The organism is Scopulibacillus cellulosilyticus, from assembly GCF_042665295.1.
GTDB classification, from domain to species: Bacteria; Bacillota; Bacilli; order Bacillales; family Sporolactobacillaceae; genus Scopulibacillus_A; species Scopulibacillus_A cellulosilyticus.
On sequence record NZ_JBHTCO010000011.1, the window covers coordinates 115,144 to 166,903 of the forward strand.

The following is a 51,760-nucleotide window of genomic DNA, read 5'->3' on the forward strand; positions in this document are numbered from 1 at the left end:
CATCTGTAGATATTCATGTACTTCAAGGCGAGCGGGAAATGGCGGCTGACAACAAGACTTTAGGCCGATTCCAATTAACAGATATTCCGCCGGCACCGCGCGGTATTCCGCAAATTGAAGTTAGCTTTGAGATTGATGCAAATGGCATCGTAAATGTTAAAGCGAAAGATAAAGGCACTAATAAAGAACAATCCATTACAATTAAATCATCCTCCGGTTTAAGTGATGAAGAAATTGAAAAGATGGTAAAAGACGCTGAAGAAAATGCTGAAGCTGATAAAAAGCGCCGTGAAGAAGTAGATCTTCGAAATGAAGCTGACCAAATGGTGTTTACTACAGAAAAAACATTAAAAGACCTTGGCGATAAAGTTGATGCAGCTGAAAAAACTAAAGCTGAAGAAGCTAAAGATAAGCTGAAAAAAGCCCTTGAAGGATCAGATCTTGAAGAAATCCGCAAAGCGAAAGACGAGCTTCAAGAAATTGTTCAACAGCTTTCTGTTAAACTTTATGAACAAGCTGCACAACAAGCTCAAGCAAATCAAGGTAGCCAAGGAAATGATAAAGGCAAAGATGACGTTGTCGATGCTGATTATGAAGAAGTTAACGATGACGATAATAAAAAATAATTGATATTAACTCTTTAATGGAAAAGTCAAAGCCAGACATGGGTCTTGGCTTTGACTTTTTCCATTATCAAATTTCAATATATAAAGCACTTATTAGAATTCAATTAAATATTTTATTATATTGGTAAATTTAAGCGGCTTACAATTAAAATAATTGGCTTGCTTCTTTAATTAAAATGGTGATATGATTTAATCTATGTGATGTCATTCGGGAGTGATTTCATGAGTAAACGGGATTATTATGAAGTGCTCGGGGTGGATCGTGACGCATCTAAGGATGATATAAAGAAAGCCTACAGAAAGCTCGCGCGGAAATACCATCCTGATGTTAATAAAGATTCGGACGCCCCCGAGAAATTTAAAGAGGTCAAAGAGGCTTATGAAACATTAAGCAATCCTCAAAAGAAAGCACATTATGATCAATTTGGACATACAGATCCTAACCAAGCCGGTTTCGGTGGTTCTCAAGGATTCGGTGCCGGTGATTTTGGCGGATTTGGCGATATCTTTGATATGTTTTTCGGCGGAGGCGGCGGTCGCAGACGAGACCCAAATGCGCCGAGACAAGGCGCTGACCTTCAGTATACAATGACAATAACTTTCGAAGAAGCCGCTTTTGGTAAAGAAACGGATATTCAAATACCCCGGGAAGAAACATGTGCCACTTGCAAAGGCAGCGGAGCGAAACCGGGCACTCAACCTGAGACCTGCCCTCACTGTCACGGGTCAGGGCAGCTCAATGTTGAGCAAAACACACCATTTGGCCGTGTCGTTAATCGAAGAGTGTGTCAATATTGTCAAGGGACAGGGAAATTCGTTAAAGATAAGTGTACAACATGCGGCGGAAGCGGCCGTGTAAAAAAACAAAAGAAAATTCATGTTAAAATACCTGCGGGTGTAGATGATGGACAGCAAATCCGTTTATCCGGTCAAGGTGAAGCAGGGATTAACGGCGGACCAGCCGGTGATCTGTATGTTGTCTTCAATGTTAAACCTCATAAGTTTTTTGAGCGCATGGGAGACGATGTATACTGCGAAGTGCCGCTTAATTTTGCACAAGTCACATTAGGTGATGAAATTGAAATTCCAACATTATATGGAAAAGTTAAACTGAAAATTCCCGCCGGTACACAAACAGGGACAAAATTCCGCTTAAAAGGAAAAGGTATCAAGAATGTCCGCGGCTATGGTCAAGGCGACCAGCATGTGACCGTACGTGTTGTCACACCAAAAAACCTTTCTGACAGGGAAAAAGAATTATTCAAAGAATTATCAGAGCTAAGCGGAAATCCAATTAGTGATGAACAAAATGAAAACTTCTTTTCAAAAGTCAAACGTGCTTTTAAGGCGGATTAAAAATATTGTTCAAAGAGATCACCGGGCATAGCTTGTCGGACTTCACTGTATCGACGCTATGTTTCCCGGGCTATTTGAACATTCTTTAGAAGAAATGGAGCTGCATGGACTTGAAATGGTCGGAAATTTGTATTCATACAACCCAAGAGGCTGTTGAGCCAATCGCAAATATTTTGCACGAATCCGGATCAAGCGGTGTTGTCATTGAGGATCCTATGGACCTTCAAAAAGACTGGTCAAGCGTTTATGGCGAAATCTATGATCTTAATCCGGGTGATTATCCTGTAGAAGGTGTACTGGTCAAGGCTTATTTACCAGTTAATAGTTTTCTTGGCGAGACTGTCGATGAAATCAAGGAAGCTATTAACAACCTTTTGCTGCACCAGATTGATTTGGGCGAAAACACAATAACAATAAGTGAAGTCAATGAAGAAGAATGGGCGACCGCCTGGAAAAAGTACTATAAGCCTGTTAAAATAACTGAACGTATTACAATAACGCCGACATGGGAAGAATATAAACAAGAAAGACAAAATGAAACGGTAATAGAACTTGATCCGGGTATGGCCTTTGGGACAGGAACACATCCAACGACTGTTTTATGTATTCAAGCTCTGGAAAAGGTCCTTAAACAAGGTGATAAAGTTATTGATGTAGGTACTGGCACCGGTGTATTAAGTATAGCCGCTGCAAAGCTTGGCGCTGAATCGGTTTTAGCGTTTGACTTGGATGATGTTGCTGTTCAGTCAGCCAAAATAAATGTTAAATTGAACAAAGTTCAAGATAAAGTAACAGTTAAACAAAATAACCTTCTTGATAATTTAACAGACTCTGCGCCGCGTGTGATCGTTGCAAATCTTTTAGCTGAAATCGTGATTCGATTATCTGATGACGCAGCAAAGGTTCTAAGTTCAGATGGTTATTTTATTACTTCAGGCATTATTAAAAATAAAAAAGATGAAGTAAAAGACAAGTTAGAGTCAAGCGGTTTTGCTATAAATGAAGTTTTGGAGAAAGAAGACTGGGTAGCGATAATTGCTGAAAAACGGTAACGGAGAAGACAAGTATGCAACGTTATTTTATCGAAAAGGAACAACTCAGCGACCAAACGGCAACGCTTTTTGGTGATGATGCAAAACATATTCAAAAAGTGATGAGAATGGGCCAGGGTGACCGTTTAATCTGCGCCGATAATGAAGGCAGTGCCTACCTGTGTGAAATCCGGTCAATAACGCCTGATCAAATTAAAGCAGAGATTCTTAAAAAGTTTGAAAATAATACAGAGCTGCCGATACATGTCACTATCGTCCAAGGCTTGCCTAAAGGTGATAAATTGGAGCTTATTGTACAAAAAGGGACAGAATGCGGTGCAAAGGCATTTATTCCTTTTAAAGCTGAACGGTCAATCAGCAAATGGGCGGATAATAAAATTGAAAAAAAACTCGCCAGACTGAAAAAAATTGCTAAGGAAGCTGCTGAGCAGTCACATCGCTTGAATATACCAGATATTAGTGAGCCTGTATCAATAGCTCAGCTTATTAAAATAAGTGAAAACTATCATCAAAAAATCGTTGCCTATGAAGAAACTGCAAAAGCCGGTGAGCAGCATGCTCTTCCGGAACTTTTTAAAAAAATGAGAGCACAAGAGAAACTTTTAGTTGTTATTGGTCCAGAAGGAGGACTTTCTGAACAAGAAATTAATGAACTCACAAAAGCCGGGTTTATTTGCTGCGGATTAGGAAGACGTATTTTAAGGACTGAAACAGCGCCGCTATATGTGCTGTCAGCTGCTTCCTATCATTTTGAATTATTGGAATGGGGTGAATGAATATGCCTACTGTTGCCTTTCACACACTTGGGTGTAAAGTGAATCATTATGAAACAGAAGCCATTTGGCAATTGTTTCAAAACAACGGCTATGAACGAAAAGATTTTGAGACGGCGGCTGATGTTTATGTTATTAATACTTGCACGGTTACAAATACCGGTGATAAAAAAAGCCGGCAGGTTGTTCGCAGAGCCATTCGGCAAAACCCGAATGCTGTGATTTGTGTCACGGGCTGCTATGCGCAAACTTCACCTGCTGAAGTAATGGCTATCCCGGGTGTAGATATTGTTGTCGGAACCCAGGACCGTGAGAAAATGCTTGGATATATTGAGCAATACAAAAAGGAACGCGAACCGATTAACGGCGTTAGCAACATTATGAAAGCACGTGTCTATGAGGAGCTGGAAGTACCGTCCTTTACAGATAGAACGAGGGCATCTCTTAAAATACAAGAAGGCTGTAACAACTTCTGCACTTTCTGTATTATTCCTTGGGCACGAGGTCTTTTAAGATCCCGCAAACCTGAGTCCGTTATTGAACAGGCACAAAAACTTGTAGATGCAGGTTATAAAGAAATTGTCCTGACCGGGATTCATACAGCTGGTTACGGCGAGGATATGAAAGATTATAATTTTGCTCAATTACTTCGGGATCTCGAGGCTAAAGTTAATGGGATTAATCGAATTAGAATTTCTTCGATTGAAGCGAGCCAAGTCACGGATGAGGTCATTGAAGTTATCGATAATTCCAATATTATTGCGCGTCATTTGCATATTCCTCTGCAATCCGGATCAAATTCTGTACTGAAAAGAATGAGAAGAAAATATTCAACAGAGTTTTTTGCGGAAAAAATTGAAAAGCTTCGTGTTGCATTGCCTGACTTTGCTTTAACATCCGATGTTATTGTCGGATTTCCAGGGGAAACAGAAGAAGAATTCAATGAAACTTATGAATTCATCAGGGATCTTAAATTTGCTGAGCTTCATGTCTTCCCTTATTCACAGCGTACAGGCACACCGGCAGCACGTATGGATAATCAAGTGCCGGATGAGATCAAACACGAGCGCGTTACACGGCTTATTTCGCTATCAAATCAATTAGCGAAAGAATATGCATCGAAGTATGAAAATGAAGTATTAGAAGTGATTCCGGAAGAACCATTTAAAAAGGACGCTTCGACAGGTCTATATGTCGGTTATACAGATAATTATTTAAAAGTAAAGTTTCCTGCTGCGCCGGATATGGAAGGAAAACTTGTCCGCGTCAAAATTACTAAGGCCGGATATCCGTATAATGAAGGGCAATTTGTCAGAGTCTTGGATCAAGGTCAAAAAACTGCCGCAAACTTATAAAAGTAATATTTAAAACGGTGTAAAGTAAGTTGACCAATTATTGCTATTCGTATATAATGACAAAAGACATTATATTTATGTCCCTTAGCGGTGCGATTTGGAGGGAGGGAAACACAAGATGGTTGAAACTAAAGTACGCAAGAATGAATCCATTGAAGACGCTCTTCGCCGTTTTAAGCGTTCTGTGTCTAAATCTGGTACATTAGCAGAAGTTAAAAAGCGCAAGCATTATGAAAAGCCAAGTGTTCGCCGTAAGAAAAAATCTGAGGCGGCACGTAAGAAACGTAAGTTCTAGGAAGGGTGTTCTGATGAGCTTTATTGATCGTCTTACTGAAGATATGAAGCAAGCGATGAAGGATAAAGATAAAGTTAAATTATCTGTTATTCGTATGATTAAAGCATCGCTGCAAAATGAATCGATCAAGCTCGGTAAGGAACTGTCGGAAGATGAAGCGTTAACTGTCTTATCCCGAGAACTCAAACAGAGGAAAGACTCCCTCCAAGAGTTTGAGAATGCAGGACGCCAAGATTTAGTCGATGGTGTAAAAAAAGAAATTGCTGTGATCGATTTGTATATGCCTGAACAGTTATCTGATCAAGAACTTCAGGACATTATAGATGAAACGATATCAGAGGTCGGCGCCTCATCAAAAGCCGATATGGGCAAAGTCATGAGCGCCATCATGCCGAAAATAAAAGGACGTGCTGACGGCAGTCAAGTCAGCAAAATTGTCCAAAGTAAATTATCATAGAAAATACCTTGCTTACTGCAAGGTATTTTTTTTATACATTGGAAAGTATAAGCAAGTTTTCTTTATGAAGTTTTAATAAAAATTTGGAACTTAAGCCTATTTATACCGTATAATAGAATGGGGCTGACTGACTTTTTAATTTATTTTATTTTATTAAAATGGGGAGGGAGTTATTACAATGGGAACTATATCAGTGCTCATTATTGCAGTTGTCATTATTGTTTTGTTAGCAATCTTTTTTACCTTTGTTCCGATTATGCTTTGGATTTCAGCATTAGCCGCCGGCGTTAGAATCGGTATTTTTACTTTAGTGGGTATGAGACTGCGCCGGGTTACTCCGCGCCGTGTTGTAAATCCTTTAATAAAAGCAGTAAAGGCAGGCATGCAGCTAAGTACGAATCAGCTTGAAGGTCATTATCTTGCAGGAGGGAATGTTGACCGGGTTGTCAATGCGCTTATCGCTGCACACCGCGCAAATATTGAATTAAGCTTTGAAAGATGCGCGGCGATTGATTTAGCCGGCCGTAATGTACTGGAAGCCGTACAAATGAGTGTTAATCCAAAAGTTATTGAAACGCCGTTTATCGCAGGGGTTGCTATGGATGGTATTGAAGTGAAAGCTAAAGCAAGAATTACAGTTAGGGCTAATATTGACCGCCTTGTCGGCGGTGCAGGAGAGGAGACGGTTATAGCCAGGGTTGGTGAGGGTATTGTCAGTACACTTGGCTCCTCTGACAGCCATAAGAAAGTCTTAGAAAACCCGGATCTTATCTCGCAAACGGTATTGTCAAAAGGTTTGGATGCGGGGACAGCATTTGAGATTCTTTCCATTGATATAGCTGATGTGGACATCGGCAAAAATATCGGTGCCCACTTACAAACAGAACAAGCTGAAGCTGATAAAAATATTGCTCAAGCAAAAGCTGAGGAACGCCGGGCTATGGCTGTTGCCAAGGAACAAGAAATGAAAGCAAGAGTCGAAGAAATGCATGCCAAAGTCGTAGAATCAGAGGCAGAAGTGCCTCTTGCAATGGCAAAAGCTTTAAAAGAAGGCCATATGGGCGTTATGGATTATATGAATTACAATAATATTAAGGCAGATACAGAAATGCGCAGCGCTGTCGGCGAAGTTAACCACGATAACAAAGATGACAGAAAAAGATAGGGATGACTTCTTGTGACCTCAATAATTATTACGATCATCGTTCTTATCATTGCCAGCGCCTTTACGCAAAAAATGAAAGATAAAAATGATAACAAGAAAAAAACAATAAAAAAGACTCAAACAACCTATCGATCAAACTCAAATAAATATAAGCACCAGCATCATAAACAAATCACTTCAAAGCAAAAACCGAAGCCAAAGCCTTCCGGAAATAGACAGCAGCAAAAGAAAAAGGCGTTGAAACACCCTGCAAATGACAATAAACTTAATTCCGTAAGACCGGTTTATTTAAAGGAACATGGGGGGGAGAGTTCCCATCATTCAAAAGCGCCTATTATTTCAAAGCAGAGTTTTGCAGACGCATTTATATTATCAGAGTGTCTCGACAAGCCGCGGGCGTTTCGGCCACACCCTTCAATTCAAAAGTATCAAAAAATACGGAGTAACAATCTGACAACCGAATCAATCATGATGTCGGACTCAAACGTCAACCGTCAAACGGAAAAGTAAGCATCGCTGCGATGCTTACTTTTTTTGTGATTGATTCAGTGATAGTCATACAGGTTCTTTCATAAAAATGAATAAAGAGGTGGGTGAACGGAGATGAAGAAGTGGCGCGACAATTTCAAAAAGTGGTTTGTTAACCATTCCGACATGCCCGCAGATGTGGTCATGGACTTACCCCGGATTACAATGATTGGCCAATTACATATATATATAGAAAATCATAAAGGTGTTTTATCATTTTCCAATGAGGAGCTTCGGTTATCTATGAAACAAGGTCAGCTGCAAATCATCGGTAAAGACTTCGTTCTTAAAGCTATTTTGCCTGAAGAAATATTGCTGGAAGGATTTATTCAGAAGGTTCAATTCTTAGAAGATTAACGGGAACTTGCCTATTGGCAAATCTAAGGGCCAGACAGAGACCGGATGAACTAATAATAGCAACTTGTCTTGGCTCTGTGCCGAACCCACTTCCATGGTCGGGATATAAATTTGATAGTACAAATTGGAGGAGATGGCATGAAAAAAAATTGGAATGAGACAGTCTATGGTCATGTCAAAGTTTCAATCAGCGGCCGGCTTACTGAACAATTTATCAATCGCTGTGTTCGGGAACAGATTTCAATATGGGATATTAAAAGGATTGATAAGACGACAATTACCTGTTACATCCTCCTTAGTGATATAAAAAAAATAAAACCTGTTTTAAAAACAACCGATTGCCGGATTCATTTTATTGATAGAGTCGGTTTGCCGTTTCTTTATAAAAAGCTGATGTCCAGATTAGGGATTATAAGCGGATTCGTCCTTTTCTTTGCAGCCCTGTTCTTTTTATCAAACATTGTTTGGCGTATCGATATAAACGGGGCCGATCCGAAGCTGGAATCTGAAATTAAGACAATACTCAATAAAATGGATGTTCATGTTGGCGCCTTTGAATTCTTTCTGCCATCTACTGAAAAAATTGAAAGTGAATTATCAGGCCGCCTGAAAAAGGTAACGTGGCTCGGTGTGTCGAGAGATGGGACAACTTATCATATTGACCTGGTCCAAAAGGAGTTGCCAAAAAAAGAAAAAGTATTTGGCCCAAGGCATCTTGTTGCAACTAAGAAAGCCATTGTCCATAAAATTTTTGCTGAAAAAGGACAACCAATGGTTGAACAGGATCAATTTGTTAAGCCGGGACAAATTTTAATATCGGGATTAATTGGAAAAGAATCCGCCCCAAAGCCGACCGCTGCTAAAGGCAAAGTAATTGGAGAAACCTGGTACCTGTCTAAAACAACAGTTCCTTTACAATCCCGCTACAAAACTTATACAGGGGAAACTTATACTAAACGTCAACTTCAGCTTTTTGGTTGGAATTGTCCTTTATGGGGATTAAAAAACAAGCCTTTTAAACATTATGATCGGGAAGTAACCAGGAAACCGGTTCATTTTCTATTTTGGGACTTGCCTATCGCTTATAAACGTATTACTTACCGGGAAAGCGAAGACAACGATCGGAAGCTTACAGAAACACAAGCTCTTCAAGAAGGAAAACAAGCCGCCTACAAAAAATTAAAATCACAACTTCCGTTAAAATCTAAAATTGTCTCGCAAAATATTGATAAAAAAGAAATTAATAATGGGAAAATGAAGTTGACAATCCATTATATTGTCTATGAAAATATTGCAAAAGCAGAAGCTATTGATCCAGCGAAGGTTAAAGAACAAATAGAAAAGGAAAAGAAGAAAAAAAAGGATGGCCAAGAATGACCGGCTGTCCTTTTTCTTATTCAGGTTGGAATTAGAGGGTTCTTATATGGTAAACTAAGGTAAACATGATGATATTGATTCAAGGAGACTGAGTAATTTGTCAGAACGCCAATTATATACAATAGATTTAGAAATAAAAAAAGCAAATGAGGCTATTTCCTTATTCGGCCCGAGTGACGCTAACTTAAAAGTTATAGAAGATACTTTAGGCTTGTCAATCGTAACAAGAGGCGGCGCCGTCAATATTTCCGGTGAACATCATGATGTTCAAATTGCAGAGACGGTTCTAAATGCCTTATTAGACCTTATAAAACAAGGCAAACAAATAACTGAGCGGGATGTTGTCTATGCTATTCAATTGGCCAAAGAAGGGATGATTGAGGAGTTAAATAACATTTACAACGAGGAAATAACTGTTAATGCAAAGGGAAAAGCCATTCGCGTTAAAACGCTTGGGCAAAAGAGATACATAAATGCAATGAGAAAGAATGATATGGTTTTCGCAATAGGACCTGCAGGAACCGGAAAAACTTATTTGGCTGTTGTAATGGCCGTTACAGCTTTAAAATCAGGTGATATCAAACGAATCGTCCTGACTCGACCAGCGGTTGAAGCCGGAGAAAGTCTTGGTTTTCTTCCCGGAGACCTTAAGGAAAAAGTGGATCCATATTTAAGACCTCTATATGATGCACTTCATGATGTATTGGGGGCGGAACATACCCTGCGCCTCATTGATAGGGGAACGATTGAAATTGCTCCGCTTGCCTATATGAGAGGAAGAACGCTGGAAGATGCTTATGTCATTCTTGACGAAGCCCAAAATACGACAAATGAACAAATGAAAATGTTTTTGACCCGTCTAGGATTCGGTTCAAAAATGATTATCACGGGTGATATTACCCAAGTTGATTTGCCAAAAGGGAAATCATCCGGTTTAAATACGGCAAGTCAAATTTTAAAGAATGTTAAAGGTATTTCTTTTATAGAGCTTTCAAGCATAGATGTTGTACGCCACCCAATAGTGCAAAAAATTATTGAAGCGTATGAAGGTTAACAAGCTTACAGACGTTGCTTAAACAATCTCTTAAAGATAACAAGAGAGATTATTGAATATCGCATACTTGGCAGGAGGATGAACATGAAGCATAAGGATTCAGGAAAGGATTGGAGGCATTTTGCAGGTAAGCCATATTTTATTTGGGGGATATATGTCCTCCTTGGCATTGCAATGTACATTGCAATGATCAATTCAGTGATTCCAAAAAAGCTTAATGTCCATCTGCACGACATTGCAAAGTATGATATTCAATCCCCCGTTGAAACCATTGATAAACAAGCAACAAAGGTCAAACAGCAAGAAGCAATAGAATCGGCGCCATCAACTTATGTTTATAAGAAAGATGCCGCTCTCATGCAAGTTGAGAAAGCCGGCGATATTTTTGATGTGATAAATGAGGTCAAAAGCAAGTCTGATAAGCATAGCTCGTCTTCTATGAAAGAAAATGTTAAAAAGGTGAGAGATAAGCTGTCTGATTCATCAAATGATGAGCTTTCAGATCATACAATCGAGACGCTCTTAAAAGCTTCAGACAATGAATTATCTGTAGCGCAGGATATGGTTAATACGGCCATTTATGAAACGATGAATAATAAAATTAAATGGAGTGATCTTGACCGCGTCCAAAAGGATGCTTCGAAAATGATTCCTTCATCTGTTACATCTAAGGAAATGCGCCTGGCGATGATTAACATTTTGAAAGATTCGATTGTACCCAACTATGTGTTTGACGCCGGCGCAACTAAAAGAAATAAGGAAGAAGCTGCGAGGCAGGTGGATAATGTCGTTATCCATCAAGGAGAAGTCATTGTAAAAAAAGGCGAATTAATCACCCGCGACGTTATGCACAAATTAAAAGTTGTCGGATTGTTAGACAACCATTTAAAGGCCCTGCCATTTGTCGGTCTTGCTATTTTTGTTCTGTTTTTAACAGCCTTGCTGATTATAGAATGTCAGCATTTTAAAACAAAGCAAGGTGCACCTGACGTGACACGGTTGTTAATCTTTCTGGTTATATTTATTTTTATATTGTTATTAATTAAGTTGGACAGCATTCTGAAAAATACGCATATTGTTGGAATTAATTACGTGGTTCCTATCGCGACTGGGGCTTGGCTGATTCGAATGCTTCTTAATAAACGGCTTGCCATTGTCTCAAGTGCTGTGTTTGGTTTATGCGGCAGTTTAATGTTTGGCGAAGCATCATCAACAAATGTGTTTGACATGCCTATGGGCGTTTATCTATTACTGTCATCATTGGCAGGCGTATTTGCTCTTAAAGGCCATGGTACACGATTTAGGCTGGTGCAAACCGGTTTTATTATTTCAATTATTAATGTTGTCATTGTAGCGGGTTTAATTTTTATTCAAAACGGAACGCTTCATCTTTATGAAACAAGCTTAACCCTTGGTTTTGCTTTTCTTTCCGGTCTTTTGTCAACTGTCTTGACATTCGGGCTTATGCCATTCTTTGAAGCGACGTTCGGCATTTTATCGCCCATAAAACTTATTGAATTATCAAACCCTAACCATCCTTTATTGCGGAAAATTTTAATGGAAGCGCCCGGGACCTATCATCATAGTGTTATGGTCGCCAATCTTGCTGAGAGAGCTTGTGATGTGATAGGGGCTAACGGTCTTTTTGCAAGGGTAGCTGCCTATTATCATGATATAGGCAAAACAAAACGTCCCCGCTTCTTTGTTGAAAATCAATTTAATCATGACAATCCGCATGATAAAATATCGCCGCAGCTCAGCCGGACAATTATTATTTCACATCCTTATGATGGTGCCGATATTTTGCGAAAGCATCATATGCCAAAGGAAATTATTGAGATTGCCGAGCAGCATCACGGCACAACTTTACTCAAGTATTTTTATTATAAGGCGAAAGAAAATACAGACCAGGAAGTTCTTGAAAGTGAATTCCGCTACCCAGGACCCAAAGCGCAAACAAAAGAAGCTGCTGTTATTGAATTAGCTGACAGTATTGAAGCGGCTGTTAGGTCGATGGCCAAGCCGACTCCTATGAAAATCGAATCATTGGTTCAAAAGATATTTAATGAACGGTTAGAGGATGGTCAATTCGATGAGTGCGATATTACATTAAATGAACTTCGAATGGTTAAAGAATCTATCTGTGAAACACTAAACGGTGTTTTCCACTCCCGTATTGAATATCCGGATGAATCGGATCATAAGAAGGTGAATAACAAGTGATATTAACGATCGACATGTATGATGAAACTGAAGAATTAAAGAAAGCCGATCAACAGCTTGCAATAGATTTATTAGAGCATGCTGCAACCCGGTTAAACATTGATGATGAAGCAGAGTTGTCTGTCACTTTTGTAGATAATAAACGCATTCAGGAAATAAATGCTGAATATCGAAATAAAGATCAACCGACGGATGTGATATCGTTCGCGCTTGAAGAGCTTGGAGATGACGAAGTGGATATCATTGGCGAAAACTCGCCAAGAGTCCTTGGTGATATTATCGTCTCATTGCCTAAAGCCCATGAACAGGCTGAGTATTACGGCCATTCTTTTCAAAGAGAGCTGGGATTTCTAGTCATCCACGGCTTTCTTCACTTGCTTGGATTTGATCATATGACCGAAAAGGATGAAAAAGAAATGTTTACCCTGCAGGATGACATTTTAGAATCCTTTGGCCTTTCGAGGTTTGATTAAGTGTTCAATTTAAAACGTGAAGCGGACAACTTTCTAAAAAGACTAACATTCGCTTTCTCAGGCATCATTTCAGCTTTTAAACGGGAAAGGAATTTACATATACAATCAATTGTGGCGATAATAGTCATCGTCTCGGCTATTTTGATTCATGTAACATTGACGGACTTCATGATTATTTTAATCCTTATCGGCGGTGTGATCAGCCTTGAACTCGTCAATACAGCTATTGAAAGAGCGGTGGATTTAACGACACAAAAGCCGCACCCGCTTGCCAAAGCCGCAAAAGATACCGCGGCCGGGGCAGTTTTATGCTTTTCCATTATTTCAGTCATCATCGGTTTTATGATATTATATAAGACACTATTATAATAAAGCTTTCGATAAAGGGGGTATTCAAATGGATGATAAAGAATTGATGACTTTTGCTAAGAAAGCGCGTGAAGATGCCTATGTTCCTTATTCCAAATATAAAGTTGGCGCGGCCCTTCTTACAAAAGGTGGACAAGTGTTCACAGGTTTTAATATTGAAAATGCTGCTTACTCATTATGTAATTGTGCGGAAAGGACAGCGATCTTTAAAGCGTTTTCCGAAGGGGAAAAGGAATATACGGCACTTGCTGTCATTGCTGATGCTAAGAGACCTGTACCGCCATGCGGTGCATGCAGGCAAGTAATGGCTGAGTTGTGTCCGCCTGATATGAAAGTCATTTTAACCAACCTTTCCGGTGAGACACAATACACTACTGTGGAAAAACTCTTACCTGGAGCATTTTTAGCGGAGGATTTAACCTAATGAGTCAAGAACCATACAAATCGGGATTCGTTGCTCTAATCGGCAGACCCAATGTTGGTAAATCAACACTATTAAATCATGTACTGGGTCAAAAGATAGCCATAATGAGTGATAAAGCCCAAACAACAAGAAATAAAATACAAGGCATTTATACTTCTGACAATGCACAAATCGTTTTTATTGACACGCCAGGCATTCATAAACCCAAACATAAGCTTGGTCAATATATGACAAGGATTGCTCAAAATACACTAAATGAAGTTGATTTAGTGCTTTTTATGATAGATGTTGAGCAAGGTTATGGAAGAGGAGACCAATATATTATTGATCTGCTTAAGAATGCTAAAACACCTGTTTTTTTAATCTTAAATAAGATTGATAAAGTGCATCCGGATCATCTGCTGCCTCTGATTGAAGAATACAGAACTAAGTATGATTTTAAAGAAGTGATCCCCATTTCTGCACTTCAAGGCAATAATGTGAATACATTATTAGAACAAATTACTTCATATCTTGGGGAGGGGCCTAAATATTACCCCGAGGATCAGGTAACAGACCATCCGGAACGATTTATAGTTGCCGAATTAATTCGGGAAAAGATTCTCCATTTAACAAAAGAAGAAGTGCCGCACTCTATTGCAGTAATCATTGACCAAATGAAACGCAAAGACAACGGTGTCGTATATATACAAGCCGCTGTTATTGTTGAACGGCCTTCACAAAAAGGGATTATTATTGGAAAACAAGGAAGTATGCTCAAAAAAGTCGGATCACTTGCAAGAGCAGATATTGAATCGCTTCTCGGATCAAAAGTGTTTTTAGAACTTTGGGTAAAGGTTCAAAAAAATTGGCGTGACAAAGAGTCACAGCTTCGTGATTTTGGTTTTGGCGAGGACGAGTACTGACCCATTTAAATTAACAAAATTTCCTTATCATGTTTTTGAAGATTTAACAAATCCTAATATTACGGGTTGCAAATATGAAAGGTGGTTTAAATCATGTTAGACTTTACGTGGAAGGTCTTTTGCATGACTGGCAATATTGACACCTATCTATTGATAAAAGAAATGGAAAATGAACATGATGAAGTTATGGAAATAAATGAATGGGAGAAAATTGAGGATCAACCGATACAATAAAGTTGTAAGCAGGTGAAGTTCCTTGATGGAGAAAACCGAAGGAATTATTATAAAAACAATCAATTATGGGGAAACAAACAAAATTATTACCTTATTTACCAGGGAGCATGGTAAAATCGGTTTGATGGCCCGCGGTGCTAAAAAAACAAAGAGTAAATTGTCTGCAGTCAGTCAGCTTCTCATGTACGGTCAGTTTCTCTACCAAAAAGGGAAAGGATTGGGTGTATTGCATCAAGGTGAACCCCTTCTTCCTTTTCGTGAATTAAAGACTGACCTGTATAAAATGGCTTACGCCGCTTATATTGTGGAAATGTTAGACAAACTGACAGATCAAAACGTCAAAAATCCGTACTTATTTGAACTGCTCTTACAAATACTTAATTACATTGATGAAGGCATCGACCCGGAAGTTTTATTAATGATATTTGAAGTTAAAATGCTGAGTGCAGCGGGGATTGAACCGGAATTAGACCGCTGTATACAATGCGGTTTACAAGACGGTCCGTTTAATTTTTCAATTTCCGGAGGAGGACTGATATGCCAGCGCTGTTCTAAAAATGACCACTACAATATTCCAATGTCACAAACATCCGGAAAATTATTGCGTTTATTTAAACATTTTGACTTAAAAAGGTTAGGTAAAGTTGATCTTAAAAAAGAGACAAAAAATGAATTAAAACAAATCTTAACAGCTTATTACGATCATTATTCCGGGTTGCACCTTAAATCAAAACGTTTTTTAGACCAACTTGATTCATTTGAAAAAAATTTGATTAATCGAGAGAAGCGCTAACTCCTATTTCTTTTCGTAAAAAAGAAATAGGAGTTTCGCATTTTATAAAATTTATTAAACGAATTCGTTAAAACCTGTTTGCTTTTCGATTATAATAAATAATTAGATGACATTTGGATAAGAAGGGCGGTGAATTGATGGAACTTAACGAACGCCAAAAAAAGATTATTGAAATTACAAAAGAAAATGGCCCTATAACCGGCGAGCAAATTGCTGAGAAGCTAAATTTGACAAGGGCAACTCTGAGACCGGATTTAGCCATTCTGACGATGTCGGGTTTTTTAGATGCTCGTCCAAGGGTCGGCTATTTTTATACTGGAAAAACGCAATCTCAGCTTCTTACAGATAAAGTAAAAAGGATGACCGTAAAGTCTTATCAATCTATACCTGTCGTTGTTGAAGAATCTGCTTCAGCGTATGATGCTATTTGTACAATGTTTTTAGAAGATGTCGGTACTCTTTTTGTTGTCAATAAAGACGGAGTATTAATAGGAGCGCTTTCGCGAAAGGATTTGCTTCGGGCTAGCCTGGGGAATCAGGACCTTTCCGCAATACCAATTAGTGTCATCATGTCCCGGATGCCTAATATCACTTTTTGTCATAGTCATGATCTTATTATTGATGTAGCAAAACTTCTTATTGAACGGCAAATCGACGGCATGCCGGTTGTTAAAGAAACAGACAAGGGACTGGAAGTTACCGGCAGATTAACAAAAACAAATGTAACCCGGGCTTTTGTTGAACTGGCGGAAGGACAATTTGATTAACCTCATAGGGGGATAAAAAATGAAAAATTCAATTTATGTAAAAAAAGTATATATTGTTTCAGACTCTGTAGGAGAAACTGCTGAATCGGTCATAAAAGCGGCAGCGATACAGTTTAAGGACAGGGATATTGATGTTGAGAAATTCCCGTTTGTCAATGATCTTGAAACGATCGATGAAATTATTTTTTCGGCTAAAGAGAACAGGGCATTGATTGCATTTACACTTGTTGTTCCGGAAATGAAAAACCATTTAGTTCAAAAAGCTGAAGAGAATAATGTTGAATGTATTGATATTATAACGCCGACGATTAATAAAATGGAATCTATCTTTAACCTGGAGCCCAGTTATAAACCGGGGCTTATCCATAAGCTTGATGAAGATTATTTCAAGAGAGTGGAAGCTATCGAATTTGCTGTTAAATACGATGACGGGAGAGATCCAAGAGGCATTTTAAAGGCTGATATTGTTCTAATTGGCGTATCCCGGACATCGAAAACGCCTTTATCACAATATCTTGCTCTAAAGCGTTATAAGGTGGCCAATGTACCGCTCGTACCTGAAGTAGACCCTCCGGAAGAATTATTTAAAATAAATCCTGATAAATGCTTCGGTTTGCGTATCAGTCCGGAACAGTTAAATCATATCCGAATAGAAAGGCTGGCAGCGCTTGGCCTTGATTCAACTGCTAATTATGCCAAAATCAACCGGATTAAAGAGGAGTTAAATCATTTCGAAAACGTCATGAATAAAATCGGCTGCCGAATTATCGATGTCTCAAACCGGGCAGTTGAGGAAACAGCTAATAGAATTCTTGCTTTAGTTAAATAATTCAATTGTAAATTAATTGATACACCGTGTTATTTACCGGTGTATTATATTTTTTATTAAATTATTTGTTGTTTTGATTGATCTTTGTATTTTAAATGTATTATAATACATATTTGTGATTAAAATAACAATTATAGTTTATTTCCATCTCTATTCGACAAATTTCGCAAAATTTAAACATGATCCTTCATGAAGGATTTTAACGAGAGGATATAGAAATTAAATAATATGCATAAGGAGAGAAGGCTTTTCGTTGATGCTGATGCATGCCCTGTCAAAAAGGAAATTAGTCAATTATCAACTCATTTTCCGATATCGTTAGTTTTTGTCGCTTCTTATTCGCATTTTTCGATTGAGCGTACACAAGAATGGGTGTTTGTTGATCCCGATAAAGAAGCCGCTGATTTATATATCGTCAATAACGTTAAGGAAGGGGATATTGTTGTCACCCAGGATATGGGACTTGCCGGCTTGCTGACGCATAAACAGGTATATGTGTTAACGCCGCATGGGAATACCATAAGAGAGAAGGACATGCCTAATATATTGAACAAAAGATATTTATCCTACAAACAATTGGCGCAAGGAAACAGAATTAAGGGTCCCAAGCCGTTCACAAGACAGGACCGGGACAATTTTTACAATGCCTTAGAAGAGTTGTTAAACCATTTATATTAACATCATTTATGAATATTTGCTCAAAATAAACATCAAATATATAAGTAATACTTAACAGGAGTAAAATGCCATTGGTGGTGTTGGGATTATGCGGATACAGGAAGAAACGATCGAAAAAATACGAAAGTCTTTGGACATTGTTGATATCATTGGTGAATATGTTCAATTAAAGAAGCAAGGAAAGAGCTATTCAGCGCTCTGCCCTTTTCATAATGAGCGAACACCATCTTTTTCTGTATCGCCTGATAAGCAAATTTTCCACTGCTTTGGCTGTCATATGGGCGGCAATATTTTTACCTTTATCATGGAAATTGAGGGCCTTTCATTTCCGGAAGCTGTCCAGTTTTTAGCTGAAAAAGCGCATATTGAATTAGCTGATTCACAAATTCAAGACAAACAGAAAAATAATAAAAACCAGCAAGAGAAGCAAATGCTTTACCAAGCACTTGAGCTCTTAACAAAATTTTATCATTATGTACTGTGTAATTCAAAATATGGGCAAAAAGGAAAAGAATACCTTATAAGGCGCGGCTTTTCAGAGGAAACAATCGAGAAATTTCAAATTGGGTATGCCGTCGATTCATGGGAGATGGCAACACGGTTTTTACAAAAAAGAGGTCTGCCGCTTCCCATTATAGAAAAAGCGGGGATTATCTCAAAACGAAACTTCGATAATAAATTCTTTGACCGTTTCAGAAACCGTATTATATTTCCAATTTGGGATCGAAGAGGAAAGACCGTTGCTTTTGGGGGACGGATATTAACAAATGAAAAACCAAAGTATATAAATACGCCTGAGTCTAATATATTTCATAAAGGAAATATTCTTTACGGATATCATTTGGCTCGCTCCGCCATTAAACAAAAAAATCAGGCTGTTTTATTAGAAGGATATGTTGATGTTATTAAAGCCCATCAAGCAGGCGTTACGAATGCTGTCGCTTCTATGGGTACATCTTTAACAGAAGAACAAGCAGGACTTTTAACAAGAAACGCTGAAACTATTATAATATGCTATGACTCAGATAAGGCTGGTATTGAGGCTTCGTTCCGTGCGGCGGAAATGTTAAAAGACAGCGGCAGGACGATAAAAATTGCAAAAATGCCTGAGAATCTTGACCCCGATGACTACATTAGCAAATTAGGCGGTGAACGTTTTCGGAACGATGTAATAGGGGCTAGCCAAACGCTCATGGCATTTAAAATGGACTACTTGCGTACAGGACGAAATCTTTATGATGAAGGAGATCAGATGCGCTATATCGAAGATGTACTACATGAGATAGCCGGGCTTACGAAAGCTGTTGAACGAGATCATTACCTTAGGCAGCTAGCCGATGAATTTTCTATATCGCTTGATGCTCTAAAACAGCAGCAATTTCAAATTTACCGGCAAACAAAGAAATATGGAAATGAACGCACATCTGCTTCAGCATCTAAAATAGTCAAACAAAATACACTGTATCCTGCTTACCATACGGCCGAAAGACAATTGCTTGCTCATATGATGAAAGATGCGGAAATCGCAGAACTTGTCCGGGATCAAATTGGCGGTTCATTTAATATTGATATTCATCAGGCAATTGCAGCACATTTATACGGGTTTTATGAAGATGGCACTCCGCCTGATATTAGCTTATTTGTTCAGCGGTTAAATGACCCGGAGTTACAAAATGCTGCCTCCGATATTGCCATGATGCAAGTTAACGAATCCGCATCCGAAAAGGAAATACAAGATTATATAGACCAAGTGAAAAAGCATGGGAAGGCCGAAGCCATTAAAGAAAAAGAAGAAGAAAGAAAAAAGGCCGAACAAAATCATGATGTAGATTTGGCAGCTAACTTACTGGCCGAGATTATCTCCATGAAGAAAGAACTTAAAGGAACGTTAAATTAGAATTAAGAGTATTGGAAGGAGGGGATCAAATGGCAGAGAAACAAAGCAAGGCTGACCACGAATTAACCATTGATCAAGTGAAAGAACAACTTGTTGAATTAGGGAAAAAACGAGGTGCTCTTTCATATAGTGATATTTCAGAACGTCTTGCGCCATTTGATCAAGACTCAGAGCAGATGGATGAGTTTTATGAATATCTTGAGGATCAGGGAGTTGATGTCCTTGAAGATATTCATAATACCGACAATGCCGGAAATAACAAAGAAGAGGAATTTGATCTTAATGATCTCAGTGTACCGCCGGGTGTAAAAATTAATGACCCTGTCAGAATGTATCTAAAAGAAATCGGGCGCGTTGATTTATTATCTGCGGAGGATGAGATTAGTCTTGCTCAAAGAATTGAAGAAGGCGATGAAGAAGCTAAGCGGCGCCTTGCAGAAGCAAATTTAAGGCTTGTTGTCAGCATTGCCAAACGTTATGTAGGCAGGGGAATGTTATTTCTTGATCTTATTCAGGAAGGCAATATGGGCCTTATAAAAGCCGTTGAAAAATTTGATTACAGAAAAGGATACAAGTTCAGTACTTATGCAACATGGTGGATTAGACAGGCCATTACAAGAGCGATTGCCGATCAGGCACGAACTATCAGAATACCTGTGCATATGGTTGAAACCATTAATAAACTGATTCGTGTACAGCGCCAACAGTTACAAGACTTAGGCCGGGAACCTACACCTGAAGAAATAGGCAAAGAGATGGAACTGCCGCCTGATAAAGTAAGGGAAATTCTAAAAATAGCCCAAGAGCCTGTTTCGCTGGAAACTCCAATTGGCGAAGAAGACGATTCCCATCTTGGCGATTTTATTGAAGACCAGGATGCTCAGGCGCCATCAGATGCAGCTGCGTATGAACTGCTGAAAGAACAGCTTGAAGACGTTCTTGATACTCTTACGGACAGGGAAGAAAATGTGCTGCGCTTAAGATTTGGTTTAGATGACGGCAGAACAAGAACCTTAGAAGAAGTTGGAAAGGTGTTCGGTGTCACAAGAGAGCGTATTAGGCAAATAGAAGCTAAAGCCCTTCGAAAGCTGCGCCATCCAAGCCGCAGTAAGCAGCTTAAAGACTTTTTAGAATAGACGTTTTTAAACATCCTCTTAAGTTTACTTCATTTTGAAGTAAACTTTTTTGTTATCTTGTCATTTATTTTACTGACTTTTTTTATGATTTGCAAATACATCTTTTATCGAGATTTGTAAATTATTATTTATCCATTATGCGGTGTTTAAAATAAACCCTTGAGACTTCTATGTTTATAGAGGGTTTATTTTTGGGGTTAATATTTAAATTTTTTAAAAGATTGAAATAACACGCCTTTTTATTTTATAATTGATTGTAAGCGTATACATAAGTGATGGGAGGAGAGAAGCATGGATTTTAATTTAACAGGTGAACAAAGCATGATAAAAAAAGTGATGAAAGAGTTTGCTGATGAAGTTGTCGCACCCGGTGCTGTACAAAGAGATAGAGATAAGACTTTTCCGAAAGAGATTTTTGAACAGCTCGGTCAGCTTGGCATATTAGGTTTGCCCTTTCCAGAGGAATATGGCGGCGGGGGAGCTGATACGATATGTTTTGCCATTGCCGTTGAAGAATTAAGCCGGGCGTGCGGCTCTACGGGAATTACATATTCTGCCCATGTCTCACTTGGGGGAGCGCCATTAAATTTATTCGGGACTGAAGAACAAAAGAGAGATTATTTAGTACCCATATGCCAAGGAGAGGCTTTAGGAGCATTTGGATTGACAGAGCCAAACGCCGGTTCAGATGCCGGCGGCACAGAAACAGAAGCAAAATTAGACGGTGGAGAATGGGTTATTAACGGAAGCAAATGTTTTATTACAAATGCATCGTATGCTAAGGTTATACCCTTGACTGCCATTACCTCCCGATTAAATGAAAAAAAAGAAATAAGCGCTATTATCGTTCCATCAGATGCCGATGGTTTTTCTATAACTGAACCCTATGAAAAGATGGGTTTAAACGCTTCAAATACAACAGAGCTTTTTCTTGAAAATGTACGCGTTCCTGAAGAAAATATTTTAGGAAAACGCGGCGAAGGATTTAAACAATTCCTAATAACATTAGACGGCGGAAGAATCGGTATAGGAGCTATGGCTGTAGGCATTGCCCAAGCAGCATACGAAGATGCTCTTAACTACGCAAAACAAAGGATGCAATTCGGAAGATCAATCTCCAAAAACCAGGCCATTCAATTTAAATTAGCAGATATGGCATTAAAAATAGAGCTTGCCCGTAACATGGTTTATAAAGCGGCATGGTTAAAAGATCAAGAAAAGAAATTTTCAAAAGAAGCCTCAATGTGTAAATTATATGCATCGGAAATTTGTATGGAGGTTTGCCGTGATGCCATTCAAATTCATGGGGGCAATGGTTATATGAGAGAATATAAAGTTGAACGTTATCTTAGAGATGCCAAATTGCTTGAAATAGGAGAAGGAACATCTGAAGTGCAAAGGATGGTTATTGCCCGGGAGATTGGCTGTTAAAGAAAAATAGTCATTAATGTCTTAGTTATTCCGCCTTCAGTAAGGGCGGAGTTTTCTTTACTGTGACAATATCATGACTTTTTTATCTGGACTTTTATTTATTTAGAATTTACAGTAAAATATAAAGAGAAATAATATTTATAAATTTGCCGTGCTTGTACAAAAATTATGTTACATAGGGGGATTGCTAAATGAAGCGGAATCCACTTGTACCGTTCGGTATTATCGCTGTTTTGGGCATTATATTTGTTATAGTATTGTCGGTATGGGGCGGTAATATTGTACAAGATCGCCAAGCGGAGAAGGCGGGAAAGTCAGATACAGCAAATGTAAAGCCTGAAGAAATATTTAAGCAAAATTGTTCATCTTGTCATGGACAAAACCTTCAAGGCGGAGCAGGGCCAAATCTCCAACATATCGGTAAAAAGATTTCCAAGGACAGAATTTTAAAACAAATTAAAAATGGCGGCGGCGGCATGCCGGCAAATGTTATTCAAGGCGAAGAGGCACAAAAAGTGGCTGATTGGCTGTCTAAGAAAAAATAAATAAGATGATATGATTAAGACGATCCTGTTTTTAGGATCGTTATTTTTGTGTCATTTGGTTATAGGCCGGGGTATGGTATGATAGTTAATGAAAATAAAATATAGATAATTACGGTGGTTATATGGAACAGATTCAGTTATCAAAGCGATTACAGCGCTTAACATCTTACATACCAAGTCATGCAAAAACACTGAGTGACATTGGGTCAGACCATGCTTATCTGCCTTGTTATGCTTATCAAAAAGGGCTAATCAACCGGGCGATAGCCGGGGAAGTTAATGAAGGTCCCTTTCAATCAGCTTTACGTACGGTTCAGTCGCTTGGTTTGGAAAAAGCAATTTCTGTCCGTTTGGGAGATGGGCTTGCGGTTATTGACCGGGGTGAGACTGACGTTGTTGTCATTGCGGGGATGGGCGGCAGTCTAATTAGAAAAATTCTTGATGAAGGATCTCATAAGCTCACCCGTGAAACAACGCTTATCCTTCAACCGAATGTTGCTTCTGATACAGTTCGGGAGTGGCTGTCTTCAAATGGTTGGACGATTACAAACGAAGATATCATTGAGGAAGATGGGCATATTTATGAAATGCTTATTTCCTCACAAACTGCTCAACCTGTTAATCTTTCCGAAATAGAATGCTTGATGGGGCCATTCCTCTTGCAGAAGCAGGATAAAATATTTGCAAAGAAATGGGCAATTGAACTTCAAAAGGTTAAAAACATCTTAAAGTCACTTGATAAAACGGAGCAAACAGAAGAAATTCTTCAAAAGAAACAACAGTTTAACAAAAAGGCTGCTCTTATAGAAAGGGGATTACATTGGGACAATTCATTCATGGACAAACCTTGATTCAAGCTTTTGAAGACTGGGTACCGAAAAAATTAGCTTTTGAAAATGACAGGATCGGTCTCCAGATTGGAACACTTAATAAAAAAGTGAAAAAAGTCATGGTTACCTTAGATATTTTAGAAAATGTTGCAGACGAAGCAATTGAAAAAAATGTTGATCTAATCTTTGCCCACCATGCAGTTATTTTTAGACCGTTAAAAGATATTCGTACAGACAGCGGTCAGGGTAAAATCGTTTCTAAACTTCTGCAGCATGATATTGCCGTATATGTAGCCCATACTAACCTAGATGTTGCAGAAGGCGGAATTAACGATATGCTGGCAAATAAACTAGGTCTGAAAAATTGCCAAATTTTAAAACCGACTTATACTGAACCGTTATATAAATTATCAGTTTTTGTGCCGGAAAGCCATGCAGGCATAGTCCGTGAAGCGATTGGTGCATCCGGCGCCGGGGCAATCGGCAATTACAGCCATTGTACATTTAATATTCAAGGTACCGGGACTTTTTTACCTGAAGAAGGTACGAATCCTTATATTGGGAAAAAAGGCGAACTGGAACAAGTTCAAGAAATAAGGATCGAAACCATTGTTCCTGAACCCTTGTTAAAAAGTACTGTAAATAAAATGTTAGCCAGTCATCCTTATGAAGAAGTTGCTTATGATATTTATTCATTGAATAATCAAGGTAAGGCTTTTGGGTTGGGAAGGATTGGAGAGCTAACCGATTCAATGACATTAAAAGAACTTGCTGAGCATGTCAAAGAATGCTTTGATCTTGACGGAGTCCGCATAACAGGCAGCCCGGACACAAAAGTAAAAAAAGTGGCTGTTTCCGGCGGTGACGGTAATAGCTTAATACCGTTTGCTAAGTATAAAGGTGCGGATGTTATTATCACAGGGGATGTCTATTATCATACAGCCCATGACGCAATTCTTCATGATCTGAATGTCATTGATGCGGGTCACCATATTGAAAAAGTTGTAAAAGAAGGCGTCAGCCGGTTCTTCAAAGAAGTCATTCAATCTTCAGGTTATGATGGGACCATTGTGATTGAGTCCAGTGTTAATACAAACCCGTTTACTTTCATTTAAAACGTGGAGAGTATAGCACCATTGAACGATATTAAAAACGGTCGATTTTATATCGACCGTTTATTTTACCTATCAGAAAGTATATCTTGGCAACTAGGCCTTTGTCTACGCCTTTTCAGGCTTTCCAATCGGCAAGTTTTCTTTAATCTGTTATTTTTGGCTTCTTTTTGATTTTTATTTTCGGCAAAATATCTTTGCTGCGGGCTTTTGATTCCGTATTCCATGTTGAAGGGTCATTTGGATCATATTGATCAAGAAAAAGAATAACTTCTTTTGTTAATTGTGTCGGAGTGGAAGCGCCGGCAGTTACCGCAACCTTATTAACGCCTTTCAGCCAATCTAATTGAAGCTCTGAAAGGTCGGCAATCCGGTGGGCTTTTGTCCCGGCTATTTCTTCAGACACTTGGGCAAGACGGTTTGAATTATTGCTTCTTGGGTCACCGACAACAAGCAGCAAGTCAACTTCTTTGGCCTGTTCCGCAACAGCTTCCTGTCTTGTTTGTGTTGCCAAACAAATCTCGTTGTGAATTTCTGCATGCGGATATTTTTCTCTTATATGATTCATGATTTCTCGAACGTCCCATTGGCTCATTGTTGTCTGATTCGTTATAATTATTTTATCCGTTTTTATATCTAATTGATCTACGTCTGCATGGGTTTCCACAAGATGGACAATGTCCGGAGCTACCCCGACAGCCCCTTCAGGCTCAGGGTGACCCTTTTTACCAATATAAATGACTTGATAGCCTTCTTCTTTCTTTTTTTCAATAAGATCGTGGGTTTTGGTTACATCAGGACAGGTGGCATCAATCGTTGTTAAACCCTTTTCCTCAGCTAATTGACGAACTTCCGGTGAAACGCCGTGGGCCGTAAAAATAACTGTACCGTGATCTATATCTTTCATTAATTCAATTCTTTCTTTTCCATCAAGAGTAATAATACCCTCTTCTTTGAAAGCATCAGTGACATGACTGTTGTGGACAATCATACCTAAGATATAAATAGGTCTTGGCAAATCTTTGTTCATCGCTGCTTTTCTTGCGATAACCATTGCATCCACAACACCATAACAATAGCCTCTTGGTGACACTTTAGTAACATCCATAAAAAATAGCCTCCTTATTGAAGCTGAAGAAAAATCATTTTACTTGTCTCTCATTATTATAAAGGAGGCGTCATCATAAGACAATGAATCAATTTTTATATATATAGTTTAGGAGTGGAAGTTTTTTTATCTGCCTTTTTACTTGCAGTTTGTCTTTTTTCTTTTTTATCATGCTTGTTTTCTTTTGCAGATTTCTGATCAGTTTTCTGTGAATTATCTTTTTTAGATTTTGTTTTATTAGAGTCATTTTCTTTTGATTTATTATCGTCTTTTTTTTCAGCGGCGGTATCAGAATTTGTTTCTTCAGTACCTGTATCATTATTTTGTTCATTGTCCGTATCGCTGTCGCCGGCTTTATTAATTTCCCTGAATGTTTTCATCATATTAAATAGTGCAGGTGCGTTTTTTACGATTGGACCGAATCGCTGAACCATTGGAATAACGGTTTGAGCTGTTTTAACCGCTTTTTGCAAGTTTGAAAACATTCCTAACATGCCGCCGCCGGATCCGGACATACCAGAACCCAGGGCGTTGCCCATACTGCTGAGTGTGTTGCCGGCACCAAGCGCATTACCCGAACCAAGTGCATTGCCTGAGTTAAATAATCGCCCTAATCCTTGTAATCCTCCGGAAGCCCCTTGCGTACCTGTTTGAAATCCTGAGGCAGCTTGAGGAAATCCTGATGCGGCTTGACCTGGAAACCCGCCTCCCATAAATGGCTGCATCATATTTTGCGGCATCATATTTTGTGGCATCATATTTGTTGGCTGCACTGGCATTTGCTGTGTTTGCCTAAAAGGAAACATGTCGTCACTCCTTCCATTCTAGAAGTTGGATGTTAGAAGTAAGAAGTTAGAGAATAAGCTTAGCTTCGAAGCTTTACAAAAATCTAACATCCAACATCTAATATCTAACCTCTAGTACCTATGTTATCTTATGCTTTTGCCAGGGGATAAGTGTTGTCTATTCTGGAAGTTGGAGGTTAGAAGTGAGAAGTTGGAGAAAAAGCCTAGCTTCGAAACATTTAAATGCTTTCAATATATAATTTCTAACCTTTAAGGAATGTGTTAGAATGGTCGTGAGAGGAGTGTTTAGATTTGTTGAAAATTGGTTCACATGTTTCCATGAGCGGCGACAAAATGTTATTAGGTGCAAGTGAAGAGGCTGCATCTTATGGTTCTTCAACATTTATGATATATACCGGTGCTCCGCAAAATACACGAAGAAAAGCCCTTGAGAAACTTAATATTGAAGCAGGCCGTGAACATATGGAAAAGCACGGTATTAAAGATATTGTCGTCCATGCGCCATATATTATTAATATCGCAAACACAGTAAAACCCGAGACTTTTGAAATCGGTGTATCCTTTTTGAGAAAAGAAATTGACCGTACCGAAGCAATAGGAGCTAAACAAATTGTTTTACACCCGGGTTCCCATGTCGGTCAGGGAGAAGAAGCAGGAATTAAAAAAATCATTGAAGGGCTCAATGAGGTTTTAAGTAAAGATGATAAGGTGCAAATTGCTTTAGAGACGATGGCAGGTAAAGGCTCGGAATGCGGTTACCGGTTTGAACATTTGGCTGAGATTATTAATGGTGTCCGCTGCAATGACAAGCTTTCTGTATGTTTTGATACGTGCCACACTCACGATGCCGGCTATGATATTGTACAAAATTTTGACGAAGTACTTAACGAATTCGATAAAATTGTTGGTTTAGACAGGATAAAAGTTGTACACATTAATGACAGCAAAAATGTATGCGGTGCGCGCAAAGACCGCCATGAAAATATTGGCATGGGCCATATTGGCTTTGATGCTCTTAATTATATTGTGCACCATGATCAGCTAAAAGATCTGCCTAAAATTTTAGAGACGCCATATGTAGGTCAAGATAAAAAAAATAAAAAACCGCCTTATAAATTTGAAATCGATATGCTTAAGAATGAAACGTTTAATGAGCATTTAATAGAGGACATAACTAATCAATAACACGAAGAGTTCTTCGTGTTATTGATTATCGCTTGTTATTTACATAAATTCATTAAACATACGGTTAATTTCTGTTGCGAGATTAGCATCAATGTTTTGTGATACATTTTGTAGTACTTGATGCCTATCCCGGTCATTAAAAATATCAATATTCTTTCCTCTTAACAGTTTGGAGATTTTTTCAGCTTGGGTCCTTGAAAGATCAAAACCGTATTGTTGGCTTAGCTGCAATAATTCTTGGGGTGTTATATGATTGATTTTTTGATTTACAAACTGTCTAATCATTTGATTCACTCAAGTTCACCTCTCCAATCACTTTCTTGAAATATTCTTGTATATGATATGTAGGAGCACCCAAAGTGTGAATCAACAAGAAATGATCGAAATCGTAATAAGGTGACAAGACACCCGCAGACTTTGTCTATAGATACTTTCTTTTCATTCTATGTAAAGTATTATTGTTTCTGTATAATAATTGTTATAGTTATTTTGATTATGTTTTGTCACAGAGGGGAGGGATTATTATTCGGCGCGATTCTGAATCTTGTGTTTCTACCCTAAACGATCAATGGTTTGAAAATGAATTGTCTTTAGAGGTTCGTTTTTGTGTAGCTTTAAATGGGAAAATTATCAAAAGTAATATGAATGGCGATAAACTTATTAAAGAAAATGGCGAACAATTTTTTGAACATTTGTCAATGCGTTCAAAAAATGATGCACTCATGTTTTTTCATGAGTTAATTGAAACTGGAGAGGTTTTATCCAAATATTTATATTTAAAAGTAAATGGTGCATATAAAAAATATTTATACAAAGGGAAATTTCACAAAAATAAGATTCTCCTTGTTGGTCAACAATGCATTGATACAAGCTTAAAACAAAGAAGTGAAGAGTACCATTTACATAAATCTGAAATCATTTTAAATGCTTTAGATATTATCATCCTTGAGCTCAATGAAAAGGATGAGCTTTATTATTGCAATAAAGAGTTAATCACCCAAAAGTATTATAGTAAAAAGTATGATAAAAACCATCCAATCGTTGAGACAATGGTTCATTTAACAAAGGAAATCCGGGACTCCCATAAAAATTTGCAACGATTCCATGTTTATAATGACGTTTTATATCATATACACGGTATTTATTTAGAGGATAACGATCATATTATTTTTATTATTGATAATAAAAATAATATGGATGAATTTAACAGTTTGATAAAGGATAAGCACCAAATGGAGTCAGTTTCACATCTTGCTGCCGGCTTTGCTCATGAACTTAGAAATCCGTTATCAGTAATTAGAGGTTTTATTCAACTTTCAGGTCTTACTAATAATATAGAGAAATATTATCGAACGATTTTGTCGGAAATTGATCGTATGAACGAAATAATTGAAGACTTTTTATCATTATCCCGTAATAACTCAAGAAAATTAGTACAAGAGCCAAATGAACTTTTTCAATCATTAATTCCGCTGATTCGTTCAGAATGCATATTGCGGAATATCACCTTTGATTATCACTTTGAGAAAACAAATCGGAAGATCTTCCTTGATAAATCAATGATAAAACAAATTATCTTAAATCTTCTTAGAAACGCGGTTGAGGCTTTTCCGGAAGATCAGCATGATAAAAGGTTTAAAATCGAAACAAAAGCATTAAAGCATGTTTATCAAGTCAAAGTTTCCGACAATGGACCTGGTATGAAGAAATCTGTGTTAGAGCAGTTAGGCAAACCATTTTTTACAACAAAAGAAAATGGTACCGGTATTGGGCTCCCTCTTTGTAAAAAAATCATTGGAGATCATAAAGGTGAATTTTTTATAGAGAGCAAGTTAGGTGAGGGAACTGTCATTACCTTTACCCTTCCCTTTATAGAAGAATAACCATGCGTTTTTTTTGAAATCTAAAAGGTTGAGTTCAAAAAGGAGGATAAAAAGAGCCGACACTGGCTAAAAACGTCACGTCCATGTGACAACGCCAGTACTAGCACGTCCTGTGCGTCGGAAGTTCTTAGGCAGCTAAGCCGCTGCTTGAATTAACATCCATGCAGCTTTGCGACGAGAAGTAGAGATACTTCAGTGAATATACTACGGCGCAGGAGCACTTTTTCCCGGACTTTTTGAAATCCTTCAAAATGGTATCTTTTACATTAATGAAAGGTCAGCCTATTTGCCAAACTATAAGTGATCCTTAAATAGAAAGTGAGGGATCACGATGGCTGACAAGGATCATTTTAAAGACAAGGAATATGATAGCGACTCTTCGTTATATAATATTTACAATCAGGATGATGATGACGATTATAACGAAGAGTATGCAGCTGAGGCGGCTGTTGATCGGGATGTTTACACGAATGACGCTGATGAAGAAACTGAGGGAGCCGGGCTAGGCTGGCTGGCCGTTGTACTTTCCGTGATTGGCTTATTCTTTTTACCGATCATCATGGGGGCAGCGGGAATCATTATTGGCATTATTGCCAGACGGCAAGGCGCAAAAACTTTAGGTGCTTGGGCAATCGGTGTTGGTATCGCAGCTATCGTTATTGCACTGTTTGCACGGCCGTTCTTCTTTTAAATGGTTAGGAACATTCCGTACATGGAATGTTCCTTTTCATACACTTTAAAAGTTTAAATTCTTTAAAAGATTAAAATGTAAATGCAACGAGGTACGACTGCAAACAGAGCGAGTTAGCGGGACTTGTGCACTGGAGTACAAAGGCTACCGCCTTATAGCTTGCCAATCGGCGAGTTCTATATAGAAATATGAACTGGATATTGTTATGATATAAAGTGTTTAAAACTGAAAGGGGTTTTGGTGTATGGACGTCATAGAAGCAATACGGACGAGAAGATCAATTGGCAAGGTAACTGAAGAGATGCCGCCTCGTGATCATATTGAAAAGATTTTGGAATCAGCCATTTGGGCGCCTAATCATTTCAAAACAGAGCCGTGGCGTTTTACAGTACTTGCCGGGGAAGGACGAAAAAAACTTGGAGACGTTTATGGGAAAATTAACGTCGAAAAACTTATTAATCCTTCAGAAGAAGAAAAAACGGAGGCTTACAATAAAGGGTTAAATAAAGCACTTCGGGCGCCAATCATTATTGTTATAGCTGTTGAACCAAGCGAAAAAGAAAAAGTTGAACAAATTGAAGAAGTAGAAGCTACGGCTTGTGCAGTGCAAAATATGATGTTAACTGCCCATGCTCTGGGTTTGGCATCCATTTGGCGGACCGGAAAGCCGACTTATACAGAAGCGATGAAAAAGGCCTTTGAAATTTCTGAAAAGGGAATGGTTTTAGGTTATTTATACATAGGTTATCCGCAAGAAGTTAAATCTGAACCGCCAAAGAAAAAGCCTGTTCAAGAAATTGCAGAATGGATAGTATAAAAAAGAGCTGTCAATAATAAAGCAGCCTGGAAACTCCAGGCTGCTTTATTTTTACTTCTGAAAGTATATCTTGGCAACTTAGATGAAAATTCGTCGCAGCTGCGATAATATAAGCGCAAGCTTCTTTCTACTTGCTTTTTTGAAGGTATTCTTCAGCGATTTTATCAATTTCTTTTTTTAATTCTTCAACCATGGTTTCTTCTGGAACTTTTCTAATAATTTCTCCGTGGCGGAATAATAGACCTTCACCGTTTCCGCCGGCAATTCCTATATCAGCCTCGCGCGCCTCTCCAGGCCCGTTAACGGCGCAGCCGAGGACGGCAACTTTAATCGGTGCTTTAATTTTTGAAATATATTCTTCAACTTCTTCAGCAATTTTAATAAGGTCTATCTGAATCCGGCCGCATGTTGGACATGAAATTAAAGTGGCCGCATTAGAAGCAAGACCGAAAGTTTTTAAAAGTTCCCTGCAGACTTTAACTTCGTAAACAGGATCGGTTGATAAAGAAATTCTTAACGTGTTGCCAATGCCTTTGTGAAGAAGAATCCCGAGCCCCGCAGCACTTTTGATAGAACCGGAAAATTTAGTTCCTGATTCAGTAATCCCGAGATGGAGCGGATAATCAAAGGCTTGGGCTGCCTTCTCATAAGCTTCAACAGCTAAATTAACGTCTGACGCTTTCAGTGAAACGATAATATCGTGAAAATCCAGATCTTCTAATATTTTTATATGGTACAACGCGCTTTCAACCATACCATCTGCTGTTGGGTAACCGTATTTCTCAAGAATACGTCTTTCTAATGAACCGGCATTAACACCAATCCGGATAGGAATCCCTTTTTCCTTACAAGCTTTAACTACAGCTTCAACATTTTCTCGTTTTCCAATATTTCCTGGATTAATCCGGATTTTGTCAGCGCCGCCTTCAATAGCTTTAAGCGCCAGTTTATAATTAAAGTGAATATCAACAACCAAAGGTATATTGATTCTTTTTTTAATCTCAGGTATTGCTTCTGCAGCACGCATGTCAGGGCAAGCAACCCGAACAATTTGGCATCCGGCTTCCTCCAGACGGTGAATCTCTGCCACTGTTGCCTCGACATCATGCGTTTTAGTTGTTGTCATGCTTTGGATAATAAGTTCATTCGAACCACCGATAGTTAGCGGACCTACTTTAACTTTTCTTGTTTGTGTTCGATGGGTTATTTTAGTCATACCCGATCGCTCCTTTTATAATAAAAAAATAACAATTCATTGATTTTAACAACATGGTTTATTTTATCAGTACCTTGTTTATTTTGGCAAGGAGAACCTATTTAATATTGAGGGAAATTATAACTTTGGCCAATCTCTATTTTGTTTGGTTTACTGCCGGGGTTAAGCTTTTTAAAATCAGACATAACTTTTTCGATTGACAGGGATTTATCCGGATTAATTTTTTCTACAACTGATAAAACAGTATCTCCCGGGTTTACAGTGATTTTTTTATAATTTATGTCAATTTGCGATTGACTATTATTTTGCGTTTTATAAGCAGATGGAAGTGTACCATTTGTGATGTCTGAATAACTTGTCCATGAAATTAGACCAATAACACTTAACAGAATAAATTTTTTCATCATCAGCATCCTCATAAATGGTTTTGAATCATATATATGATAGATTTTTATTAAATATGCCGTTTTTTTAACTTATTAGAAGGAACTTTTATACATTGGGGGCGTATATATTATTAGAGGTTAGAAGTTAGATGTTGGAAGTTTGAGATTGGCTGATGCTGCGAAGTAAAGTGTTTCTCTTCTTCTTACTTCTAACCTCCAACTTCAAGAATGAAGGAGCAGTATTAATGGCTATTCTTAGTTATCCTTTTATCGGATTTATTGTCATTTTTATAGCAGCTTTATTATTGTTTGGTGAAATGCTTGTAAAAAGCAAGGGGATATTTGCGGTTATCGGTATTGGATTGTTTATTTTATATTTTATCTACCATCTGCAAAATGGTTCGCCATTTTTAATGCTTGGGCTCTTAATACTCGGACTCGTATTAATTATCATTGATGGTCAGCTGATCACAAATGGTTCAGTAGCCATTATAGGCATTATTTTAATGATTTTAGCCTGTGCATTGCCAACCCCCTCTGTTTTATATGGTGTAACTGTAGCGGCAGCCTTTATTTTGGGCATTGCTTGTTCATTTTTATTTCTTAAGGTTTTTCCCGCGCGGTCATATTGGTCTAAGCTTACCTTAAGAGATCAGTTGACAGGTGAAGCAGGGTATAACTCTATGAACGAATCTTATAAGGAACTTGTCGGTAAAGAAGGAATAACCAAAACCCCCTTTCGTCCTGTCGGTACAGTAGAAATTGAAGGTAAACGGTATAGTGCAGTCACTGATGGCGTATGGCTCAAACAGGAAGAGGCTGTCTTAGTTATTTCAGTTGACGGCACCAGAATAGTTGTTCAAAAGAAAGCAGCGGAAGCCTAAAAAGGACTGCCGCTGCTTTTCGATGGTGCTTTTGGTTTTGGTACAGTATAAATCATTAGAACCAGCATCATTAAACAAAATAAAATAAATACCGCAAACATTTCATTTGGAAGAGAATAGAAACATTCGATAATTGATAAACATAATGTTGGCCAAGTGACTGCATTAGCTGAAAGGGACCATATTTGCTGATAATTAAGCCGTTTATGTAAAATTCGTGCGACAAATAATCCAATGCCGGCCAAAACGCAAATACCAATAAAAAAGGCAAATGAGATAAGGACATAATAGAATATAAAAGCAATTGGAATAAAAATAAAAGATAAGGAATGGTTTTGTGAGATAAGTTGTTTGATTGCTTCCGGTGATAATAAAATGGTTGCTATTAATGATAAGAAAAAGATATAACTGATCGTTTTACCTATTCGCTGAAACCGAAACATTGCCGATTGTCTTGGATGAATAACATTTTTAATAAATTGTTTAAAAATTGACATAATTGATCACCTAATTGCATTTTACAAAACCTATATTCAATAAACAAGATATTTATTATAATTAAGAGGAAACTAAATTTAATATTTTTCAATAAGTATTGCGGTATATTCAGGTATGTGATATATTATTACATGTCGTGTCATATTGTTTGATAAATCGACGGTAATTCATGATATTTAAAAATGCTTGACATATTAAAGTACATAAATTAAAATAAATTTTGTTGTCGCGAAATTAATCCGAACGGCGTACATCTATACCTGTGTTGTTCCGACATTTTATATTCTGACAGAGGAAGAAACTGTCAAAGTCTTTAAGGCTTTTCTGGTATAAATTTAAAATATTCCACAGTAGCTCAGTGGTAGAGCAATCGGCTGTTAACCGATCGGTCGTAGGTTCGAATCCTACCTGTGGAGCCAATAATTATGGCGGCGTAGCTCAGCTGGCTAGAGCGTACGGTTCATACCCGTGAGGCCGGGGGTTCGATCCCCTCCGCCGCTACCAAATAAATATGGCGATTGTGGTGAAGTGGTTAACACACCGGATTGTGGTTCCGGCATGCGTGGGTTCGATCCCCATCAATCGCCCCATGGACCCTTAGCTCAGTTGGTCAGAGCAGACGGCTCATAACCGTCCGGTCGTAGGTTCGAGTCCTACAGGGTCCACCATTTTAGAAGTTAGAGGTTGGAAGTTAGAAATTAGATTCAATGAATTGGCTTCGAAGCGATACTTTTAGTCTAATCTCGAACATCTAACGTCCAACATCCAAAACGGAGGAATACCCAAGTCCGGCTGAAGGGATCGGTCTTGAAAACCGACAGGGGCTTAACGGCCCGCGGGGGTTCGAATCCCTCTTCCTCCGCCATTTTATTTATCAGTTACAACATGAATCTACTAAATACATAAATGTTCTAAAGTTCTTTCATAAATATGAAAGGGCTTTTTTTTAAAGGTTTATTATTTGCAGTTAAGGGGTATTTTTGATAATGTAAAAAGTGGAAGAGAAAACAATGTGATTTTTCTTCCAAATAAAAAAAGTTTACATAGGAGGAGAATAGAAATGGCTAATTATCAGCTTCCTGATCTACCTTATGACTATAATGCGCTTGAACCTCATATTGACGAACAAACAATGCGCATTCACCATGATAAGCATCATGGCACATACGTAAGTAAACTTAATGGAGCTCTTGAAGGAAAAGACAACCTTTCCAGCCAATCTGTAGAAGATCTTTTGAGAAACATTAACGATGTTCCTGAAGATATCCGCACAGCTGTCCGCAATAACGGCGGCGGTCATGCCAATCACTCGTTCTTCTGGCAAATTCTTTGCCCGAACGGCGGCGGTAACCCTACAGGTGCGGTGGCAGATGCCATTAACGCTAAATTTGGAAGTTTTGAGGATTTTAAATCAAAATTTGCTGATGTAGCAGCTGCACGGTTCGGTTCAGGCTGGGCATGGCTTGTTGTTAACAATGGCGAACTTGAACTTTACAGCACACCAAACCAAGATTCTCCTTTAATGGAAGGTAAAACACCTATTCTCGGTCTTGACGTTTGGGAACATGCTTATTACTTAAAATACCAAAACAAACGTCCGGATTACATTAACGCATTCTGGAATGTTGTTAAATGGGACGAAGTTAATAAGCGATACGAAGCTGCAAAATAATAAAAAAAGTCCGCGCGAAGCGGGCTTTTTTTAATTGAAATAATGATAACTCTAAAGCTCGCCTTAAGGCGAGCTTTTTACTTTCCTTCAAGAAATTTTAATGCCGATCGGCAAGTTTTCTTTATCGAATATCTAAAAAGCATTTACGCACACTAATAAAGTAAAAAGTAAGGGGGACGAGAGCATGAGTGTATTGAGTAAAATAACCGGGGAAGAAAAAGTTCCCAAAGATCTCTTACTTTTATTACTTATTGGCGGATTATATTATTTGAGTATTGCTCTATCTAACACTTTTGTAAATGTTTATATTTGGAAGCAATCGAAAAGCTTTACAGATATCGGGTTATATAATTTAATGATTGTTTTATTCCAACCTTTAACATTTATTTTAGCGGGCCGGTGGGCAAAAAAAATTGATCGTGTTATTGTCATGAGGCTTGGTGTTACCTCACTTGCGGTTTTTTTTATAACTGTCCTTTTGCTCGGGAGCCATGCCAAACAATTTTTACTGTTGTTAGGAGCGTTAATTGGTATTGGATTTGGCTTTTACTGGTTAGCTTTCAATGTCTTAACTTTTGAAATAACCGAGCCGGAAACAAGGGATTTTTTTAATGGTTTTTTGGGACTGCTATCATCTTTAGCGGGTATGATCGGACCAATAACCGCAGGATGGATCATTTCATCTATGATCGATGAAATTGGCTATAAGGTTATCTTTGCTATATCTCTAATTTTGTTTACTTGTGCCGTGGTTACTAGCTTTTTTCTTAAAAGAAGGCATGCTAAGGGTGATTTTCAAATTAAAAGGATCATGGCTGAACGGAAATATAATAACGATTGGAAAAATATACTTCATGCACATTTTTTTCAAGGATGCAGAGAAGGGACATTTTCTTTTATTATTGTTATCTGGGTTTTTATTACCACTAAAAGCGAAATGTCGTTAGGTACTTTCAGCTTTGTTGAATCAGCAGTTATGCTAGTCAGCTATTATTTAGTTTCGAGGGTTATTAAACCGAATAGAAGGGGGCTCGCAATCCTATATAGCGGAATTGTTCTTTATGCGGCTATTTTTTTGCTTGTTTTTCATTTGGATTTTAAAAACTTAATCATTTATGCGATTTTAATTGCCTTAGCCTATCCCATTCTAATTGTACCTTACGGCTCGTTAACATATGATGTTATTGGCAGAGGGTGGAAATCCAAGTTGATGCGAATAGAATACGTAGTTGTCAGGGAAATCTTTTATAACAGCGGAAGAGCGGTTTCGATTTTATTATTTTTATTAACTGTTCTGTTGTTCAATGATAAACAGGGCTTACGCTTTTTATTACTGATTATTGGATTGGGTCATCCGATGGTTTACTTTTGTATTCGTCACATAAATTTAACAAAAGATAGTTCGAAACAAATATCCGCTGAATCACCGAAGAAAATGCCGGATGGAGAAAGCGGCTCAACAGTATAAGTCTTTGACAAGTAAATTTAAACTAAAGTAAAATAAGAACAGTTAGTTATATAAGACACCAAACGACATTTGGTGTCTTATTTTTGGGAGAGTACAGTAATCGTTGACATACAAAGTTATAATGATCATTATAACTTTGTATATTAAGTTGCTAATGATGGAGTGAATTGAATGGGGAAAGAAAAGAGGAAAAAAAGAAGTAATCTTCCTTTTCGTTTAAATATGCTTTTTCTTTCAGTGTTTTTAGCTTTTTCAATTTTAATTTTAAGACTTGGTGTTGTACAAATTGTTAAGGGAGAAGATTATAAGCATGCGGTTGAAAAAACACAGCATGTCAAAGCGACACTTGATTCGCCGAGAGGTAAAATTATTGATACTAACGGTAAGGTTCTGGCTGGTAATAAGGCAGAGCTTGCTGTTGTCTATATCAGGCATCCGGGTACATCGAGTGAGGATAATTTAAAAATAGCCCAAAAACTTGCTCAATATATTAATATGGACACATCAAAAGTCACTGACAGGGATATGAAAGATTATTGGATTCTTACTCATAAGAATGCTTATGACGAGAAATTGTCAAAAAGTGAACAGAAAAAATACAAGGATGATCCTACGGGAGAATATAACTTACTTTTAAGTAAGATTACTAAAAAAGATTTATCGACGATTTCAAATAAAGATAAACAAGTTATTGCAATTAAACATGAGCTTGACCAGTCCACTAATTTAAACCCGCATACGATTAAGAAAGGTCTCAGTGAAAAAGAATTGGCGCTGATTGGCGAACATTTAAATGAATTTCACGGAATGATTGAAACATCTGTGGATTCAAAAAGGGATTATCCTAACGGCGATCGTTTTTATCTGGGAAGCGTTAATGATATACCGCAAGAAAAAATTGATCAGTACCTGGCCGAGGGTTATAACCGGAATTCCAAAGTTGGTGTCAGTAACCTGGAACAGCAATATGAAAATGTTCTGCGCGGTATACCAACCGTCCTAAATTTCACGACTAAAAACGGACAGCCGGTTAATACGCCGAAGAAAACCGAAGGAAGCCGGGGAGATGATATTCAATTAACTATTAACAGCGACTTAGAGGACAAACTGGGTAAGCAGATGGAAAAATATATTATGCAGGCTCACGCCCAGTATTCCGGAACGGACAGTGCTTATGCTGTAGTTACAAACCCTAACACCGGCGCGCTTCTGGCATTAGTCGGACGCACGTATGATCCTTCAACAGGAAAATTCAAAGATACTTCCTATAAGACGGTATTAAGTTCTTTCCAGGTTGGTTCAGCTGTTAAAGGCGCTACTGTTTCTGCCGGTTATCAGTATAACGCTATACCTGGTACAATAAGAGATATGCCAATCCATTATAGAGGCGGAGGCACTTTTAAATCATATACAAGCAATATTGGCGTTATTAATGTGGCGACAGCGCTTGAACATTCCTCTAACGTCTATATGGGTACGATAGCAGGTAACATGGCCGGCTTTAAGTTTACAAATGAAGGAAGCAGCTATAGTGTCCGGGTGTTCTATAACGAACGTTATAAAAAAGCCGTAGAAGAATTAAGGCAGGTATTCAGCCAGTTTGGATTAGGCGCGAATACGGGCGTTGATTTACCTTATGAAAGTACCGGTTATTCCGGCGGTATTCCACCGGAACCAGGTAAGATTATGCAATTTGCGATCGGGCAATTTGATACGTATACACCGTTGCAGTTGGCACAATATATTTCAACCATTGCCAATGGCGGTAACCGGATTGCACCGCATTTTCTTGAATCCATCCATGCACCGGGCAAAGATCCGGATAAATTAGGTCCAGATGTTTATAACTATGATCCAAAAATCTTGAACCATATCAACGATACGCCTGAACAGCTTGATGTTATACACGAAGGCCTTCATTTAGTTACCCATGCAGCAGGCGGTACAGCTGCGCAGCTGGGATCTGATCCGCATGATATTTCAGCGAAAACGGGTACAGCGCAAATTGATGTTGAAAAAGACCCGAATTTGTACAATAAAACAGCAGTAGCCTATGCGCCGTCTAAAAATCCGCAAGTCGCTGTTTCAGTCGTGGTTCCGAATATGAAAACAGCGGAAATCAATTTAAACATTGCCCAAGATGCCATCGATGATTATTTTGATTTACAAAAAAAGGGCGATAAAAGTAATTAAAAAATCTCCCGCTCACTATTGAGCGGGAGATTTTTAATTTTATTTAGTGATTTTGTTGACAATGTCGCCAATGGACATATTGCTGCCAAGATTGTAATGGCCGGGCTGTATTTTTTCTTCAAGATGGTGACTTCGAAGATAATCTAACAAATCTTCCTTGTTTTTTATAATTTTATAGTCTGCTAAAGTATTGGCAATATCCACCGTTGTCATGCCTTCTGTTATGTATAGTATAGTACGGTAAATAACTTTCCCGTTATTCTTATCCGGATTGGATTCTTTATGCTGCTTGGCATTTTGCCATTCATTAAATTGTTTTTGATTAACGGCTACTAAATGATGATCTAGTAAATACTTGTTAATATTCTTCGAACTTAACACTTTGTCTGAACTTGTCTGATCATTTTTTGCCGGTTGAATAATTTGGTAATAAAAGAAGGCAATCACTGCACAGGTAATAAGAATACCTGCCGCAAACCCTCTCATTCCCCTTTTTGTCATAAAGCATCACCTTTATCTCTCGCTGTCTTCAATTAGTATTTCTTCTTCTAACACACGAACTTTTTTCTTAACATTATAGAGTTCCTGCATCATTGTGACCGATGTACTTTCTATTTGACCTTCCAGCTGCTTTATGCTGTCCTCTTTGAAAAAGGAAATAACCAGCGTAATAAGACCAATAATGACAAGAACTAATATCAGGTAACCCATGTTAAACCCCCCTTGCTTATACGGACTACTAATTACTTATATCATAAGTTCAACATATGAAAAAGGGGTAACAATGAAATGATTGGACTTTACATTGGTAAATCTATATCAGGAGCTAATTTTAAACTTGAATGAAAGCTTTTTATTTGATAAAATCATATAGTGTTTATTATAAGTTACAATCATATAGCAATGGAGGGATACTAATGCGTGTACAAGTAACACTTGAATGTACTGAAACCGGCGATCGTAACTATATTACGACAAAAAATAAACGTAAAAATCCTGAACGTATCGAAATGATGAAATATTGCCCGCGTTTAAGAAAGCATACGCTTCACCGTGAAACTAAATAATTAAAAAAATAACGCCGAATAACCTGTGAATGGAGTCGGCGTTTGTTTTTGCAAAATATTAAAAGGCGCCTTTACAGGGCGCCTTTTAAATATATTATCATGTTGTGTTGATATGCAATGGGGACTTACAAGAAATGCTGATGCATTAATTAATAATTTTTTAGTAAACGTAAGCTGCACCAACAATAATTAACAAGATAAAGAGAACGACGATTAACGCAAAACCGCTGCCTGCACCGTAGCCATAGCCACCTCCGTAGCCGCCGCATCCGCATCCGCCGTAGCCGCCGCCGTAGCCATAACCGCCGTAGCCGCCAAAGCCGCCAAAGCCCATTATCGCTCACCCCCTTTAAAAGACATATTATACTTTATGTCCCGGGGCACTTTTTTGATAGGGACAGATGCTAATTTTCCTGAAGAAAGGCATTTGGCCCACTGCAGTCGAGAGTGCTTTTTTCCTTGGTTTTAAGTTAAAATATATTTAGTGACTTAAAAGATAAGGAGATGCGTTATGTACACAAAGGCTGATTTACGGAAAAACACATTAAATACTTTAAAACAATTGACGGAGCAATGCTTTGCAAAAAGGTGCCGGTCTATAAAAGGACATCTTCTTGAACAAGATGAATGGAACCGCGCGAAGACAATCGGCCTGACAATTTCAAAAGGCAGGGAAATTCAAACAAAGCCAATCATTGAGGCTGCATGGCAAGAAGGCAAGACTGTTGTTGTTCCCAAATGCTTGCCAAAATTAAAACAAATGGTATTTAGAAAATTAACCTCGTATGATCAATTAGAAACCGTTTATTACGGGTTGTTAGAGCCGGTTGAAGAGAGAACGAAAGCTGTAAATAAACAAGACGTAGATCTTCTTATTGTCCCGGGGTTGGTTTTTGATAAACATGGGTACAGGATAGGCCATGGGGGCGGCTATTATGACCGTTTTTTAGAAAATTACGATGGAAAAACCTGCTCTCTTGCACTGGATGAACAAATTAAAGAAAATATTCCGATAGAGAGACATGACCTGCCGGTTCAAAAAATTGTCACTCCAACGTGTGTGATTTTATGCTCATAAAGATCTTTTATATCATTGTATTGCTATTGGCCGGATGGCTGTCATATAAGAAAGAGCTCTTGACATTGGACGGGGCGCTCGGCATGGCTGTTATTGGTATAGTCATTCTACAGGCTTTCGGCTTACCGGGATTAATGATAATTTTTGTTTTTTTTATTTCTTCAAGTCTTATCGGACACTTTCTAAAAAATAATAAAAAGGTTGAAAAGCCGAAAAGGACGATTTGGCAAGTAACAGCCAATGGCGGAATCCCGTTTCTAGCTGCTTTTATATATATTATATTTCCGTCGCCGATTTGGTACGGCGTTTTCGTTGGAGCAATTGCTGAAGCTGCATCGGATACATGGGCATCGGAAATTGGCAAGACGAGCCGGGAAATACCATATCATTTTAGACTAAGAAAAAGGGTCAATAAGGGGCTTTCCGGCGCAATCACTAAGAAAGGGACCCTTGCCGCTGTTTTTGGTGCATTTTTGATTGCGATTTTATCAGCCGTTTGGTTATCTTACGAAGGGATGTCCGGTTTTTTATTGATCACGATTCTAATTACCGCTGCAGGCTACCTGGGCAACTTATTGGATACTTGTCTCGGTGCATGGCTGCAGGCTCAGTATGTTTGTCATGAATGCGGTAAATATACTGATAACCAATTTCATTGCGGGAAAAATACTGAGCGGCAGCATGGCTATGGCTGGATGACAAATGGTGCTGTTAATTTCATTTCTGTCCTATTTGGCGGTTTATTGGGAGGTTTGGTGATGTTTCTATGAAAGCATATCATTTTGCAGGGATTCTCTTATCCGGGGGTGCTTCCCGTCGTTTTGGCGAGCCTAAGGCTTTTTATCCATATAAAAATAAGCCGATGTTCATGTTTGCTTATGAAAGCTTAAAAAAAGAAACAGAGAAGACAGTCATCGTCAGTCGGTCTGAATTAATAGCCAGATTTCAATCTATGATAGATGATGAGGTCATTAGTGATGACCCGAAATTTTTGGGTGAAGGTCCGCTTGCAGGCATATACACTGCCATGGTTGACTTATTAGCCGAGTGGTACGTCGTTTTGCCTTGTGATATGCCGCTCGTAAATCGGCAGTTTGTCGCGTATCTTAAAAATTGGACACAGACAGAAGAAATTTCACAATGCTTTGTACCGTTTGTTAAGGGGTTTAAACAGCCGATGGCGGCAATTTATCATAGAAGCTGTTTGCCGGATATTGAACAATTATTAAATCAAAGACAATTGAAAATGGATGCTTTATTAGAGCGCGTTAATACACGTATTGTGTATCCGGAAACGGAAGGGTTTCATTCTGATTTGTTTCGCAATATTAATACGAAACAGCACCTATGTGAGTTAGAAAATTAATGAGTTGAACAACCTCTGCTAGTATAAAATAACCCTCCTTATATCATATTAAGCATAAGGAGGGTGACGCACTTGAAAATGTCTTTAGTTCGACTCGTATTGGTGATTATGTTAAGTTGTTTTGTCTATAATAGACGCCATAGAATTTTTCGCTTGATTGTTGCTTTGGCTGGTTTAGGTTATTTTATACTTTCTCAATCTGATCAGATAAAAGAGAATCTATGGAGTCTTTTTTTAAAAAATCGCGGCCGGGAAACAGAAATAGGCTAAGATTTTATCTTTTGTTTAAATAAAGCCAATTTTCCGCTTCTTGTTTTAGTAATAACTAAAAAGTGAGTACTATTTTTATCATATAAAATGATCGGCATAGAACTGCCAATTGGATCTTCAACCTGATTCTCCTTTAGCTTAATACCTAAAATGTAATTTTTATATAACCCTTCCCATAGTTGACTGACGGCCCTATGGGATGTTTTTTTGTCTAATCCCGGCAATATGTTCTGATTATATACATGAAGGTAAGTCAACGGGAAAATAAAATAAGCGGCAGGATGGATATGAAATTGCTCAGCAGCTTCCTCAAGAATTTCCCGCTGCTCTGTCTTAACCGAACTGTCTAATACATGGTACCAGCCTAATTCTTCCGGTGTAACTGGCACTTTAAAAATTGATATCGGTTGATTTGCTGATACCATAACATATCGCTGATCATAGGACATGACATCTTTTCCCGTAATATTTTGATCGGCATGTTTTTCGGCATGATGAATGGTTATCGCCTCGAAGTGTCCGCTTTCATCAAAATCAAGTGTTTTTTCCTGGTTAAGCGTTTGAACATTTTGGCGCCATTTTGAAAGAATCGATGTTAAACGCCCATTATTATATAATAGTGAAACATCTTCCCGTAAATAAACCTGTTGATTAGTTTTTGATGATGTTTGCCATAAAACCTTAAAATGTTTTCCTTGATTTTGAGGTTTAATAGTTAAACTTGTATTGTTATAAATATAATCCAATTTAGCGTCTTCAGGAAAATAAGTAATGCTTTCTTCCAATTCCGAGTTTCTAGTGAAATAGTAGAATAAAAAAGCAATTAGAAAAGATATGACAACAATAAAGAAAAATGACCGATATTTTTTCATAGGATGCCCCCTAAGACATGCTAACCCCTTGTCTCATTCTATGCATGGACTATAAACGGTTATGCCAATGCTTATTGCAAGAAGTATGAAACGCTAAGAATGTGTCAAAGCTATTTTTGGCAAAGGAGGGGGCTTTATGGTCGATCAACAAGGTCATCCGGTTTCAAAGGACTACACTAAAAATGTGAAATATCTAAAGGATGAACTGGGTGTCGGTATTAGCTTTGATATCATTTTTGTTGAGCTGAATTACGCCAATCGCAATATGTCATTATTTTTAGTTGACGGTATGACTCAAGGAAATATCATGCATTTTATAATGAAATTGCTGGCAAAGCTGGATGCCGGTGATTTAGAGCCAGATCCCCTCGATAAATTAATGAAAAAATATCTGCCATATGTTGAGATTAATACAGAAACAAATCTCGATAAGGTTATTTTTTGGATAACTTCTGGACCTGCTGCCCTTGTTGTGGAGGGCTTAGATAAAGTAATCATTATTGATGCCCGCACTTATCCCGCCCGAAATCCGCAAGAACCGGACGTAGAAAGGGTCGTACGGGGAGCCAGAGACGGATTTGTTGAAACGATTGTTTTTAATACAGCGTTAACAAGGCGCAGAATCAGGGATCCATCTCTTAGAATGAGTTATATGTCAGTGGGACGCCGTTCTAAGACGGATATATGTATCGCATACATAGAAGACATTGCTAATCCGGATGTTGTCAAACAAATTAAACATTCAATTTCAAAGATCGATACTGATGGTTTGCCAATGGGTGAGAAAACGGTAGAAGAATTTATCGCGGGCAGGCACTATAATCCATATCCAACCGTCAGATTTACTGAACGGCCGGATACTGCGGCAGCTCATTTATATGAGGGGCATGTTCTGGTTTATGTGGATGGATCGCCTGTTGTCCTTATCACACCATCAACCCTGTGGAATCAGCTGCAGCATGCTGAAGACTATCGGCAAAAGCCCGTGATTGGTTCATATTTACGTATTGTTCGATATTTGGCCGTCTGGTTATCTATCTTTTTTCTGCCTTTATGGTATTTATTAGCAACCGATCCAACGCTGCTTCACCACAATTACAGTTTTATTACGATTAATAAACATTTGGACTTGCCTGTATTCGTTCAGTTATTAATTGTTGAAGTTGGTTTGGATACACTAAGAATGGCAACGATTCATACACCAACCTCTTTAGGGACTGCCCTTGGCCTTGTCGCGGCTATTATGATCGGTCAGATTGCTGTCGGTGTAGGTTTGTTTGCGAGTGAAGTCGTATTATATATGTCGATAGCAGCCATCGGTACATTTGCCACGCCGACTTATGAATTAAGTCTTGCCAATCGCTTGTTTCGAGTACTCATGTTAATTTTAACAGCACTTTTTCATGTGCCGGGTTACTGGTTTGGGTTTTTCTTTGTTTTTGTCTATCTTACCAGCTTAAAATCTTTTTATGTTCCCTATTTGTGGCCGTTTTTACCTTTTTCTTTCAAAAGCATGAGAGATGTGTTATTCAGGACCCCGTTGCCGCTTAAAAATCGCCGTCCTGTTGCTTTAGGGACAAAAGATCCAGACATATAAAGACAATTAATGTCCAGTATATTGCTGGACTTTTCTTTTATATTTTAGGAAAATAGTAAGGTATACGGTTGTATTAGACAAAAAAATTAAGTTTAAAAAAGTATGAAGATAAAAAAGGGTTGGGTTTTATTATGAGTGATAATTGGTACATCGGTATTGATCTTGGAGGAACATCCGTTAAAATGGCCTTTATCGATGATGATGCACAAATCATTGATAAATGGGACATTAAAACAGATACAACTAACGATGGAGAAAACATTGTAAGCGATATTAGCAAAAGTATAAAGTCTAAAATTGAAGAACATCAAAAGGATAAAGATCTGATTAAAGGTATTGGCATGGGAGCGCCCGGTTTTTTAGAGATGGAGACAGGCTTTGTCTATCAGGCGGTAAACATTGGCTGGAAGAACTACCCGCTCAAAGAAGAACTGGAAAAATCAGTGGGTCTTCCTGTTATTGTAGATAACGATGCCAACATAGCCGCTATCGGCGAAATGTGGCGGGGAGCGGCAGAAGGTGCAAAAGATGTGCTTTGTATTACTTTAGGAACCGGTGTCGGCGGCGGTGTTATTGCCGGCGGTGAAATTATTCACGGCGTTAACGGCATGGCCGGAGAAATTGGCCATACAACAGCAGTTACAGATGGAGGCGTACTTTGCAATTGCGGTAAAACCGGATGCTTGGAGACGGTATCTTCGGCTACAGCCATACGGCGAATGGCGATTGATGGTTTTAGAGATCATCCCGAGAGCCCTTTAAAGAAGCAATATGACACAAATGGCGATATCAGTTCTAAAGATGTTCTTGATCGTGCTAAAGAACAAGACCATTTGGCAATGTCAGTTGTAAAAAAAGTGGCTTTCCATCTCGGTTTTGCACTGGCAAGCTTTGCCACAACAATGAATCCTTCTAAAATAGTGATTGGCGGCGGTGTATCCAAAGCAGGAGACACGTTGTTAGACCCTGTGAAACACTATTTTAAGATGTATGCTCTTCCAAGGGTTAACGAAGGTGTAGAGATAGTTCCCGCACAATTGGGCAATGATGCAGGTGTTATCGGCGGCGCATGGCTGGCGAAAACTAAACTATAATAAGACGTGTTCAAAAACCCTGGAGGGCGCTGAAAAAAATTCCCCTTTCTGTCATATCTATATTTCACTCTTCATATTTTCCTCAAGACCATTCATAGGATAGATATAGGAAAAGACGAGGAGGGGGAAATAATGAACATTAATGTTCGAGATGGCGATACGCTTTGGTATTACAGCCAATTATTTGACGTTCCGCTGCAATTGGTTATAGACAGTAATCCAAAGATTAATCCTGAACAATTGACAGCAGGATCGTCTGTTGCTATCCCTGGCTATGTAAGACATACGCATACATTGGAAAAAGGTGAATCATTTTGGTCTATTGCAACAAAAAGGCAATTGCCTCTTGATGCTTTACTGTTATTAAATAAAGAAGTTGATCCGGAAAATTTACAAACCGGGGAGACGATTTATTTACCAATCAGAGTCGCCAAATCAATTGTTAAAGGAAAGAAGAAGTACGATTACGATTCTTTAATGCGGGATCTCAAGCGTTTAGAAACCGTTTATCCATTTATCCAAAAGGACATTATTGGCCAATCTGTAGAAGGAAGACCATTACACGAAATTCGGATTGGAAATGGTGAAAAAAAAGTGCACTTTAATGGATCTTTCCATGCCAATGAATGGATTACGACTCCGATTATTATGACCTTTTTAAATGATTACCTTGTAGCTTTAACCAATCGCCGTACCATTCGGGGATTAAGTCCTGCACCGTTTTACGATAATGTCACTTTATCAGTTGTTCCGATGGTAAATCCAGATGGTGTAGATTTAGTATTAAAGGGGCCTTCGGCTGAAAGCGAGCATCGGGAAAACGTCATTAAATTAAATAAAGGTAAAAAAGACTTTAAAGAATGGAAAGCAAACATTCGCGGGGTCGATTTAAATGATCAATTTCCAGCTGATTGGGAGGTTGAACAAAACAGACGGGAACAGAGTCCGGCACCGAGAGATTATCCAGGCACAAAACCATTGAGTGAACCTGAAGCAAAAGCAATGTCAGAACTGACAAGAAAACGCGATTTCGACAGTGTTTTGGCTTTTCACACTCAAGGTGAAGTGATTTATTGGGGATATAATGAGTTTGAGCCGCCTGAAACTGAAAAGATTGTTAAGGAATTTGAAAGAGTCAGCGGCTATGAACCGGTAAGGAATGTTGACAGCACTGCAGGTTACAAGGATTGGTTTGAACAGGAATGGCGGCGTCCCGGCTTTACTGTTGAGCTGGGCAAAGGAACAAACCCCCTTTCATTGCAGCAATTTGATGAAATATATCAAAAAAGTCTAGGCATATTTTTAGCAAGTTTGTATATGTAAAAGCGGTTACTGATTGGTAACCCTTTTTCTTTTTTTGTTAAAGGTGTAATCTGCATGCCAGCCAAGTTTTCTTTACAATTTGTTGAACACTATTTTGTAAGCGGTTACTTTTTGTTATGCTTAATTTAAGCGTTAATGGTAGGGAGACTATTACATTGGATTATTGCTTCGTACGTTCAGATCCGGTTATGATTTAATAGCATTAGCATTAGCAGTTCAAAAGGCGGTTATCGTGTCTATCGATTAGGTGATGGAGAACATCCTGAAACATGGCTGTTCGATGTTTCAAATGCTGATAAATTAAAAGATAAAGTGCAAAAATGGTGCAAAGCAAATCTTCCGGAAGATATGGCAATGATAGATTTTCCAATAAAAAATGGCCAGAAGACATATCAAAAGGTGAAACAATACCTTCAAGACCATGATGTACCTTATGAAATGAAGCATAGGACTTTTTATGTCAGGAAAAAAGAATTTGATCGTTTTCAAAACGATTTGAATAACCTTGTCAGCGTGTAAAATAATCTAAGTTTATAAAGGGCAGCATTTTATAAAATGAAAGGAGCAGGGGAACATTCCCCTGCTCTTTCACGATTTCTTTAACTAGCTTCCAACCTGAACGCCGCCGCCTTGGAGCACATCAATAATAGTCATAACAGAAAACCAGCCGAATACAGCTAATGAAATAATAGCATATCCTGCGCCAAAGATATTCCTTTTCTTAAGCGCTCTAATAGCTCCGTACAAACAAAGAATTGCGATCAGTAAAAAAATAATTCCAACTGCCATACGGTTTCGGCCCCCTTACATACAATTCTAAAAATTCACCTAATTATATTTCATATTTTACCTTTTTATGATTCGTTTGTCGAGTTAATTTGTTTTCGTTTATACTTAGTGTATCAATTGGCAAGTTTTCTTTACAATAGAGAAGAGTAAAAATGAGGAGGCAGGAAAATGAACTGGACACAACTTCCGTTAGGTGCGATACAAACAAATTGTTATATTCTTGAAAACGACAATGGTGAAGCCTTGATTATTGATCCAGGCGATGAATATGAAAAAGTTGAAAATTTTATTAAAGAAAAAGGGTTAAAACCGTTAGCGGTCCTTTTGACACATGCCCATTTTGACCACATTGGCGCATTGGACGAAGTCAGATTAAAATGGCAGGTACCGGCTTATTTACATACAAATGAGTCCGATTGGTTAGGGGATCCTGAAAAAAATGGTTCGGCTCATTTTCCGATTGTAGCTAATTACCAGTGCAAGCCGGCTGAAAAAATTATCAATTCAGAACAAGATATATCCATTGGCTCATTTCATTTTCAGGTCATTGAGACACCAGGCCATTCACCTGGAAGTGTTTCTTTTTATTTTAAAGATAAAGGTGTCATTTTCTCGGGCGATGCTTTGTTCTACGGCAGTATTGGACGTACAGATTTGTATGGCGGAGATCAGAGTGTGTTATTAGAAAGCATTCATCAAAAATTGCTTCCGTTACCTGAAGAAACAATTGTCGCACCGGGACATGGGTTTGAAACGACAATTAAAAATGAAAAGAATTCAAATCCTTTCTTATAAGAGATTCTCAATAAATTCGGGAATATTTTCGTAAAATTCACTTCGTGTTCAAAGCAGGTGCTTATCTCCCCGATGACATCCGCAGGGTTTTTCAGAAAGCAGTTTTGCTCTTTTGTCCAGATAATGATTAATGAACCCCTTTACCTAACTTTTCATAAGATATGTTGATGAATAGGGTAAAGGGGAGTCATTTGTGAATAAACGAAGGTACCTTGACTTTTTGGCAAAAATGGGTATTAACAGCGCTCATCCAGGAGGTAAACCACTAACAGAGGCGCTTTTATTAAAAGAACAATTAAAAGCGGATGAAAAAGTTTTAGATGTAGGCTGCGGCGCCGGAGAGACCTCTTTTTATATTGCCAATCAATATCATTGTGAGGTCACAGGTTTAGATTTACATCCGGAAATGATTAAGCAGGCAAGAGTTAGGGCAGAAGCGTCACCAGTTCCTTTTCGGATCATTCAAGGCAATGTCGAGAGCATGCCGTTAAAAGATCAAAGTTTTGACAGACTACTGGCTGAATCAGTGACTGTATTTACACAAATACCGCTGACCTTAAAAGAATATTACCGAGTGCTGAAAAAAGGCGGCAAAGTGCTGGCCATAGAAATGACGTTGGAAAAACCGCTTACAAATGAAGAAGTTCAAGAAATACAAAATCTCTACGGCGCCACTAAACTTCTGACAGTTGATGATTGGCGGGCTGAGTTTAATAAAGCAGGTTTTTCCGAAGTTGAAGTTATCCGCGGGGAACATATCATCAATGGACCTCAAGGGATTAGCGATGTTTCAACCTTTAACTTTTCAAATCATTTGGATTTGGAAGCTTTTGAAGTATGGTGGGATCATATTCAATTAATGGATAAATATCGGGGGATACTGGGCTATCGTATTTATAAAGCTATAAAATAAAACGCCAGGAGCACCCTGGCGTTTACTTCTTTTAATTAAAATATAGGGAGTTTTCTTTAACCTTTGCCAGGAACCATCATAAAGGCAGACCAATACGTAAAGGCGACGAAAAATAATGTTAAATAGGCACCAAAAATATAAATGTATAATCGTTCAGATAAGTTCAAGAAGCTGACGGCGAAGAAAAAGACCGTTTGGGCATAAAATAAAAGAGCCATTGGCCAAAGATCGCCAACCATTGCCATAACACCTATAGCGGCAGTAAAAAAACCAAGCACCCGAAACATGTTAGGCATTTTTGTCCCTCCTCCAAACTCCTAACTTTCTTAACCCTATTATAAAGAAAAATCCGTATATTGTAAATATTATTAAAGGGTGAAATGTCCGAATAATGATAGATGTATTAAAAGAAAACCCAAATAAGTTTTATGATTTTCAATTTTCCATTTTAGAAATATTGCCATTAGGATTAGATGTTGAAGATGTTATATTACGTGAAAACATATATAAAGTTAAACTCAGAACAAGGGAATTTGGGTATAATAAGAACTAGGGAGATATCCTTTAATTATGGAATTTTGTTTATTGAAATTTTAGGCAACAAGACATTCAAAGGAAGAATTGATTACGGCCACTTGATTTTACCACCCTTGCCAAGTTATTTACCACGGCTTGCCAAAGAATTTACCACCCTTCGCCAACGTATTTACCATTGAATATAAAAAGCCCTACAGATTAACGGTTTGCT

General features: G+C 38.2%; 58 protein-coding genes, 5 tRNA genes and 1 pseudogene (1 of these 64 cut by a window edge). 52 read left to right on the top strand and 12 right to left on the bottom strand.

Going from position 1 to position 51,760, the window contains the following annotated elements; all coding sequences use genetic code 11:
• From dnaK to ACFQRG_RS10130, 28 genes are all read left to right on the top strand, one after another.
• On the top strand, positions 1-626 hold the final stretch of the coding sequence (dnaK, locus tag ACFQRG_RS09995; RefSeq protein ID WP_380965756.1) for a molecular chaperone DnaK. 1,207 nt of this gene lie to the left of the window's left edge; the window shows 626 of its 1,833 coding nt (coding positions 1,208-1,833); its start codon lies beyond the left edge, outside the window; the stop codon is at positions 624-626.
• A gap of 222 nt (positions 627-848) precedes the next feature.
• Entirely contained in the window at positions 849-1,982 is a 1,134-nt protein-coding gene (gene dnaJ / locus ACFQRG_RS10000; RefSeq protein WP_380965757.1) for a molecular chaperone DnaJ, read from the top strand.
• Between the two features lie 110 nt (positions 1,983-2,092).
• Positions 2,093-3,034 carry a 50S ribosomal protein L11 methyltransferase gene (prmA, locus tag ACFQRG_RS10005; RefSeq protein ID WP_380965758.1) on the top strand — a complete coding sequence of 314 codons (942 nt, stop codon included), beginning with the start codon at positions 2,093-2,095 and terminating at the stop codon, positions 3,032-3,034.
• A gap of 14 nt (positions 3,035-3,048) precedes the next feature.
• A complete protein-coding gene (locus tag ACFQRG_RS10010) occupies positions 3,049-3,810 on the top strand; it encodes a 16S rRNA (uracil(1498)-N(3))-methyltransferase (RefSeq protein WP_380965759.1) in 762 nt (253 codons plus the stop codon).
• Positions 3,811-3,812: 2 nt separating this feature from the next.
• Complete coding sequence (mtaB, locus tag ACFQRG_RS10015; protein ID WP_380965760.1) at positions 3,813-5,162, top strand: tRNA (N(6)-L-threonylcarbamoyladenosine(37)-C(2))-methylthiotransferase MtaB; 1,350 nt, start codon at positions 3,813-3,815, stop codon at positions 5,160-5,162.
• A 118-nt stretch (positions 5,163-5,280) separates the two neighbouring features.
• On the top strand, positions 5,281-5,457 hold the full coding sequence (gene rpsU, locus ACFQRG_RS10020) for a 30S ribosomal protein S21 (protein ID WP_132742901.1): 177 nt from the start codon (positions 5,281-5,283) through the stop codon (positions 5,455-5,457).
• A gap of 13 nt (positions 5,458-5,470) precedes the next feature.
• Positions 5,471-5,914, top strand: a complete 444-nt coding sequence (locus ACFQRG_RS10025) for a GatB/YqeY domain-containing protein (protein ID WP_380965761.1) — start codon at positions 5,471-5,473, stop codon at positions 5,912-5,914.
• Positions 5,915-6,092: 178 nt separating this feature from the next.
• Positions 6,093-7,079, top strand: coding sequence for a flotillin-like protein FloA (gene floA / locus ACFQRG_RS10030; RefSeq protein WP_380965762.1), 987 nt, complete (start codon positions 6,093-6,095; stop codon positions 7,077-7,079).
• Between the two features lie 12 nt (positions 7,080-7,091).
• Positions 7,092-7,589 carry a hypothetical protein gene (locus ACFQRG_RS10035; protein ID WP_380965764.1) on the top strand — a complete coding sequence of 166 codons (498 nt, stop codon included), beginning with the start codon at positions 7,092-7,094 and terminating at the stop codon, positions 7,587-7,589.
• 93 nt (positions 7,590-7,682) lie between these two features.
• The gene (yqfC, locus tag ACFQRG_RS10040) at positions 7,683-7,964 is read left to right on the top strand and encodes a sporulation protein YqfC (protein ID WP_380965765.1); all 282 of its coding nucleotides are present in this window, start codon (positions 7,683-7,685) and stop codon (positions 7,962-7,964) included.
• A 138-nt stretch (positions 7,965-8,102) separates the two neighbouring features.
• A complete protein-coding gene (gene yqfD, locus ACFQRG_RS10045; protein WP_380965766.1) occupies positions 8,103-9,341 on the top strand; it encodes a sporulation protein YqfD in 1,239 nt (412 codons plus the stop codon).
• Positions 9,342-9,438: 97 nt separating this feature from the next.
• Complete coding sequence (locus ACFQRG_RS10050; protein WP_380965767.1) at positions 9,439-10,395, top strand: PhoH family protein; 957 nt, start codon at positions 9,439-9,441, stop codon at positions 10,393-10,395.
• 84 nt (positions 10,396-10,479) lie between these two features.
• Complete coding sequence (locus ACFQRG_RS10055; protein WP_380965768.1) at positions 10,480-12,618, top strand: HD family phosphohydrolase; 2,139 nt, start codon at positions 10,480-10,482, stop codon at positions 12,616-12,618.
• Complete coding sequence (gene ybeY, locus ACFQRG_RS10060; protein WP_380965769.1) at positions 12,615-13,091, top strand: rRNA maturation RNase YbeY; 477 nt, start codon at positions 12,615-12,617, stop codon at positions 13,089-13,091. Before ACFQRG_RS10055 ends, ybeY begins: the two co-directional genes overlap by 4 nt.
• Entirely contained in the window at positions 13,092-13,460 is a 369-nt protein-coding gene (locus tag ACFQRG_RS10065) for a diacylglycerol kinase family protein (protein WP_380965770.1), read from the top strand.
• Positions 13,461-13,488: 28 nt separating this feature from the next.
• Positions 13,489-13,884: a cytidine deaminase gene (locus ACFQRG_RS10070; protein ID WP_380965771.1), complete on the top strand. Its 396-nt coding sequence runs from the start codon at positions 13,489-13,491 to the stop codon at positions 13,882-13,884.
• The gene (era, locus tag ACFQRG_RS10075) at positions 13,884-14,789 is read left to right on the top strand and encodes a GTPase Era (protein ID WP_380965772.1); all 906 of its coding nucleotides are present in this window, start codon (positions 13,884-13,886) and stop codon (positions 14,787-14,789) included. The genes ACFQRG_RS10070 and era overlap by 1 nt, the downstream gene beginning before the upstream one ends.
• A gap of 93 nt (positions 14,790-14,882) precedes the next feature.
• Positions 14,883-15,023, top strand: coding sequence for a YqzL family protein (locus ACFQRG_RS10080; protein WP_380965773.1), 141 nt, complete (start codon positions 14,883-14,885; stop codon positions 15,021-15,023).
• A 22-nt stretch (positions 15,024-15,045) separates the two neighbouring features.
• Complete coding sequence (recO, locus tag ACFQRG_RS10085) at positions 15,046-15,816, top strand: DNA repair protein RecO (RefSeq protein ID WP_380965774.1); 771 nt, start codon at positions 15,046-15,048, stop codon at positions 15,814-15,816.
• 137 nt (positions 15,817-15,953) lie between these two features.
• Positions 15,954-16,583: a helix-turn-helix transcriptional regulator gene (locus tag ACFQRG_RS10090; protein WP_380965775.1), complete on the top strand. Its 630-nt coding sequence runs from the start codon at positions 15,954-15,956 to the stop codon at positions 16,581-16,583.
• A gap of 19 nt (positions 16,584-16,602) precedes the next feature.
• A complete protein-coding gene (locus ACFQRG_RS10095) occupies positions 16,603-17,412 on the top strand; it encodes a pyruvate, water dikinase regulatory protein (RefSeq protein WP_380965776.1) in 810 nt (269 codons plus the stop codon).
• 228 nt (positions 17,413-17,640) lie between these two features.
• Positions 17,641-18,090, top strand: coding sequence for a YaiI/YqxD family protein (locus tag ACFQRG_RS10100; RefSeq protein ID WP_380965777.1), 450 nt, complete (start codon positions 17,641-17,643; stop codon positions 18,088-18,090).
• Positions 18,091-18,178: 88 nt separating this feature from the next.
• Positions 18,179-19,987 (top strand): DNA primase, encoded by a 1,809-nt coding sequence (gene dnaG / locus ACFQRG_RS10105; protein ID WP_380965778.1) that lies wholly within the window; start codon positions 18,179-18,181, stop codon positions 19,985-19,987.
• A gap of 29 nt (positions 19,988-20,016) precedes the next feature.
• A complete protein-coding gene (rpoD, locus tag ACFQRG_RS10110; RefSeq protein ID WP_380965779.1) occupies positions 20,017-21,123 on the top strand; it encodes an RNA polymerase sigma factor RpoD in 1,107 nt (368 codons plus the stop codon).
• 291 nt (positions 21,124-21,414) lie between these two features.
• Positions 21,415-22,554, top strand: coding sequence for an acyl-CoA dehydrogenase family protein (locus ACFQRG_RS10115; protein WP_380965781.1), 1,140 nt, complete (start codon positions 21,415-21,417; stop codon positions 22,552-22,554).
• Between the two features lie 191 nt (positions 22,555-22,745).
• On the top strand, positions 22,746-23,099 hold the full coding sequence (gene cccA / locus ACFQRG_RS10120; protein ID WP_380965783.1) for a cytochrome c550: 354 nt from the start codon (positions 22,746-22,748) through the stop codon (positions 23,097-23,099).
• A 122-nt stretch (positions 23,100-23,221) separates the two neighbouring features.
• A complete protein-coding gene (locus ACFQRG_RS10125) occupies positions 23,222-23,950 on the top strand; it encodes a tRNA (adenine(22)-N(1))-methyltransferase (protein WP_380965784.1) in 729 nt (242 codons plus the stop codon).
• Positions 23,920-25,044 (top strand): Nif3-like dinuclear metal center hexameric protein, encoded by a 1,125-nt coding sequence (locus ACFQRG_RS10130; RefSeq protein WP_380965786.1) that lies wholly within the window; start codon positions 23,920-23,922, stop codon positions 25,042-25,044. Before ACFQRG_RS10125 ends, ACFQRG_RS10130 begins: the two co-directional genes overlap by 31 nt.
• Positions 25,045-25,186: 142 nt before the next feature.
• Here ACFQRG_RS10130 and ACFQRG_RS10135 read toward each other — a convergent pair whose 3' ends face one another.
• Both ACFQRG_RS10135 and vrrA read right to left on the bottom strand, forming a co-directional pair.
• Entirely contained in the window at positions 25,187-26,149 is a 963-nt protein-coding gene (locus ACFQRG_RS10135; RefSeq protein WP_380965787.1) for a 4-hydroxy-3-methylbut-2-enyl diphosphate reductase, read from the bottom strand.
• Positions 26,150-26,244: 95 nt separating this feature from the next.
• Positions 26,245-26,955, bottom strand: coding sequence for a VrrA/YqfQ family protein (gene vrrA / locus ACFQRG_RS10140; protein ID WP_380965788.1), 711 nt, complete (start codon positions 26,953-26,955; stop codon positions 26,245-26,247).
• Between the two features lie 291 nt (positions 26,956-27,246).
• Between vrrA and ACFQRG_RS10145 the strand changes: the two genes are divergently transcribed.
• Positions 27,247-28,140: a deoxyribonuclease IV gene (locus tag ACFQRG_RS10145; protein ID WP_380965789.1), complete on the top strand. Its 894-nt coding sequence runs from the start codon at positions 27,247-27,249 to the stop codon at positions 28,138-28,140.
• Between the two features lie 39 nt (positions 28,141-28,179).
• Here ACFQRG_RS10145 and ACFQRG_RS10150 read toward each other — a convergent pair whose 3' ends face one another.
• On the bottom strand, positions 28,180-28,425 hold the full coding sequence (locus tag ACFQRG_RS10150; RefSeq protein ID WP_380965832.1) for a DUF2624 family protein: 246 nt from the start codon (positions 28,423-28,425) through the stop codon (positions 28,180-28,182).
• Positions 28,426-28,640: 215 nt separating this feature from the next.
• Between ACFQRG_RS10150 and ACFQRG_RS10155 the strand changes: the two genes are divergently transcribed.
• From ACFQRG_RS10155 to ACFQRG_RS10165, 3 genes are all read left to right on the top strand, one after another.
• A complete protein-coding gene (locus tag ACFQRG_RS10155) occupies positions 28,641-30,023 on the top strand; it encodes a two-component system sensor histidine kinase NtrB (RefSeq protein ID WP_380965790.1) in 1,383 nt (460 codons plus the stop codon).
• A gap of 331 nt (positions 30,024-30,354) precedes the next feature.
• A complete protein-coding gene (locus ACFQRG_RS10160; protein WP_380965791.1) occupies positions 30,355-30,714 on the top strand; it encodes a DUF4190 domain-containing protein in 360 nt (119 codons plus the stop codon).
• A 244-nt stretch (positions 30,715-30,958) separates the two neighbouring features.
• Positions 30,959-31,531 carry a nitroreductase family protein gene (locus tag ACFQRG_RS10165; protein ID WP_380965792.1) on the top strand — a complete coding sequence of 191 codons (573 nt, stop codon included), beginning with the start codon at positions 30,959-30,961 and terminating at the stop codon, positions 31,529-31,531.
• Between the two features lie 127 nt (positions 31,532-31,658).
• Here ACFQRG_RS10165 and ispG read toward each other — a convergent pair whose 3' ends face one another.
• Both ispG and ACFQRG_RS10175 read right to left on the bottom strand, forming a co-directional pair.
• Positions 31,659-32,747: a flavodoxin-dependent (E)-4-hydroxy-3-methylbut-2-enyl-diphosphate synthase gene (gene ispG, locus ACFQRG_RS10170; RefSeq protein ID WP_380965793.1), complete on the bottom strand. Its 1,089-nt coding sequence runs from the start codon at positions 32,745-32,747 to the stop codon at positions 31,659-31,661.
• Positions 32,748-32,848: 101 nt separating this feature from the next.
• A complete protein-coding gene (locus ACFQRG_RS10175; RefSeq protein WP_380965794.1) occupies positions 32,849-33,154 on the bottom strand; it encodes a LysM peptidoglycan-binding domain-containing protein in 306 nt (101 codons plus the stop codon).
• Between the two features lie 224 nt (positions 33,155-33,378).
• Between ACFQRG_RS10175 and ACFQRG_RS10180 the strand changes: the two genes are divergently transcribed.
• Positions 33,379-34,017: an NfeD family protein gene (locus ACFQRG_RS10180; protein ID WP_380965795.1), complete on the top strand. Its 639-nt coding sequence runs from the start codon at positions 33,379-33,381 to the stop codon at positions 34,015-34,017.
• Here ACFQRG_RS10180 and ACFQRG_RS10185 read toward each other — a convergent pair.
• Positions 34,014-34,514, bottom strand: coding sequence for a DUF1189 family protein (locus ACFQRG_RS10185; protein WP_380965796.1), 501 nt, complete (start codon positions 34,512-34,514; stop codon positions 34,014-34,016). The genes ACFQRG_RS10180 and ACFQRG_RS10185 overlap by 4 nt on opposite strands.
• A gap of 345 nt (positions 34,515-34,859) precedes the next feature.
• Between ACFQRG_RS10185 and ACFQRG_RS10190 the strand changes: the two genes are divergently transcribed.
• The 8 genes from ACFQRG_RS10190 (at position 34,860) to ACFQRG_RS10225 (ending at position 39,848) form a co-directional block, all read left to right on the top strand.
• Positions 34,860-34,934 (top strand) — tRNA-Asn (locus tag ACFQRG_RS10190).
• 8 nt (positions 34,935-34,942) lie between these two features.
• Positions 34,943-35,019: transfer RNA gene (locus ACFQRG_RS10195), tRNA-Met, on the top strand.
• A gap of 10 nt (positions 35,020-35,029) precedes the next feature.
• Positions 35,030-35,105 (top strand) — tRNA-His (locus ACFQRG_RS10200).
• 1 nt (position 35,106) lies between these two features.
• Positions 35,107-35,183 (top strand) — tRNA-Ile (locus tag ACFQRG_RS10205).
• 104 nt (positions 35,184-35,287) lie between these two features.
• Positions 35,288-35,380: transfer RNA gene (locus ACFQRG_RS10210), tRNA-Ser, on the top strand.
• 195 nt (positions 35,381-35,575) lie between these two features.
• Positions 35,576-36,187, top strand: a complete 612-nt coding sequence (locus ACFQRG_RS10215) for a superoxide dismutase (protein WP_380965797.1) — start codon at positions 35,576-35,578, stop codon at positions 36,185-36,187.
• A gap of 184 nt (positions 36,188-36,371) precedes the next feature.
• Positions 36,372-37,655: an MFS transporter gene (locus ACFQRG_RS10220; protein ID WP_380965798.1), complete on the top strand. Its 1,284-nt coding sequence runs from the start codon at positions 36,372-36,374 to the stop codon at positions 37,653-37,655.
• Positions 37,656-37,826: 171 nt separating this feature from the next.
• Positions 37,827-39,848 carry a penicillin-binding transpeptidase domain-containing protein gene (locus tag ACFQRG_RS10225; protein ID WP_380965799.1) on the top strand — a complete coding sequence of 674 codons (2,022 nt, stop codon included), beginning with the start codon at positions 37,827-37,829 and terminating at the stop codon, positions 39,846-39,848.
• Between the two features lie 39 nt (positions 39,849-39,887).
• Here ACFQRG_RS10225 and ACFQRG_RS10230 read toward each other — a convergent pair whose 3' ends face one another.
• Together ACFQRG_RS10230 and ACFQRG_RS10235 are read right to left on the bottom strand one after the other, a co-directional pair.
• Positions 39,888-40,349: a hypothetical protein gene (locus tag ACFQRG_RS10230; RefSeq protein ID WP_380965800.1), complete on the bottom strand. Its 462-nt coding sequence runs from the start codon at positions 40,347-40,349 to the stop codon at positions 39,888-39,890.
• A gap of 12 nt (positions 40,350-40,361) precedes the next feature.
• Positions 40,362-40,559 (bottom strand): hypothetical protein, encoded by a 198-nt coding sequence (locus tag ACFQRG_RS10235; protein ID WP_380965801.1) that lies wholly within the window; start codon positions 40,557-40,559, stop codon positions 40,362-40,364.
• Between the two features lie 206 nt (positions 40,560-40,765).
• Here ACFQRG_RS10235 and rpmG point away from each other — a divergent pair, with 206 nt between their 5' ends.
• Positions 40,766-40,915 (top strand): 50S ribosomal protein L33, encoded by a 150-nt coding sequence (gene rpmG, locus ACFQRG_RS10240; protein WP_380965803.1) that lies wholly within the window; start codon positions 40,766-40,768, stop codon positions 40,913-40,915.
• 160 nt (positions 40,916-41,075) lie between these two features.
• On the opposite strand, the pseudogene ACFQRG_RS10245 reads toward rpmG, so the two are convergent.
• Positions 41,076-41,153, bottom strand: a pseudogene (locus ACFQRG_RS10245) (YjcZ family sporulation protein); the annotation flags it as partial.
• 273 nt (positions 41,154-41,426) lie between these two features.
• On the opposite strand from ACFQRG_RS10245, the gene ACFQRG_RS10250 reads away from it, so the two are divergent.
• The 4 genes from ACFQRG_RS10250 (at position 41,427) to ACFQRG_RS10265 (ending at position 43,629) form a co-directional block, all read left to right on the top strand.
• On the top strand, positions 41,427-41,993 hold the full coding sequence (locus ACFQRG_RS10250; protein WP_380965805.1) for a 5-formyltetrahydrofolate cyclo-ligase: 567 nt from the start codon (positions 41,427-41,429) through the stop codon (positions 41,991-41,993).
• Positions 41,984-42,763: a DUF92 domain-containing protein gene (locus ACFQRG_RS10255; RefSeq protein ID WP_380965806.1), complete on the top strand. Its 780-nt coding sequence runs from the start codon at positions 41,984-41,986 to the stop codon at positions 42,761-42,763. Before ACFQRG_RS10250 ends, ACFQRG_RS10255 begins: the two co-directional genes overlap by 10 nt.
• Positions 42,760-43,359, top strand: a complete 600-nt coding sequence (locus tag ACFQRG_RS10260; RefSeq protein WP_380965807.1) for a molybdenum cofactor guanylyltransferase — start codon at positions 42,760-42,762, stop codon at positions 43,357-43,359. Before ACFQRG_RS10255 ends, ACFQRG_RS10260 begins: the two co-directional genes overlap by 4 nt.
• Before the next feature lie 72 nt (positions 43,360-43,431).
• Positions 43,432-43,629: a hypothetical protein gene (locus tag ACFQRG_RS10265; protein ID WP_380965808.1), complete on the top strand. Its 198-nt coding sequence runs from the start codon at positions 43,432-43,434 to the stop codon at positions 43,627-43,629.
• Here the strand turns inward: ACFQRG_RS10265 and ACFQRG_RS10270 are convergent.
• The gene (locus ACFQRG_RS10270) at positions 43,626-44,501 is read right to left on the bottom strand and encodes a hypothetical protein (RefSeq protein WP_380965809.1); all 876 of its coding nucleotides are present in this window, start codon (positions 44,499-44,501) and stop codon (positions 43,626-43,628) included. The two genes, ACFQRG_RS10265 and ACFQRG_RS10270, sit on opposite strands and share 4 nt — an antisense overlap.
• 136 nt (positions 44,502-44,637) lie before the next feature.
• Between ACFQRG_RS10270 and ACFQRG_RS10275 the strand changes: the two genes are divergently transcribed.
• The 4 genes from ACFQRG_RS10275 (at position 44,638) to ACFQRG_RS10290 (ending at position 49,034) form a co-directional block, all read left to right on the top strand.
• Positions 44,638-46,098, top strand: coding sequence for a spore germination protein (locus ACFQRG_RS10275; protein WP_380965810.1), 1,461 nt, complete (start codon positions 44,638-44,640; stop codon positions 46,096-46,098).
• 131 nt (positions 46,099-46,229) lie between these two features.
• Complete coding sequence (locus tag ACFQRG_RS10280; protein WP_380965812.1) at positions 46,230-47,192, top strand: ROK family glucokinase; 963 nt, start codon at positions 46,230-46,232, stop codon at positions 47,190-47,192.
• 132 nt (positions 47,193-47,324) lie between these two features.
• A complete protein-coding gene (locus ACFQRG_RS10285) occupies positions 47,325-48,515 on the top strand; it encodes a M14 family metallopeptidase (protein WP_380965813.1) in 1,191 nt (396 codons plus the stop codon).
• A 354-nt stretch (positions 48,516-48,869) separates the two neighbouring features.
• Positions 48,870-49,034 carry a hypothetical protein gene (locus tag ACFQRG_RS10290; RefSeq protein WP_380965815.1) on the top strand — a complete coding sequence of 55 codons (165 nt, stop codon included), beginning with the start codon at positions 48,870-48,872 and terminating at the stop codon, positions 49,032-49,034.
• Between the two features lie 84 nt (positions 49,035-49,118).
• Here ACFQRG_RS10290 and ACFQRG_RS10295 read toward each other — a convergent pair whose 3' ends face one another.
• Positions 49,119-49,304, bottom strand: a complete 186-nt coding sequence (locus tag ACFQRG_RS10295) for a DUF2759 domain-containing protein (RefSeq protein WP_380965816.1) — start codon at positions 49,302-49,304, stop codon at positions 49,119-49,121.
• 168 nt (positions 49,305-49,472) lie between these two features.
• Between ACFQRG_RS10295 and ACFQRG_RS10300 the strand changes: the two genes are divergently transcribed.
• Together ACFQRG_RS10300 and ACFQRG_RS10305 are read left to right on the top strand one after the other, a co-directional pair.
• Entirely contained in the window at positions 49,473-50,099 is a 627-nt protein-coding gene (locus tag ACFQRG_RS10300; RefSeq protein ID WP_380965817.1) for an MBL fold metallo-hydrolase, read from the top strand.
• A gap of 193 nt (positions 50,100-50,292) precedes the next feature.
• Positions 50,293-51,012 (top strand): class I SAM-dependent methyltransferase, encoded by a 720-nt coding sequence (locus ACFQRG_RS10305; protein WP_380965818.1) that lies wholly within the window; start codon positions 50,293-50,295, stop codon positions 51,010-51,012.
• A 56-nt stretch (positions 51,013-51,068) separates the two neighbouring features.
• Here the strand turns inward: ACFQRG_RS10305 and ACFQRG_RS10310 are convergent, their stop codons facing one another.
• On the bottom strand, positions 51,069-51,308 hold the full coding sequence (locus ACFQRG_RS10310) for a DUF2626 family protein (protein ID WP_380965820.1): 240 nt from the start codon (positions 51,306-51,308) through the stop codon (positions 51,069-51,071).
• Between the last annotated feature and the right edge of the window lie 452 nt (positions 51,309-51,760).

Coding starts and splice junctions, on each gene's coding strand:
- dnaJ (WP_380965757.1), top strand. CDS start 849: ATGAGTAAACGGGATTATTATGAAGTGCTCGGGGTGGATCGTGACGCA.
- ACFQRG_RS10010 (WP_380965759.1), top strand. CDS start 3,049: ATGCAACGTTATTTTATCGAAAAGGAACAACTCAGCGACCAAACGGCA.
- mtaB (WP_380965760.1), top strand. CDS start 3,813: ATGCCTACTGTTGCCTTTCACACACTTGGGTGTAAAGTGAATCATTAT.
- rpsU (WP_132742901.1), top strand. CDS start 5,281: ATGGTTGAAACTAAAGTACGCAAGAATGAATCCATTGAAGACGCTCTT.
- ACFQRG_RS10025 (WP_380965761.1), top strand. CDS start 5,471: ATGAGCTTTATTGATCGTCTTACTGAAGATATGAAGCAAGCGATGAAG.
- floA (WP_380965762.1), top strand. CDS start 6,093: ATGGGAACTATATCAGTGCTCATTATTGCAGTTGTCATTATTGTTTTG.
- yqfC (WP_380965765.1), top strand. CDS start 7,683: ATGAAGAAGTGGCGCGACAATTTCAAAAAGTGGTTTGTTAACCATTCC.
- yqfD (WP_380965766.1), top strand. CDS start 8,103: ATGAAAAAAAATTGGAATGAGACAGTCTATGGTCATGTCAAAGTTTCA.
- ACFQRG_RS10055 (WP_380965768.1), top strand. CDS start 10,480: ATGAAGCATAAGGATTCAGGAAAGGATTGGAGGCATTTTGCAGGTAAG.
- ACFQRG_RS10070 (WP_380965771.1), top strand. CDS start 13,489: ATGGATGATAAAGAATTGATGACTTTTGCTAAGAAAGCGCGTGAAGAT.
- era (WP_380965772.1), top strand. CDS start 13,884: ATGAGTCAAGAACCATACAAATCGGGATTCGTTGCTCTAATCGGCAGA.
- ACFQRG_RS10080 (WP_380965773.1), top strand. CDS start 14,883: ATGTTAGACTTTACGTGGAAGGTCTTTTGCATGACTGGCAATATTGAC.
- ACFQRG_RS10090 (WP_380965775.1), top strand. CDS start 15,954: ATGGAACTTAACGAACGCCAAAAAAAGATTATTGAAATTACAAAAGAA.
- ACFQRG_RS10095 (WP_380965776.1), top strand. CDS start 16,603: ATGAAAAATTCAATTTATGTAAAAAAAGTATATATTGTTTCAGACTCT.
- ACFQRG_RS10100 (WP_380965777.1), top strand. CDS start 17,641: ATGCATAAGGAGAGAAGGCTTTTCGTTGATGCTGATGCATGCCCTGTC.
- dnaG (WP_380965778.1), top strand. CDS start 18,179: ATGCGGATACAGGAAGAAACGATCGAAAAAATACGAAAGTCTTTGGAC.
- rpoD (WP_380965779.1), top strand. CDS start 20,017: ATGGCAGAGAAACAAAGCAAGGCTGACCACGAATTAACCATTGATCAA.
- ACFQRG_RS10115 (WP_380965781.1), top strand. CDS start 21,415: ATGGATTTTAATTTAACAGGTGAACAAAGCATGATAAAAAAAGTGATG.
- cccA (WP_380965783.1), top strand. CDS start 22,746: ATGAAGCGGAATCCACTTGTACCGTTCGGTATTATCGCTGTTTTGGGC.
- ACFQRG_RS10125 (WP_380965784.1), top strand. CDS start 23,222: ATGGAACAGATTCAGTTATCAAAGCGATTACAGCGCTTAACATCTTAC.
- ACFQRG_RS10135 (WP_380965787.1), bottom strand. CDS start 26,149: ATGGATGTTACTAAAGTGTCACCAAGAGGCTATTGTTATGGTGTTGTG.
- vrrA (WP_380965788.1), bottom strand. CDS start 26,955: ATGTTTCCTTTTAGGCAAACACAGCAAATGCCAGTGCAGCCAACAAAT.
- ACFQRG_RS10150 (WP_380965832.1), bottom strand. CDS start 28,425: ATGATTAGACAGTTTGTAAATCAAAAAATCAATCATATAACACCCCAA.
- ACFQRG_RS10160 (WP_380965791.1), top strand. CDS start 30,355: ATGGCTGACAAGGATCATTTTAAAGACAAGGAATATGATAGCGACTCT.
- ACFQRG_RS10165 (WP_380965792.1), top strand. CDS start 30,959: ATGGACGTCATAGAAGCAATACGGACGAGAAGATCAATTGGCAAGGTA.
- ispG (WP_380965793.1), bottom strand. CDS start 32,747: ATGACTAAAATAACCCATCGAACACAAACAAGAAAAGTTAAAGTAGGT.
- ACFQRG_RS10175 (WP_380965794.1), bottom strand. CDS start 33,154: ATGATGAAAAAATTTATTCTGTTAAGTGTTATTGGTCTAATTTCATGG.
- ACFQRG_RS10180 (WP_380965795.1), top strand. CDS start 33,379: ATGGCTATTCTTAGTTATCCTTTTATCGGATTTATTGTCATTTTTATA.
- ACFQRG_RS10185 (WP_380965796.1), bottom strand. CDS start 34,514: ATGTCAATTTTTAAACAATTTATTAAAAATGTTATTCATCCAAGACAA.
- ACFQRG_RS10215 (WP_380965797.1), top strand. CDS start 35,576: ATGGCTAATTATCAGCTTCCTGATCTACCTTATGACTATAATGCGCTT.
- ACFQRG_RS10220 (WP_380965798.1), top strand. CDS start 36,372: ATGAGTGTATTGAGTAAAATAACCGGGGAAGAAAAAGTTCCCAAAGAT.
- ACFQRG_RS10225 (WP_380965799.1), top strand. CDS start 37,827: ATGGGGAAAGAAAAGAGGAAAAAAAGAAGTAATCTTCCTTTTCGTTTA.
- ACFQRG_RS10230 (WP_380965800.1), bottom strand. CDS start 40,349: ATGACAAAAAGGGGAATGAGAGGGTTTGCGGCAGGTATTCTTATTACC.
- ACFQRG_RS10235 (WP_380965801.1), bottom strand. CDS start 40,559: ATGGGTTACCTGATATTAGTTCTTGTCATTATTGGTCTTATTACGCTG.
- rpmG (WP_380965803.1), top strand. CDS start 40,766: ATGCGTGTACAAGTAACACTTGAATGTACTGAAACCGGCGATCGTAAC.
- ACFQRG_RS10250 (WP_380965805.1), top strand. CDS start 41,427: ATGTACACAAAGGCTGATTTACGGAAAAACACATTAAATACTTTAAAA.
- ACFQRG_RS10255 (WP_380965806.1), top strand. CDS start 41,984: ATGCTCATAAAGATCTTTTATATCATTGTATTGCTATTGGCCGGATGG.
- ACFQRG_RS10260 (WP_380965807.1), top strand. CDS start 42,760: ATGAAAGCATATCATTTTGCAGGGATTCTCTTATCCGGGGGTGCTTCC.
- ACFQRG_RS10270 (WP_380965809.1), bottom strand. CDS start 44,501: ATGAAAAAATATCGGTCATTTTTCTTTATTGTTGTCATATCTTTTCTA.
- ACFQRG_RS10275 (WP_380965810.1), top strand. CDS start 44,638: ATGGTCGATCAACAAGGTCATCCGGTTTCAAAGGACTACACTAAAAAT.
- ACFQRG_RS10280 (WP_380965812.1), top strand. CDS start 46,230: ATGAGTGATAATTGGTACATCGGTATTGATCTTGGAGGAACATCCGTT.
- ACFQRG_RS10285 (WP_380965813.1), top strand. CDS start 47,325: ATGAACATTAATGTTCGAGATGGCGATACGCTTTGGTATTACAGCCAA.
- ACFQRG_RS10290 (WP_380965815.1), top strand. CDS start 48,870: ATGATAGATTTTCCAATAAAAAATGGCCAGAAGACATATCAAAAGGTG.
- ACFQRG_RS10295 (WP_380965816.1), bottom strand. CDS start 49,304: ATGGCAGTTGGAATTATTTTTTTACTGATCGCAATTCTTTGTTTGTAC.
- ACFQRG_RS10300 (WP_380965817.1), top strand. CDS start 49,473: ATGAACTGGACACAACTTCCGTTAGGTGCGATACAAACAAATTGTTAT.
- ACFQRG_RS10310 (WP_380965820.1), bottom strand. CDS start 51,308: ATGCCTAACATGTTTCGGGTGCTTGGTTTTTTTACTGCCGCTATAGGT.